A 57,671-nucleotide genomic window follows, 5' to 3' on the forward strand; every position below is an offset into this window, starting at 1 on the left:
CGGCACGATTTTTTATGGCTGCGAGATTTTTTGTGAGAGCGGCACGATTTTTTATGGCTGCGAGATTTTTTGTGAGAACGGGATTTTTTATGCTTGCGAGATTTTCTCTTCTTACTGCTTTTTGGTTCTTGGTACAAATAATCTTCCAATCCCTCGGTGCTTGCGGACTTTACTGCTTCTTCGATATCAGAATGGGAATAGTGGCCCATTTTGAAACCTCCTCATGATATATGTTTTAAGGATGCGATCCTTACTACCACATAGTACGCATGAATGAAAAAAGTGTATGTGTGATTCGCTGAGTTTTATATAAAAAGCACAGCCTAAATTAATACAGGGAGGTTTACTGATGAAAGACCAATCAACATTGCCTCTATACCAGCTGTTTATTCACCCGAAAGACTTAATGGAGCTGAAAAAAGACATTTGGGATGATGATCCGGTGCCCGCGGTGCTGAGAGTGAATCAAAAACGGCTTGACATTGATCTGGCGTACCGCGGCTCGCATATAAGAGATTTTAAGAAAAAATCGTATCACATCGCTTTTTATTCGCCGAAAACATTTCGCAGGGCGAAAGAGATACATTTAAACGCTGAATACAAAGATCCGTCGATGATGCGGAATAAGCTGTCTCTCGATTTCTTCGCGGAGCTTGGGACGCTGTCACCAAAGGCGAATTTCGTAACCCTGCAAATCAATGGCAGACATGAGGGGGTGTATCTTGAGCTGGAGTCAGTGGATGAATATTTTCTGGCGAAACGGAATTTGGCGGACGGCGCTGTTTTTTACGCGGTTGATGACGACGCCAATTTCTCCCTCGTCAGTGATCTGGAGCGGGATACGAAAACATCGCTCGAACTTGGTTATGAAAAGAAAACGGGAACGAAAGAAGACGATTTATACTTGCAGGATATGATCTATAAAATTAATACCGTGCCGAAGTCAGAGTTCAAGGGGGAGATCGTCAAACACTTGGACGCCGATAAGTATTTGAGGTGGCTTGCGGGCATCGTGTTTACCTCAAACTACGATGGATTTGTTCATAATTACGCTTTGTACCGGAATCATGAAACGGGACTTTTTGAAGTCATTCCGTGGGATTACGATGCGACGTGGGGAAGAGACATTCATGGTGATCGGATGGAGGCCGATTATGTCAGAATACAAGGGTTTAATACCTTGACTGCAAGGCTTCTGGATGAACCGTATTTCCGCAAAGCGTACAAACGGCTTTTGGAAGAGACGCTTCAGACCCGGTTTACCATTGAACATATGAAGCCGAAGGTCATGTCACTGTATGAGCAGATCAGGCCGCATGTCGCGAAGGATCCATATAAGAAAGAAGAGATGGATTGCTTTGACCGGGAGCCTGAAGTGATTTGCGAATACATTAAGGAGCGGTCAGCCTTCATCAGCAGTGAGTTAGAGCGGTGGAATATCTGATTTGGAAATGAAGAAAGATTTTTTACAAATAGGCTGGTGAATCAGTTCCCGAAAATAATCGTGATACGTATATATGCATTATGCTTTTTACATTATGAGAAAAATGACTAGGAGGACAATAGATGAAACGCAATACGAAGCGGCAGCGGTCTGATGACAACTTTTTGCATGCGATGGAAGGAAAAGTGATTACTGTCTACCGGGGAGGCCCGGAGTCCAAGACAGGGAGATTAGCAGACATTCAATCAGATTATATCGCTCTTCAGGTTGATAATAAAATCGTTTATTATCAATGGAAACACGTGAAAAGTGTGACGGAAAATACGAGTGAAACCGTATCGCAGTCCGAAGCGGCAGAATGTGAAAAAGCTGATGATTTTCAAGACCTGATCAGCCGGATGACCAATCGCACGGTGCAATTGAATCAGGGAGGTCCGGAATCGAAAAGAGGAAAGCTTCACGAAACAGGGGATGATTTTCTCGTGCTGGAAACAGAAGATGACGGAATTGTATATTTTAACGCCGACCATGTCAAAAGCATCAGCGCGGAACAAGAAGAGGACGGCCAAGAGGAGGAGCGCCCGGAATTTGAAATGGCTGATGATTTTCACGGCATATTTAAACGCCTGATCCACAAATGGGTATCCATCAACCGCGGAGGTCCTGAAGCCGTTGAAGGTATACTTGTGGATAATTCCGACGGCCACTACACTCTTGTGAAAGATAAAGAAGTGCTGCGGATCTATCCTTTTCATATCAAGAGCATCAGCGAAGGGGCAAAAGGAGCAGCTAAAAAAGAGGAGAATAAAGACGACGAGAATAAAGGTGAGAAAGAGAGCGCCGAAGAAGAAAAGCCGCATGAGGAAGAATCACGCGAAGAGCAGCGTACTTCCTCTAAAAAGTCGAAAAGATCATCAAGATCCGTTCGATCCTCAAAACGGGAGAAAGAGGTCTCTTATAGCTACGCCACTGTATTAAGGACAATAGATTATCGGTGGAAACGCGGCCGTAAATGATTGGAAAGATTGTCCGTAAACGCGGGAGAGGGGGGAATGAAATGGCTGGATTAAGCAGATTTCTGGATAAACAAGTCGATATTGAGATATCGGGGAATACGACATTTTCAGGAACTCTTTTGGATATCGGTCAGGATATCATTGTGATTCATGACGGCCGGACGTTTCTTTATATTCCGCTGCTGCATCTTCAGAGGATGACATTGACGCTCCCGGACGAAGAGAATAAAGAGCCGTACGCAAGAAAAAAAAGTCCGCATCCCGAAAAACAGGAACATTCATTTTCTTATCGGAATACCCTCCAGCATATAAAAGGCAGATTTACAGAAATTTTCGTCACGGGAGACCGTTCCATCCATGGGTATGTGACAAGTGTTTTAAATGATTATTTTGTTTTCTTCTCTCCGGTTTATAAGACTCTTTTCATCTCGATGCATCATTTGAAATGGCTGACACCCTATTCCGATGAGCAGACGCCGTATACATTAAACAGTTCAGAGCTGCCGGTTGTTCCCGCTAATGTGCCCCTTGTCCGGAATTTTGAGGAGCAATTAAAAAGATATATCGGGAAGCTGATTATTCTGGATTTAGGAGATATACCGAATAAAGTGGGGCTGTTGCAGGATGTCTCAGATAATATTCTTGAATTGACCAATGCAGACGGCGATACTGTTTTTTGGAAATTGAATCATTTAAAAACCATGCACCTGCCATAAATGATAAAACTGCCTCTCTTATACAGCAGGCAGTTTTTTTTCATCGGAGCTAAAGGTAAATCCAACTGATCCAAACATATAAAACGGTAATGGTAAACACGACGGTGAGAGGGACAACGACAATGGTCGTTTTGATATATTCTGACCAAGAAACTTTTTCGCCGTGCTGTCTGATGATATGCATCCAGATCAGCGTGGCTAATGTCCCGATTGGCAGAAGCAATGATCCGATATCACTGCCGATAATATTAGCCAGATAAATGATTTTTACGGTTAATGGGTCGATGGACATTTCAGTTAATGTCAAAGTGCTGATCATTAAGGCGGGATGGTTATTGAACAAATTAGAGAGGACGGATGTAGCAATGCCCATAATAGATGCAGCGTGGGCAATGCTTTGTGAGACATAAGGTTCAATAGACTGAACAAGCAGCGCCGTCAGTCCGATATTATGCAGTCCGTAAATGATAATGTACATCGTGAAGGCAAAAATAAAGATATGCCAAGGCGCTTTTCTTAATAAGTCTGCCGGACCGATTTTTAAATAAAACCATCTCCAGCAAAGCAGGATAACTGAACTGATGACAGCCACGAGCGAAACGGATATGCCGTTGTAAGAAGCTGCAAACAGACTGATCCGGACGAACAATACAAATACCAAAACACAAAACATGATGTTCGTACGGCTGTTTTGGCTCAAGTCCGGCGGAGGCTGAAGCGGATGATATCGTTTGTGTTCAAGCGAATCAAAATGAACCGGAATATCGGGGAGCTGTTTCGGCAAACGGCGGTAAAAAACGGCAAACAGCAGAAAGGCCATAAACACCAGTCCCAGCGTGCCGGGGATAAACATCATATTGGTGTACAAATAAAGGTCCATGCCTATCATTTTGAGAGAAATTAAATTGACGATATTACTGACGCCGATCGGGGTGCTTGCCGCCGTCGCAATTAATACGCCGCTTATTAAATACGGTGTTTTCTGATGTCTTTTAAGTCCGAGATATTGTAAGACCAATAGTAAAATAGGAGTGGTGATTAAGACGCTGCCGTCATTATTCAGAAAGAGCGTCATTGAAAAACAGAGCAGGTTGGTCAGCCAAAAAAGCCGGATGCCCGATCCCTTGGCGCGGTGAAGCAGTTTGGCCGCCGCCCAGTTAAAAAAACCGAAGCTTTCCAGCGCGATCGCCATAATCATTGTGGAGATAATGGTGATTGATGCTCCGGTGACTTTTGACCCTATATCCCCCAAATCATGAAAGGAAACGGTTCCGCATAACAAAACGAGAATGGCGCCCAGCGACGCCGGAAAGGCTTCATTTAATCCCCCGGGTCTCCAAAATATAAAAATAATGGTCACAAAGAAAGAAATCAGGGTCAAAATGACGGTAATATGTGTAATGTGTTCTGCCTCCTTTTAGATGGGTCATTGCCGCCCCGTTATTTTTATCCCTCCTGATCAGTTGTACTGTATGTATACGGGTACAGGTCGTAAGGTGTACTGAGCGTTTCTACCAATTTAGTAAAATTCCATAAAAGCACAAAAAAAGAGGCTGCTTTCGGCGGCCCTCTTTTTTATGCATTTTCCTTATCCGCCTGCAATAAAGCCTGGCGCTTATTCATAATATCCAGAAAATGTTTCAGAATCGGGTTTTGATTATCCTTGCGGTAGGCAATGACCCATTCGGCAGTGAGCTGCACCTGATTAATGCCGCGGTAGGCGACTTCGAGATTAAACAGCTTTTTAGCAGAAGAAGGCACGAAGGTTACGCCGATACCGGCACTAACCAATCCGATCACCATTTGATACTCCGTCGCTTCCTGAACGATTTTCGGTTTGAAGCCCGCCTGCTCGCAGTAGTTTACAAACTCCAGGTATAAAGTCGGCCATGTTTCTTTCGACAGTGTGATAATCGGTTCATTTTTTAAATCCTGAATGTCGATTGTCTGTTTAGCGGTAAGCGGGTGCTGCTTCGGCAAAGCCAGAATGCACGGACTGCTCTGCACCTTTTCCATATGTAACGCGGAATGCTGTAAAGGCGGATGAAGGATGCCGATATCAATGTTCCCCTTCAGAAGTTCTTCCTGCTGTCTGAAAGAAGAAATTTCACGCAGATCAAGCTTGACGGAGGGGAATTTTTCGCGGAATTCCCGAATGATCGGCGGCAGAAATTCATATGTGGCCGAGCCGACAAAACCGACGACAAGGCGGCCGAGCTCTCCCCGCGCCGTTCTCTGCGCCATTTCAATCGCTTTGTCTATTTCTTCGATCGCGTTTCTGCTGTGTTTTAAAAAACTTTCTCCGGCAGCTGAAAGCTCTACAACCCGTTTCGTGCGCTTTAATAAGGTCACGCCGACTTCCTTCTCAAGCTGTTTGATCTGCTGGCTGAGAGGCGGCTGTGTCATATTTAACCGAAGCGCAGCTTTGCCGAAATGAAGTTCTTCGGCAACGGCAATAAAGTATTGAAGATGGCGAAGCTCCATCCTTATCCATTCCTTTCTCTTTGTTAATTATTCGTGAAACATATTAATCATACGGCGAATTGATATTGGAGGTCAATTTCCAAAGAGTGTATAGTGAATAATATCACAAATTACTTAAAATTTTATATTTAATATGCATAATAAGGAGTGAGGGTGTTGGCAAAAGCAACAAATGAACTAAAAACCTCTGAAAAAAATCGGGGGGCGGAGCTTGTTGTTGATTGCTTAGTGGAGCAAGGTGTCACACATGTTTTTGGCATTCCGGGTGCAAAAATTGATGCAGTATTTGATGCGTTAAAAGATAAAGGACCTGAACTGGTTTTATGCCGTCACGAACAGAACGCTGCATTTATGGCTGCGGCTGTCGGAAGACTGACTGGAAAACCAGGCGTTTGTCTCGTTACTTCAGGCCCGGGGGCATCCAACTTGGCGACCGGCTTGTTAACGGCTAATACAGAAGGTGATCCGGTAGTGGCGCTGGCGGGTAACGTAATTCGCGCAGACCGGTTAAAACGGACACACCAATCATTGGACAATGCGGCGCTATTTCAGCCGATTACAAAATACAGTGTAGAAGTACAGGAAACAGGGAATATACCAGAAGCGGTAACAAACGCCTTCAGGGCAGCGTCAGCAGGTCAGGCAGGCGCGGCTTTCGTGAGCTTTCCGCAGGATGTTGTGAATGAAATCACAAATGTGAAAAACGTACGCAGCGTGCCGGCGCCGAAACAAGGCCCTGCACCGGAAGAAGCGGTCAGCGCGGCTATCGCGAAAATCCAGACGGCGAAACTTCCCGTTCTGTTAGTCGGCATGAAAGGCGGAAGACCGGAGGCGGTAAAACAAATCCGCAAACTGCTTGCCAAAACAAAACTGCCTTTCGTAGAAACGTACCAAGGGGCCGGCACATTGTCCAGAGAGCTGGAAGACCAATATTTCGGCCGGATCGGACTGTTCCGCAACCAGCCGGGCGATCTTCTGCTTGAACAGGCGGATGTCGTATTAACGATCGGTTATGATCCGATTGAATACGATCCGAAGTTCTGGAACGTAAACGGTGACCGTGCTATTATCCATCTTGACGAAATCCAGGCCGATATCGATCATGCCTATCAGCCGGAATTAGAATTATTAGGCGATATCGCCGCTACGGTTAAACAAATTGAACACGACGCTGTGACATTTGATATGGGCAGCCGTGAACAAGAAGTGCTGAGCGAATTAAAACAGATGCTCACAGACAGCGAGAAGGCGCCAAGCGACCATAAATCCGACAGAGTGCATCCTCTGCAAATCGTCCAAGAACTGCGCAATGCAATTGATGACGACGTAACCGTCACTTGCGATATCGGTTCTCACGCGATCTGGATGTCCCGCTACTTCCGCGCTTATGAGCCGCTGAAACTGTTGATCAGCAACGGCATGCAGACATTGGGCGTAGCGCTTCCTTGGGCGATTGCCGCCACATTGGTGAATCCGGGTGAAAAAGTCGTATCCGTTTCAGGAGACGGAGGATTCCTGTTCTCTGCAATGGAATTGGAAACGGCAGTCCGCTTAAAAGCGCCGATCGTTCACCTTGTATGGAATGACAGCACATATGATATGGTCGCATTCCAGCAAATGAAAAAATATAACCGTACATCATGCGTAGATTTCGGAAACATTGACATCGTAAAATATGCAGAAAGCTTCGGCGCCACCGGCTTGCGCGTTGAGTCACCGGAACAGCTGGCAGACGTGCTGCAAAAAGGCTTGAACACAGAAGGCCCTGTCATCATTGACATTCCTGTCGATTACAGTGACAATGTCCATTTATCAAGCGACATGCTTCCGAAGCAATTCAAAGAAAAAATGAAAGCAAAAGCTCTCTAGCACTCTGCGCACCATGACCTGTTTTCTAAAACAGCCCAATTTAAAAGGAGTGAAGGGAATATGAAAAACGCAAGCGACATCCATATGATGAGCCGCGGAGAAAAAGGCTCACCTGAGGATCAGATCTATCAAGTATCAACAATGACATCTCTGCTGGACGGAGTATATGACGGAGATTTTGATATGGCTGACATTCCGAAGTTCGGTGATTTCGGAATCGGCACGTTCAATAAACTGGACGGCGAATTAATCGGATTTGACGGAGAATTTTACCGTCTGCGCGGCGACGGAACGGCTACGCCTGTTAAAGGCGGAGACCTGTCACCATTCTGCTCATTCACATTTTTTACGCCTGATATGACGCATACGATCGACGGCGAAATGACCCGTGAAGAATTCGAGCAGGAAATCGCCAGCCTTCTGCCTAGTAAAAACTTATTTTATGCGATCCGTTTAGACGGCGTATTTAAAAAGGTGCAGACAAGAACGGTAGAACGCCAGGAGAAACCGTACGTTCCGATGATCGAAGCGGTAAAAACACAGCCTGTGTTCAATTTTGACGACATTCAGGGTACAATCGCCGGCTTCTGGACGCCGGGTTACGCAAACGGCATTGCTGTTTCCGGATATCACCTGCACTTCATTGATGAAGGACGCAATTCCGGCGGACACGTGTTTGACTATGTCATTAAAGATTGTAAAGTGACCATTTCTCAAAAAATGAATATGAACCTCAAGCTTCCGAATACGGCGGACTTTTTCAACGCAAATTTAGATAATCCGAATTTTGCGAAGGATATCGAAACAACCGAAGGAAGCCCGGAATAAAATAAAAAGAAAGCCCCATTTTTTCTCGGGGGCTTTCTTTTTATTTGGCTGAACCGGCAAAGATTAGGTAAAATACAGTCAAAAGGGAAAGGTGTGGTAGCTGTGAAAGTATTGGTATTAGCGGTTCATCCTGACATGGACAACTCAGCGGTCAATAAGGCGTGGACAGAAGAATTAAAAAATCATGATGAAATTACGGTCCGTGAGCTTTATAAAGAATATCCGGACGGGAAAATAGATGCGGAAAAGGAACGGCAGCTGTGTGAACAGTATGACCGGATCGTATTTCAATTCCCGCTGTACTGGTATAGTGCGCCTCCGCTTTTAAAAACATGGATGGATCATGTGCTGGCGTATGGCTGGGCTTACGGCTCCAAAGGAAAGGCGCTGCACGGCAAAGAATTGCTGCTGGCCGTTTCCGTAGGTGCCGGAGAGGATGCATATCAGGCAGGCGGGTCTAATCATTTTTCACTGAGCGAGCTCTTAAGGCCGTTTCAGGCAATGGCTAATTTTACGGGTATGACCTATTTGCCGGCTTTCGCGATGTACGGGGTAAGCAGCGCCGATGCTGCGGCTATTCGTGACAATGCAAAACGCCTGGCGGATTACATAAAGAAGCCATTTTAGAGTCGTATGCATTCATCTTCATCCGACAATATTTCCTGAGAAATATTTCGAACCTTAGACGTTTCTGACTGCTCAAGAAAGAAAAAACGGATTTCGCGCTGAATTTGCGAAATCCGTTTTGATATTATGTCAGTTTTTGCAGATCTTTTGTGCTGATATATCCCGTTGCGCCCCCGTAATCGACAAGCGCCCAGCCGAAGTCAATGCCGCCGCCGGCTGTCTTTTTCCATCCGAGGAAAGAAACGCTCGTGTTTTTAGCAAGGGAAGCTTTGACCGCTTGTTTGTCTGTATATACTTTTGTTTTTGCCGTTGTTTTTACGGTTGTTGCTTCTTTAACAATATAATGAGTAGATACAAATCCTGTTTTTCCGTTTTTATAATGTACTTTTGCCCAGTCAGCGTTCTGGAATGAAACGATCTTTAAGCTGTCGCCTAAATGAAGGGTATCAGCTCTCGGACTGGCTGCTGATGCTTTTGTTCTGACGTTCAATGCTTCCGCGGAAACGAGATAAGAGTCAAGCGGGTAGCTGTACAGATCTTCAATTTTGACCGCTTCCTGCGCGTGTGTCTCCGAAAGAGGCGTTATTCCGGCAGCTGAAGCCGCTGTTATTCCCGCTGCAAGGGTCAGAATGGATGCCGCTTTGGCTGTTTTCTTCATCTGTATCTCTCCTTTTACTTCATCCTTTCACGTTTTATCGAAAATCTAAACATCGGCCGGTTATTTTTGTGTTTGAAGTTTCAATGGAGCGGAAATGGTTTTTTTGACTTTTTCTCCTTTGAGCACCTGCTCCGCCGCTTCGGCCGCCAGTTTTCCGATCAGCTCCGGCTGCTGGGCGACCGTGGCTGTCAGCTTTCCGTTTTTAATGGAAGAAATCGCATCTTTATTTCCGTCGAAACCGACGACCAGAATGTGTTTGCCCGAGCTGTTAATCGCTTCGAGCGCGCCGAGTGCCATTTCATCATTATGGGCGAACACGGCTTTGATATCCGGATGTCCCTGCAGCAGGTTTTCCATGACGGTCAATCCTTTTGTACGGTCAAAATCCGCCGCTTGCTTTGTTACGACATCCAGCTTTTTGTCGGCAATATGATGAAAGCCCGTTCCGCGTTCCCGTGTCGCGGATGCGCCCGGCACCCCTTGCAATTCCGCCACTTTGGCGCCTTTTCCGAGCTGATCGGCGAGGTAGTCAGCCGCCATTTCTCCTCCTTTGACATTGTCAGAGGCGACAAGCGTTTCGACTTTGCCGTGTTCGGCTGAACGATCAAGCGCAATGACGGGAATGCCGAGGGAATTTGCCGATTCGACGGCTGTTGAAATCGCTGATGAATCGGTCGGGTTGATCAGCAGCGCATCGACTCCCTGCTGGATCAAATCTTCTACGTCATTTGACTGTTTAGATGAATCATTTTGAGCATCGACAATAATGACCTCCATGCCCCGTTTTTTGGCTTCCTTTACAACGCCTTCTTTTAATGAAACGAAGAACGGATTGTTCAATGTGGAGACGGAGAGCCCGATAGTGAATTCTTTTTTATGTTTTGTGTTTGACGGTTTTGCCCATTGTGGCGGTTCAAGTGAACAGGCGGACAGCAAAAACAGTGATAATGCCGCGATTGTGATGATGGCTTTCTTCATAATGGTCCTCCTACTATGCCGATTTTTTGCGGTCCAGCAGCACCGCGATTAAAATGACGATTCCTTTGACGACGAGCTGATAAAAAGATGATACGCCGAGAAGGTTCAAGCCGTTGTTCAGCGTACCGATAATCAAAACCCCGATCAGCGTACCGATGATGCGCCCTCGACCGCCGGACAGGCTCGTTCCGCCGAGAACGACCGCTGCGATGGCGTCCAGCTCGTATGATTCCCCGGCCGTCGGCTGTGCGGAATTTAAGCGTGATGTCAGAATCGCTCCCGCCAGCGCCGATAATAAACCTGTCAGAGAATAGATCATGATCTTGATGCGGGGCACTTTGATTCCCGATATCAGCGCCGCTTTCTCATTGCCGCCGATGGCGTATGTCCGGCGGCCGAACGGTGTTTTGTGCAGAAGAACCCACAGGGCCGCAAATGCAATCAGCATCGTAATGGCAGGTACGGGAATGCCGAGAAAATAACCGCGTCCGAATAATTGAAATGCGTAATTTGAACCGAGCCCCGTAATCGGATTTCCGTCCGTATAGACGAGGGTCAATCCGCGAAAGACGGTCATTGTCGCCAAAGTGGCGATGAACGGCGCCATTTTTCCTTTTGTGATTAATAATCCGTTTATCATGCCGAGTACGGCGCCGATTACGCAGCCGATGATGACGGCTAAGATCGGGTCGATGCCTGAGACCATCATACCTGCGACCAATGCGCTCGATAAGGCGAGGATGGCTCCGACAGAGAGATCAATGCCTCCCGTTAAAATGACAAACGTCATTCCGAATGCAATCAGAGCGTTAATCGCAACCTGCCGAAGAAGGTTGAGAATATTGAGGGGTTCAAGAAAACTCGGGTTTAAAACGGAAACGATCAGCACAAGAATCAGTAAGCCGAGAAACGGACCGAGTTTTTGTGTGAAGGTGTGAATGGAAAATCGCTTTTGTTCAGTTGATGTCATTGGTTCAGTTTTCATACTGCTGCCCTCCCGTGGCAAGTGTCATGATGTGTTCTTGTGTTGCGCCGGCCGCATTGATTTCTCCGCTGATGCGCCCTTCGTGGACGACGATGATTCTGTCACTCATGCCGAGAATTTCCGGCAGCTCGGAAGACACCATGATGATGGCGACTCCGCGATCGGTCAGTTCATTCATTAATGAATAGATTTCCCTTTTCGCGCCTACGTCGACGCCTCTTGTCGGTTCATCAAGGATGAGAACTTTCGGGCCGATTCCGATCCATTTGGCGATGACGACTTTTTGCTGATTTCCTCCTGATAAATGCCGGGCGGCGGTTTCCGGAGATGCGGTCTTAATGGTCAGACGCTTGATGAGCAGCTCAACGAACTCCGCCTCGCGTTTTCGGTCAATGATGCCTTTCGGAGAGAAGCTGGTCAGGTTCGGCAATGAGATATTTTCACGAATGGACGTATCCAGCAGCAGCCCTTCATCTTTGCGGTTCTCCGTAATCAGGCCGAGTCCCTTACGGATGGCATCGTACGGACCCCGAATGCCGGTTTTTCGGCCGGAAATCCAGATCTCTCCGGAATCGAGCCTGTCAATTCCGAACAGCGCCCTCATGATTTCTGTCCGTCCGGCACCCATTAAGCCGGAAACGCCGAGGATTTCTCCGGCGCTCACATGGAAACTGATCTGTGAAAAGCTTCCTTTTTTTGAGGCGTTTTTCACTTCGAGCACCTTATCGCCGAGTGACGGCGTGCGAGTCGGATACCGATCGGTCAGCTCCCGCCCGACCATTTTTTTGACCACTTCATCAAAATTAGTGTCTTTCATATGCGCCGTATCGACAGTGAGGCCGTCCCGCATAATGGTGATCCGGTCGCAAATCGAAAATATCTCTTCCATTCGGTGCGAAATATAGACGATGGATACGCCGTCCCGCTTTAACGCCGTCATCACGTCAAACAGTTTGCTGATTTCCCGTTCGGTCAGCGCCGCGGTCGGTTCGTCCATAATAATGACTTCGGCGTTTGTCATCAGCGCTTTGGCAATCTCAATCATCTGCTGCTGTCCGACGGAACATTGTCCGGCTTCCCGGTCAAGAGGAAGAGAGACTCCCAATTTTTCAAGCTGTGATTTTGCTAGCGTTTTCATTTTCTTCGTTTCCAAAACGCCGAACGCCGTCGTCAGCTCTTTGCCGATAAAAAGGTTTTCAAGCACCGTCATGTCCGGCCATATATTCAGTTCCTGATGGATAAAGGCGATTCCGTGCTTTTCGGCTTCCTTTGGATTGGAGAAGCTCATATTTGTTCCGTTTATCGTAATGTTTCCCTTGTCGAGCCGGTAGAGCCCGGTGAGCAGATTCATTAACGTCGATTTGCCCGCTCCGTTTTCTCCCATTAAAGCGTGGATTTCTCCCGGCAGAAGCTCAAATGAGACGCCGGAGAGCACTTGGTTTTTGCCGAATGCTTTATGAATGTCTGTCATGCCGATGTGCATGCTGGATCCCTTCTTTCTAGAAAATCACACCCGCCTGCAGAATGCAGTTGGCGTATGGTGTCATTTCACCCGTTCGGATGACGGCTTTTGCTTTCTGTGTGAGCCGTTTGAATTCCTCATGGGACATGTACTCGATCGTCTGCGCTGAGAAATGGCTTTCTATGAAACTTGCATTCTCAGGATTTGCGTCTTTGATCTCGGAAGCGGCGATCACCTTTTCGACTGCCATCTCCCTGGCTACCAGGCTGGTCACGTCCCGAAAGGCGGGAACGCCCGCCGTTAAGGACAAATCAATTTTAGGGACGCCGTCAGGGACGGGGAGACCCGCATCGGCGATTGCGATGAGGTCTGTATGCCCCAGATCAGCTAATACTTTGGCAATGTGGCTGTTTAACATTCCGTGTTTTTTCATGACAGCAGCTCCTCAACTTCTTTTCTGGCCGGCATCCCGCCTTGGGCGCCGAAGTGCTGCACGGACAGGGAGGCGGCGCGGTTGGCAAACAGGAGCGCTTGCTCAATGTCCCGTCCTTCCGCGAGTGCGACGGCAAGTGCCGCATTAAAGGTATCGCCGGCTCCCGTCGTGTCGACCGCTTCTGCAGGGAAGGCGGGAACAAGCTGTTCCGCGGTGCCGTCTGAGTAGCGCACGCCTTGTTTTCCTTCGGTAATGAACAGTTTGCCGGGATAGCCGGCGAGCGCTTCTTCTTTCGTCCGGTCAGGAAATAAAATGGACGCTTCATGTTCGTTCGGCGTAAGATATGCGGCATCCTCAATCGTCGATTGTTTCAGCGGCCGGGCCGGCGCGGGATTCAGGATAACCGGAATTTGCTGCGCGCGGCAGTAGCTGCACACTTCTTCTACGGTTTCTTCAGGAATCTCCTGCTGGATCAGCACGATATCAATGCCGGGAAGTTTTGCTAGCGCACTTTTGGCATAATCGGGGGAGATGTCATCGTTTGCGCCTTTTACGACGACGATGCTGTTGTCTCCTTCTGCGAGCACAATATGAGCCGTTCCGCTATTTTTGTGTGTAACCGTTTCCATATAGTCCGTATTGACACCGTTTGCCTTCAGGTTTTCAATAATCGCTTTTCCGTAGCTGTCATTGCCTGCTTTTCCTACCATATATACGTTTGCGCCCAGGCGGGAAGCGGCTACGGCCTGATTTGCGCCTTTTCCTCCGGGCACGGTTTGAAAGTCTGTGCCCAGTACGGTTTCTCCGGCTTTCGGCCGCCGTTCAGATGTGACGACCAGATCCATAGAACAGCTTCCGATAACACAAATTTCACTCATGGTGATCATCCTTTCTTGTCGTTTGTCTTCTTATGTAAGTCACGGGCATTTGAATGGCCGTCTCTTTCGGCGGCTCTTTCTTTATCAATTGCAGCAGCAGGGTTGCCGCTTGTTTTCCCATCTCATATGCAGGCTGGCGGATGGTTGAAAGCGGCGGAAACAAAAGCCTGCTCTGCGGAATATCGTCGTATCCGATGATCTGAATCTCCTCCGGAACTTTTTTGCCGAGCCGCAGCGCCTCATGGAGGACGGCAGCCGCCGCAATGTCGTTGCTGGCAATGACTCCGTCGGTTTCCGGGTATGCTGCAAACAATTCTTCTGCTAAAATGGCGGCATCCTTGATGGAAAATGAAGCGGCGGAGATGACATTGAACTGCGCGCCCGCTTTTTGCAGCACATCAAGTGCGCCGTTAAAACGTTCCTGAGCGGTCGGAAGGTGGGCTGGGCCTTTGACAAGCGTGATGCTTGTGCTTTTGCCGCGAAGCATTTCCTCAGCCGCCCGTTTTCCGCCTGCCCGTCCGTCACTGAATACGGATGGGGCGCCTTCTTTTGTCCGGTCCAGAAATACGACCGGGTAAAGGCTGCCGCTGTATTCGGGAAGGTCAGGGTAATGGGTGGCCGCCAAAATACCGGCAACTTGATTTTGTTTAAATGTTTGCAGGTAGTCGAGTTCTTTTTCCAATTCTTCATCGCTGTTGCCGATAATCAGCCGGTATCCTTCCCGTTGCAACTCGTCTTCAGCCCCGCGGGCAAGCTGAGGGAAAAAGGGATTCGTAATATCCGGAAGCAAAAGCCCGACCAGTCTGGATTCTCTTTTATAAAGAGAGCGGGCAACTTCATTCGGATAATAATTCAGCTTCTCCATGGCAAGCATGACCTTCGTTCGTGTATCTTCATGCACGTAGCCGTTGTCATTGAGGACACGCGAAACCGTGGCAACAGAGACGCCGGCAGCGCCTGCGACATCTTTAATCGTTGCCAACAAACACTCCTCCTTCATTTATGTAACCGTTTACATAAAAAGAGTAACACGAATAATTTCGGTTGGCAACAAAAAAAGAGACCGGGGTCTCTTTTAGTTCACGATGCCGATTTGCGAGATATTCACTTTGATATCAGGGACGATCTCGATGGAAGGATAGACCTCACGCCAATTGAGCCGCTTGCCCCGCTCATAATAATGGGTTTGATAGTTCCGGCCGATGCCGAGGATATCCGAGTTGTGCTCCTGAATATGGCTGATCACCGATCTGGCCTGCCCGTTCAGATTTGCTGATGCTTGTTTGTTCATTTGGTCGATTGCCGTATAAGAATTCAGCTTGTCCTTTGGATATTCCAAGACGCGTGCATTCAGTTTTAAACGGATTTTCACTTTTATATGCTGCGGATCTGTATCTATAAATACAATCTTTCGCGTGGCATCCGTGATGCCGAGAGAAAGATAATTTTCAATATCCATTTTGTATTTGTCCCACAGCTTCAGATTAATATTAGCCGATTTATTAAATTGCCCGCTTAAAAGGGTCAGGAGGGTCGAATCCTGACCGAGCACCTCAGTCACTTTCCGCTGGCCGCTGAACAGGGCAGAACCCTCTACCTTTATCGTCTGTCCGTTAATCGATAAATAAGGAAGGGCGAAATCCTTATCAGCCGTCAGCATGCTTGAACGGATGGATTGCAAATTTTCCATGCTGATATTTGATTCCGCATTAGCGCTTGTTAATAAATTCGTTAAGTACTTGCTGACGATCAATTTCTGCCGGACGATCAGCTTCAGCACTTCAATCGCCTCGCCGTCTTTTACAACCGCCGGATGAGCGAGAAGCGGGCTTTTCGGATCTCTGTAAAAGACATCGAGATAAGGAAAAAGCGGTTTTTTCGCCATTTTCTCACCGATTAATAAGACTCTTTGCTTGGACGTGTCAATGCGCTGATCAACAAGCTTATCCAATTGAAACCGCGCTTCACGGATGGTGTGCCCGGAAGCGCTGAGCACCGTCGTAATGAATGAGCCGCCCGTTTCCTGTTCCGCCTGGGACGACTGAACCTTCCGATAGGTGATGCCGATTTTATTTTTACCGTCATGATCAACATCAAGGCTTGCGGTCAGCACGAGAGAAATATCTTTCAGCAAATTTTGATCCCAGCAGCCCGCAAGTGTCAGGCTTGCGCACATGAGACTGATAAGAACCGCTTTTTTAATGCGCATGGCGGACACCCTTTTTGCGTACAAGGACAATCAATACCATAAACAACGGAAACAAATACACAAACACAATATCGGAAATGCGGAAAAACTGATCCAGCTGCTGTATCGTTTTATCCGTGCTTGTGGCCCAAATAGACAGAAGGAAGACGAGCAGGGCCAGCGGATAAACAAACCGGCTGTGGTCTTTTTGATTGAACAGCTTGGCGATGCCGGTGCTTGCCAAGTAAAACACGTTGGCCAGCGTTGAAAAGACGGTCACGAACCAAAACGTCAAAAAGAGCAGATCCGTCCGTTCGATAATTCTGAATGAAACGGTTTTTAACAGGTACAGCACAGGCTCCGGGATCATTTTTATTTCTTCGGGGCTGATTGTGACAAAGCAAGTAAGGGTGATATACAGGTAATAAAGGATAATCAAGATGTTTGAAATCGTCAGTATTTTGTAGCGCTGGCTGACGGTGCAGTTGATTAGGGGCCCGATCACGAGCGCCGCCTGAAAGCCGGTAATGCTGACAAGTGTTTGCTGCACCCCGGTAAGCATGTCTTTTGCGGTTCCGTGAAAAATCGGCATAATGTATGTGATATCGGCTTTTCCCAGCGTGTATAAAATCGGCAGAGAGATCAGCAGCAAAAACGGTGTTAAGATAAAGCTGAACCTGGCGATCGCATTCAGCGGGGCCTGGGCGATATAGACAGAGCCGAGGATCAGCATTAAGCTGACCACCCAATTCGGAGTCTGCGGGAGCACCCAGATATCCAATATCCGTGTAAATACAGAAAGAATGAGCGTGCAGAGAAACGCGAAATATAAAATATACAGCACCTGCATCCCTTTGCCGGCAAGTGTTCCGAACACCTCCTCCAGCATTTCGTACAGGTTCAGCTTCGGAAACCGGTGAAATAATATCATATACAGGCTGAATGTAAGCTGGACGAGCAATCCGGTAAGCAGAATGGAAATCCATCCGCTGCTTCCCGATTTCATCATCAGTAAATGGGGCAGCGCCAAAATGCCGATGCTGATCTGCGTCTGATTAATGAAAAACACGCCTTGAAGCGGGCTTATTTTTTTAGGCTTCATCTTTTCTCCACCCCCGAACATGTTTCATCTGCTTTGAGTCTTGCGGTCTCAAATAAAAAGGCCTTCTTTTAATAAACCAAGCCGGCAGCCGGATAAATGCATCCTTCAAGTCACTGAAATGAAACGGCGTCAGCGATGATAAATAAGGAACGCCGAGTGATTCAAGCTTGCACAGGTTCATCAGAATAAGCCCGAAGCCGAGTGCGATGCCGATAAAACCGAACGAGGATGCCAGAAACATAAGCGGAAATCTGAGCGTTCGGATGGACGTGCTCATTTCATATGAAGGAAGCACAAAAGAAGAAACGGCCGTAACGGCTACGACGATAATCATCATATTAGAAATGAGTCCCGCCTGAACGACTGCGTCACCGATCACGAGACCGCCGACAATGCCGATCGTCTGACTGATCGGTTTCGGCAGCCTGATACCGGCTTCGCGGATCAGTTCAATCGTAATTTCCATAATCATGGCTTCTATCAGCGGGGGAAAGGGAATATCAACAATCGAATTTTTCATGGTGATAATCAGATCGTTGGGAATGACTTCAAAATGAAACGCAATCAGCGCGATATAAAAAGCGGGCAGCGTAATCGCGATCATAAAGGCGAAAAATCTCAGCACTCTTAAAAAACTGGCGGAAATCCACCTCGTGCTGTAGTCATCCGGAGATTGAAAAAAGGAAAAGAATGTGATCGGCGCAATCAAAGCCGACGGACTCCCGTCCATCATGATCAGTACACAGCCTTCCATCACGCATGCTTTTGCTTTATCCGGCCGTTCCGTATGAATGATCTGTGGAAAAATGGAAAACGAATTATCTTCTATTGATTCCTCGATAATCCCGGGCGCAAGCACGCTGTCTATACGCAGGTATGACAGGCGCCGCTTCACTTCTTCCACAATCTCCGGATTGGCGATATTCTCAACAAAGATAACCGCAACCTTTGATTTGGCTCTTTCCCCGATATCCATATAATGAACGGAGAGATGGCGGTCCTGTATGTGAAACCGCAGCTGATGAATGTTCGTTTCCAAACTTTCCACAAACCCGTCATGGGCGCCGCGGACGATACTTTCAGATTCGGGTTCCATAATGGAACGCAGCGGATTCTGCCCGACGGAAAACAGCTTCGCTTTCCTCGATGCATCGCTGAGAAAAACAACCTGTCCGGCCAAAATCCCGTCAATGAGTTTTCTGATTTCATCCGTTTCCGCACTGCTGACGGCATTCATCGTTTCCTCAAGCGGGCCGTTCTGCAGGGTGTCGCTTAACAGAAACTCATTCAGCTTCTGTTCTTCTATCATTTGTTCAATATAAAAGAAAGCGGTATGACGGTCCTGCAGTTTGATCCTTCGTATTTTAAAATCACCGCAAACACACATCAGCTCCTGCATTTCCCGTACAGCCGATTCAAAATCGCCGGGAATCCGTTTGTTTTGTTTATCCGCAGACATCAGACCGCCTCCTTTCCTGGTTATCTGTAGTTTTCAGCGGGTATTCCTTTTTTATGCATTTTATAAAATAGAGGAGTTCCTCGATGGTTTTACCAAGAACTTCACAATTATGGATGAATATTTCTTGAACGAATATAAAGATTTATTAAAAATATTTCAAAAGAGTGATAAACGTCCTGTAAATGGTTTAAAAGGAGAAAGGCTTTCCGCATATAAAATGTGTATTTCTTGTAAACACTCCGGACCCGTCTTTTTCTGTCATGTACCAGTCATTCCGCTAGTTATTTTGGAATGGGACTGAAAGCAGGATACGGGGGAAAAATGAATGACTTTAAGACCTTATCCTTAACAAAACAGGCAGTCTGCACACAGCGGACAGAGAGTCCCGAAACGTATGCGCAGTGCGAAAAACGCTGATACAAACGGGCTGGAAAAGATGGATTATCATTACATCTTTTTCTTCCGGAACGCGAATAGTTCCATTGGTCCAAATGAATTTCTGTGCGGAAATGTAAACGCATTCATTTTTCTTTTGGAAAATTGAAGTAAGGTTGAAGTCCTGCCTATTCCCAAAAAAAGCAATTCGATAATAGGAAGAATAGCGTCACTAATAGAGAAGTTTGGCTCAGTGAAAGCGGGAAGATTATGTTACATAATGCCGATTGAGAATTCATAGTGAAGCTATATACTGATGAATGAATTTATCAATACAGAAGGAGATGTCAAAAATCAATGTGGTTACTCATTATAGCCTGTGCTGCCGTACTAATCATCGGAATCATTGAAAAAAGGCGGCATCAGAAGAATATCGATGCTCTGCCAGTACGCGTCAATATTAATGGTATCCGCGGAAAGTCAACCGTAACGAGGCTGACGACCGGAATACTGATGGAGGCGGGCTACAAAACAGTCGGAAAAACGACGGGAACAGATGCAAGGATGATCTATTGGGATACACCTGAGGAGAAACCGATCAAACGGAAACCGCAGGGCCCGAATATCGGCGAGCAAAAAGAAGTAATGAAGGAAACCGTAGAACGGGGCGCCAATGCCATTGTCAGTGAATGTATGGCGGTAAACCCGGATTATCAGATTATCTTTCAGGAAGAACTCCTTCAAGCCAACATCGGCGTCATCGTGAATGTGCTTGAAGACCATATGGACGTCATGGGGCCGACGCTTGATGAAATCGCTGAAGCTTTTACCGCGACGATACCGTATAACGGTCACCTTGTCATTACAGACAGTGAATACACAGACTTCTTTAAAGAAAAAGCCGCAGAGCGGAATACCGAGGTCATTATTGCGGATAACTCTAAAATTACAGATGAATACCTTCGAAAATTTGAATATATGGTCTTTCCTGATAACGCTTCCCTTGCGCTCGGCGTTGCCCAGGCTCTTGGGATAGATGAAGAAACGGCGTTTAAAGGAATGCTGAATGCGCCGCCTGATCCTGGCGCCATGAGAATCCTGCCGCTGCTCAGCACGAAGGAGCCCGGTCATTTCGTAAACGGCTTTGCCGCAAATGATGCATCTTCTACTTTGAATATATGGAAACGTGTAAAGGAAATCGGCTACCCGACAGATGAACCGATCGTCATCATGAACTGCCGCGCCGACCGTGTGGACAGAACGATTCAGTTCGCAAACGACGTGCTTCCGTACATTAAAACGAAGGAACTCATACTCATCGGCGAGACGACAGAACCGATCGTCAGAGCTTATGAAGAAGGCAAGATTCCTGCCGATACACTGCACGATCTGGAATATAAATCAACAGACGAAATCATGGACGTGCTGAAAACAAGAATGCAAAACCGTGTCATATATGGCGTCGGCAATATCCACGGTTCAGCGGAACCATTAATTGAAAAAATTCAAGAGTATAAGGTGAAACAGCTCGTTAGCTAGGAGGAAAAGGATAAATGTTCGGATCAGATTTATACATCTCACTTATTTTAGGCGTGTTAATCAGTTTAATTTTCGCGGAAAAAACAGGTATCGTACCTGCCGGTTTAGTCGTGCCGGGTTATTTAGGGCTCGTTTTTAACCAGCCGGTCTTTATTTTACTCGTATTGTTAGTGAGTCTTCTTACATACGTGATCGTCAAATACGGTTTATCCAGATTTATGATTTTGTACGGACGCAGAAAGTTCGCAGCTATGCTGATAACGGGAATCTGCTTAAAAATCGCCCTTGATTTCCTTTACCCGATCGTACCGTTTGAGATATCAGAATTCCGCGGAATCGGTATCATCGTACCGGGTCTGATCGCCAATACCATTCAGAAACAGGGATTAACGATTACATTTGCCAGCACGCTGTTCTTAAGCGGCGCAACTTTTGCCATTATGTTTGCTTACTACTTAATCTAATGTAAGGTGTGTCAAACGATGAAAAAACAATTAAGCTTTCAAGAAAAACTGCTGAAGCTTACCAAACAGCAGAAAAAGAAGACCAATCTTCACGTTTTTATCGCGCTGCCGATCGTCTTTTGCCTGATGTTCGTCTGCATCCTGACAGGGAAGGCGGAAACGCCGAGTGTGAAAAGGAATGCAGATGACCTTGTATCAGCCTCATTCGTCGGAGATATTATGATGGGCCGGAATGTCGAGAAAGTGACAAAGCATAAAGGCACGGAGAGTGTCTTCCGTTACGCAAAGCCATTTTTCGAAGCATCCGACTATGTGTCGGGGAACTTTGAAAACCCGGTTACATATAAAAAGAACTACAAAGAAGCAGAAAAAAATATCCACCTTCAGTCAAACAAAGATGCCGTAAAAGTATTGAAGGACATGAATTTCACCGTTCTCACGGCAGCCAACAACCATGCGATGGATTACGGCCCTCAAGGAATGCGGGATACGGTTGAAGAGTTTTCAAAGCAAAATCTTGAACTTGTCGGCGCGGGCCTCACGCTGAAGGAAGCCGAGCAGAACATTTCGTATCAAGATGTAAACGGAATCAAAATCGCAACACTGGGTTTCACTGATGTTTCCGGAAAAGGCTTTGCAGCTAAACGAAATGCGCCGGGTGTGCTTCCGGCCGATCCAGAGCTGTTTATTCCGATGATTTCTAAAGCCAAAAAGAAAGCCGATCTTGTCATTGTTCAAACACACTGGGGACAGGAATACGATAATGATCCGAATGACAGACAGCGCCAATTGGCAAGAGCAATGTCAGATGCCGGAGCGGATATTATCGTCGGACACCATCCGCACGTGCTGGAACCGATCGAAATGTACCACGGCACCGTTATTTTCTACAGCCTGGGCAACTTCGTATTCGACCAGGGGTGGACAAGAACGAGAGACACGGCGCTTGTTCAATATCATATGCAGAAAAACGGCACGGGACGCTTTGAAGTCACGCCGATGAATATTCATGAAGCAACGCCTGCACCGGTTAAAAAAGGCAGCATCAATCATAAAACGATCGTACGTGAACTGACGAAAGAATCGAATTTCGATTGGAGCGTCAAGGATGGAAAATTAACGTTTGATGTGGATCACAGCGATATCTTAAAAAAGAAAGCGGAGTGAAAAACAAATGAAAATCATTAAAGCGGGATGGCCGTTTGCCGCGATCATTATGGTCTTTATGTTTATGTCAGCGTTTAAATACAATGATCAGCTCACAGATCAGGAAAAACAAAAAATTGACACGGAAATGCAAAAAATTCAGCAAGAGGACACAGCGGGCGCAAAATAAGCGCATGATTCCGCTTGCCGGCATATTGTTTGTTCCGAATCCAGTAAAGAATGCCCATATCGGGCATTCTTTTTTTGTGTGCTCTCCTAAACATTTGTTAAAAGTTACCGATGTAAAAACTACTAAAAATGAGGAGAGTGAATAGAAAACATGCTCACAAGCTGGAGGAAGTACATCCTTGCCGGCCTTATGATTTGTCTTGTGGCACCCGCAGTAACGAGAACGGAAATTGCTGAAGCGGATTCTCAAGTTTCTGTCCTGATGGTTTCAGACGCGCAAAAACTTGTCGGAAATAAATATGTTTACGGAGGCGAAGAGCCTGAGGACGGTTTTGATCCGTCCGGATTGATGCATTATCTTTTCAGCAGGCAGAACATCCATCTGCCGAGAACGGTAAGTGATCAATGGAAGATTGGAACCGCCGTCAAAGAAAATGACCTTTTACCGGGAGATCTTGTGTTTTTCAAAAAGTCGGATTCAACACAAAACGCACCCGTCCATGACGGTCTTTATATCGGAAACGGAGAGATGATACACAGTTCTCCGTCAGAAGGCGTAACCGTCACACGGTTTCAAAAAAGCAGTTATTGGATGAATTTATATCTTGGCGCAAAGCGGATTACAAAAGATCCGGAACTGGCTGATGACCCGATCGTTCAGGAGGCAGCCCGTTACCTCGACATTCCGTATGTATTCGGCGGAAGCACGCCCGAGGAGGGATTCGACTGTTCGGGGCTGGTCCAATATGTTTTTGAAAACAAGCTTCACATTTACCTGCCGAGATCAGCGGAACAGCAGTGGCTGGTCGGTGAGAAAATCAAACTGAGCGGCATAAAGCCCGGGGACGTGATTTATTTCAGCGACACGTATAAAAAAGGAATTTCCCATGCGGGCATTTATGCGGGAGAGGGAAGGTTCATCCAAGCAAGCCGCTCCGAAAAAGTCACCATTTCTTACTTGTCGGAAGATTACTGGAAAAAACATTTTACGGGGGTGCGCCGATTCAGCAATTTAGCCATTTCTAAAGAAAATCCCGTTGTGTCCACAGCGGCCGATCATATCGGAATTTCTTATCTGAAAGGCGGCGTTTCACCGGAAACCGGCTTTGATACGGCGGGATTTGTTCAATACATCTATCAAAAAGCGAAAGGAATCAGCCTGCCGCGTTATGCGGACAAGCAGATGCAGGCGGGCGTTCCGGTCGATAAACAAGATCTGAAGCCCGGCGATCTGGTCTTCTTTAAAGCGGAAAGCCTGAATCCGGCCATTTATATCGGGAACGGACAAGTGATTCATGTCACCGTGTCCGCAGGCGTTACCATAACAAATATGAATACAAGCGCTTATTGGAAGGACAAATATGCGGGCGGCATCCGGCTTCCGTAAAAAAAGACGTCAGAGAGTGTCTCTGACGTCTTTTTCTTTTACCGTTTCGGCGCTCTGTATCCGGCCGCTACCGCATCCTCTACGGAACAGAACATTTCCGCGGGATCTGTCGTCCGGTCGTAGTATGTACTTCCCGGCGTGTGATAAATGCCGTTCCGGCTGCCTTTAATGTCGCATCCCTGTGAGGTGCCGCCTGCTTTCGTTTCGGCATGTCCGCCGGAGGAAGGGGCGTTGTTTTGCGCCGTTTCCGCGTTTTCGGATGTTTTTGTTTCTGCTTTCTGCCGCTTTAAAGTTTTATTTTCTGACTGAAGCGTTTCAGCGGTCTTTTCGAGCTTCTTTTGTGAATTTTTTAATGTCTCATTGTCTTGTTTGAGTGATTTGTTTGTTTTTTTCAGCTCGCTTATCTCTTGGCTGAGTTTGCTGAGTTTTTCTTCATTGCCGGCTTCGGATTTCTCCTTTTCGGCCGCGGCACTGATGCTTTCATATTTTTTCTCAAGCGCCTGGTGTTCCTTCGTCAATTTTTGATAAGCGGTATCAAGGGTGCTGTATTTCTCCTCTGCCTTCACGGCCGAGGCGTCCGGCTCTGCGAGGGAGGCGCCGGTCAGAAGCAGGATAAATCCGCCGATGAGAAGGGGCCAAAACAGCTTTTTTGAAAAACGTTTTTCTTTTTTGGCAGCTTTGCATATGAGGTGGAATATTCCGTATCCGACTGCGCAGAGAAAAGCTAAACATCCTATAATAGCGATTGCATTCGACATCATGAAACTCCTTTTTTCTTTATCTTACAATTTATTTTCATTTTTGGGAATTTCTTTTTTGGGAAACGTGAAAAAAGCCAGGCCGTGAAAGACCTGGCTTTTTCCTTTTATTGATCGTTGTCGAGAAGCCGGTTGATGAAATATGCGACGCCGTTTTCATCGTTGCTTTTTGTAATATACGTGCTTTTTTCCTTCAGTTCATCAATCGCATTGCCCATGGCGATGCGGTTTCCCGCCGCTTCAAACATGGAGAAATCATTCGGGCTGTCGCCGATGGCGTAAATATCCTGTTTTTCAATACCGTACAGTGAAGCAAGCTCCGTCAGAGCACGTCCCTTTCCGGAACCGGCAGGGAGGATTTCGATAATGTGTTTTCCGGAAGATGTCTGGGATAATTTCGAATGATGTGTAATTTCTTCTTTGGCGTTTCTCAGTTTTTCCATATCAAAAGAGAAACAAAGAAGCTTGTAAACATGTTCGTCTCCGTTAAAAATCGCCTGTATATCCTGTACGGGTTTAATGCCGAATTGTTTGAACTGCGTCTTTGCGCCCTCCCATAATGTCTGAATATCTTCCTTGGGATTGGCGCTTTTCAGAATATCCAGTTCTGCCTGCAGTTTGGACTCGCCGTCAAATGGGGACAGCAGATGATCATCTGTATAGACCTCAAAGTAAATGTCGTTGTCCGTTAAATAAGCGGCGATATCCTTCCCGGCCTGCTGATCCATTAAGAGCCGGCTGACGAGGCGGTATCCTTTGTCATGGACTGTCCCGCCGTTTGCCGCAATAATCGGAATATCCAAATCTTTTAAGAGCGCTTTTACATCAAACGTGGCTCTGCCCGTGCAGATGGCCACGAGAATGCCCGCCTCATCCGCTCTTTGTAAAGCCGCTCTGTTTTCCGGAGAAATCACACTGTCCGAGTTCAGTAATGTGCCGTCTAAGTCAATGGCTATCAATTTCATATGTATGGATGCCCTCCTTAAAAATAAAGCTGCTTCATGTAGTATGTTCAGCTTTGTGCGAAATCAGCAGAAAGCCGTCAGTTAAAGGCTATACCTTCATGTCCTTTTTTTCAACAGAAAAACGGCGGGATTTACTAATCCCGCCGTGACGTCTTACGCGTTTAAATCATTTTTTAATTTTGTTTTTACTTCTTGAAGGTTTTCCTCATTCAGCTTGAAGTAATAAATATTTTTGCCGTACTGAGGAGTGTAAATATAGCTGTCTGAACCTGTCAGCTGCAAAGAATCCACCGATTTCAGCGATGTGATAAACGGGAACAGACCGATGGCGTCATTAAGAGATAAGTTCATTTTTAAGTTTTTCCCTAAGCTGTCGACGATATCGTCATAAGAAGGGATCGAGCTTAACGATTTAGATTTTTTAATAATGGCGCTCAGCACTTCCATCTGTCTTTGTCCGCGCATCAGATCGGTGTCCGCTTTGCGTGTTCTTACATAAGCCAGTGCCTGCTCACCGTCAAGCGTCTGGACGCCCGGCTTCAGCACGACTTTTCCTTTTGTATCGACTTTAATACGATCGGCAATTTTCTGGCTTTTCACATTTACCGTAACGCCGTTCAACTCATTGACGACATCGCGGAACGCGTCGAAGTTGCTCTCAACCACATAATCTACCGGAATATCAAGCATGTTTTCTACTGTTTTATAAGTTAAATTATAACCGCCGTAAGCATGTGCGTGCGCGAATTTGTCATAGCCGTGTCCCGGGATGTTGACATAGGAATCCCGCGGAATGCTGAGCATCGTCGCTGTTTTCTTTTTCCGGTTGAAGGTGACGAGCACGTTGGCGTCACTTCTTGCGTCATCTACTGATTCGCCCTTATTGTCACGGGCGTCTATTCCTAAAAGCAATACGGTGAAAGAATCCTTCTTCGGGTCAAATTCTTTGATCCGTTTTACGGACTGGTCGCCGCGGTCAAGGCTGACGTGCGCTTCTTTGGTCGCATTATTCAATTTCACAAATGCGTAGGTGCCGACGGAACCGGCGATCACCAATAAGAAAGCGGCGAATACCAGTACAAATTTCACCCATTTTCTGAGGCGTCTTTTCTTTTTTCTGCGTTGAGATCGTTCTTCCATATCATTACCTCTCGTTTCTATTCTTTGTGAAGCGTACCATAATTGTTGACTTGGAGCAACTCTGCAAATGAGAAAATTCCAAATCTTTCTCTCTATTTCGACAATATCTACTGTTATTTTTGCATCAGGTTCACATTATATTGGACGGCAGGAAGCGTGAAATGTTTCGTCGCTTTGTAAAAAATAATTAGTAAAATAATGGATATTAACGGTGCGGAAGGTTTGAAACGGACGGAAACAGGCAAAAGAAGCAGTAGAACACTTCCGCGCGGATACAGCGTTGGATGAAGGGAGTCTACATAACATGAAAAGCATACACTCGAATAAATGGCTCTATTTTTTCGGCGCACTCGGCGGCGCGTTATACGGATATGATACCGGAGTCATTTCCGGAGCTATTTTATTTATGAAAAAAGAACTGGGACTGAACGCCTTTACAGAAGGCCTCGTCGTCAGTTCGTTATTGGCGGGGGCGATTCTCGGATCGGGATTCGCCGGCAAACTGACCGACCGGTTCGGCAGGCGGAAGGCCATCATGGGAGCGGCGCTGCTGTTTTGTATAGGCGGTTTAGGAGTCGCTTTTGCCCCGAATACAGAGGTGATGGTTCTTTTCCGGATCATTCTCGGACTGGCTGTCGGAACATCTACAACGATCGTTCCGCTCTATTTATCGGAGCTGGCTCCGAAGCATAAACGGGGGGCGCTCTCTTCGCTGAATCAGCTGATGATTACGGTCGGAATCCTCGTTTCTTATATCGTGAACTATATATTTGCCGATGCAGGCGCTTGGCGCTGGATGCTTGGACTTGCGGTTGTGCCGTCAGTCATTCTGCTGATCGGAATCCTATTTATGCCGGAAAGCCCGCGCTGGCTGTTTACGATCGGAAAAGAAGAGAAAGCAAGAGAAATCCTTTCATCATTGCGGGGAACGAAGAATATTGATGATGAGATTGATCAGATGAAAGAAGCGGAAAAGGAAAACGAAGGCGGCTTGAAAGAATTGTTTGAGCCGTGGGTGAGACCCGCGCTGATTGCCGGCCTCGGACTTGCCTTTTTGCAGCAATTCATCGGGACAAATACAATTATTTATTACGCCCCGAAAACATTTACCAGTGTCGGGTTCGGCAATTCCGCGTCTATATTGGGAACGGTCGGAATCGGCGCCGTCAATGTCATCATGACGCTTGCGGCTATTAAAGTCATTGATAAGATCGGCCGGAAGCCGCTGCTGCTGGCCGGTAATGCGGGCATGGTCATCAGTCTGCTCGTATTGGCCGCGGTCAATCTTTTCTTTGAACATTCAGCAGCCGCATCATGGACAACGGTGATTTGTTTAGGCCTGTTTATCATTGTATTTGCGGTCAGCTGGGGGCCTGCCGTGTGGGTCATGCTTCCTGAATTATTCCCGCTGCATGTCCGGGGTATCGGGACGGGTGTCTCCACTTTGATGCTGCATGCCGGAACATTGATTGTCTCATTAACCTATCCGATGTTAATGGAAGCAGTCGGCATCAGCTATTTATTTCTCATTTATGCCGCGATCGGGATACTGGCATTCCTGTTCGTCCGGTTTAAAGTGACCGAGACGAAGGGGAAAAGCCTTGAAGAAATTGAGCAGGATCTGAAAAGCCGTAACGGAGGCTCGGGATCAGAATCAAATCGGCGGACAGTTCATCCGTAATATTCAGTTTTAGGGGGCGGTTATTCACCGGCCCCTCAAAACGGATGCCGTGCGGGCGCCCGGTCACATAAATGACGGGGATATGTCATACGTTGTATAAAGTCACGATAAAGGCGGGGATGCCGGTGAAAACGAGTATTATTATCCTTACATATAATGAACTTGAGCTGACGAAAAAATGTCTGGCCAGCATTGAACGATACACCGACAAAGATAAGATTGAACTGATTATAGTTGACAACGGTTCCTCAGACGGAACGAGAGAATACATATCAAATCTGCCTGACGTCAAAGTCATCCTAAATGAAAAAAACCTCGGGTTCGCCAAGGGGTGCAACCAGGGTATCAAAGCGGCAGGGGGAGAAAATCTGCTGTTTCTGAACAACGATACGATGGTCACGAAAAATTGGCTCACCTCCATGCTGAGGGTGCTGTATCAATCTGAAAAAACCGGTATGGTCGGGCCCGTCAGCAACTATGTCAGCGGCGCGCAAATGATCCACGACGCGTATCAATCGCTTGATGAGCTGGAGTCATTCGCGGAGGCGTATTGCGCCCGGGAAAAGCATCATACAAAGCGGGTGCTGCGCCTTGTCGGCTTCTGTCTTCTGGTGAAAAGAAGCGTCATTGAAGACATCGGCCCGTTCGATGAACAATTCGGATACGGTTCTTTTGAAGATGATGACCTATGTCTGCGCGCCCTGCAAAAAGGCTACAGCCTGCACATCGCCCTCGATGCCTTTGTGCATCACCACGGGCACGCGACGTTTACGGCTAATCAGGATATCAATATCAATCAGTTATATTCGGAGAACCGCCAGCGTTTTACGGAAAAATGGGGTACTGATTTTACGTACTTTACTCATCCGAGACCGGAAATTGCGGAGCTCGTTCCCCGGGAGGCGAAACGGATACTTGATGTCGGCTGCGGCGCGGGGGCTACGGGGCTGGAACTTCAAAACAGACAGCCTTGCGAACTGTACGGAATAGAACTGCACCCGCTGGCGGCGCAAGCGGCAAAAGGACACTATGAAGCGGTGCTGCAGGAAGATGTCGAAGAAGTGAAGCTGCCTTATCCGGAAGGCTTTTTTGATTGCATCATTTTCGCGGACATCCTTGAGCACTTAAAAGACCCGTGGCGCGTCATTGAAACGTACTCATCCTATTTGTCGCCTGCCGGATCAATCGTTTGCAGCATTCCGAATATTTCCCACGCCGAAGCGCTGTTCCCGCTTCTGCTCGGTGACTGGACATACAGAGACGCCGGCATTCTCGACCGCACCCACTTGCGGTTTTTTACGCCGCAGACGGTGCGCACGCTCTTTCCGGAAGAGACATTTGACGTGAAAAAGCAGTCCTATACGTATGTTCACGTGGATGAGCGGGTGCAGCTGTTTTTACAGGAAATCACACGAATGGCGCAATCGATGCAATTTCCGGTGACACAGCTGCCCGAACAAAGCCGGATTTATCAAATTCTCCTCCGTGTCGAAAAAACACGCTGAAGGCTACCGTCCCATCGTTCCGAAGTTGGTAATCTGAATGGAAACATCATAGTCAAAAGCCGCTTCGGAGAAGGTCTCATCCCAATGATGCTTTACTTTCTTCCAATAGTCGGGATATTGAATGCGGACTCTGTCAGAAAAGAATACAGGGTCCGTTTCATATTGATTCTGCAGCTTATCGATGACTTCTTTCACATCGCTTTTCAGTTTTTTTTCGAAAATCTTTTCTAGCCCGTTTAAATAGTGCTGATCGAATGAATCTTCTCCGGCATATTGATCCTCTGACAAAAGTCCTTTTGTTTTTACCGCTACATGAAATGACAGCTTCCCGTTTTTCAGCCTGGGAGTGATGGCGGATGTTGATTTTTTGATCTCGAAGGTAATCGGGTGCCCCCCTTTATCCAAAGCGGGCAGCACGCCGCCCCGTATCGTCCCCATCAGCCAATTCAGGCTCTGTATTTCGTATGATGACAGAAAGCCCGCCAATCTGTTTTGTTTTGCGTTTTTGATAATGGCCGCTCCGTCATACACCGTTTTTCCTTTTTGATTGCTGACGGCCTGAATGAGAAAACTGAGTTTATTATGGCAGTAAATCGAAGCTCTCCCGATTCGGAGCGGTTTTAAAATCTTCCCGTTGTAGCCGCCGTTGTTCGTAAGGTCGATCAGCTTTTCCGCGGCCATGGGCTGCTGCTGATTCGGCGTCGGCTCCGTCAGAATATCGGACGCTTTTCCTCTTGCCGCGAAGAGGTAGCTGCTCCGCCTTAATTCATCATCGCGGATAAAATGATTCATCATCTGCAGTATATTTTGGTCGGCCAGCAATTTGTCGCTGAATATCAGCACTTTTAAATGATCGCTGTAAACAGGCGGATCTTTTAAAGAGACTTCACTGACGGCTTCAAGAATGGTATCCCCCCGCGTCGTTACATTGACAAACACGGGCCGGCCGGAAGCCTGGCTGTTTTCGCTTTGGGGCAGCAGGTTTTGATAGGTTAATTTATATCGGCGGTCACTCGTCTCGTCTATCGCCAGCCCCCGGGCGAAAGACAGCTTTTCGACTTCCTTCGCGTCCCAGCATCCTGAAAGCGTCATCAGTATGAAAAGCGCCGCCGCCCATTTTATGAAAAGTGTCATGACGTCTGTTTCCTCCCGGCTATTTTTTTCATCCAGCTGACAAACCAGATGAGAAAAGGAATCATAATGACGGCAAAAAACGCATATCCGAGAATATTCGCGAATGCAAACACACTGTTGATATCATCGGGGTACATTGATAGGCCGAATGTCACTGCCAATAAGCCTCCCAGCAGCCAGGCATTGTTTTTATTTTTCAGTTTGAAAATGGTGTTTAATCCGAGATGCGCCCCTTTAAAAGAACCGAGCATACAGGTGAACTGCTGGCATGTCCACGTAATTAAAAGAAAGATATCAAACCGCTCTATGAAAATGCCCCGGATTTCCAAGGCATGAATCAGGGAAATGGTCGGATACGTCACCGTTTTGGCTTCAGCGACCGACATACAGCCGATGACGACAAGCAGCGTAAAGCTGTAAAAAATGCTCGCGCCTGCGATGCCGAAGACAGCCGCCTTTTTCGCCTGCTTCGGGTTTTTCATAAACGGCACCAGATAAAGAATCACCTCAAGTCCCGAAAAATACAGAAGGGTCCGCGGAAACAGCTCAAAAAAGCTTTTGTAGCCTCCTTCCATGACCGGGCGGACGAAATCCAGCTTAAACAGTCTCAAACTGAATATGAGCAGCGTAATCAGAATGACGATCGCAATCGGAAACAGATAGGCATAAAGCTTTGAAATGGGATAGACCCCGCCGGTCACATGGTAAATGCCGACCGCCAGAAAGATGAATATGACGACACCCATCGGCGTATTTTTCAGTAAAAAGTAATTGATGACTTCACCGAGAAAACGGGCTTGAAAACAGACGGTGACGACAAAATAACAGCTTATGAATAAATTCAGAAGAGAACCGATGGCGCGGCCCATGATGCTTTGATTCAGCTCATAAATGGTTTCCCCGCTGTTTTTCTGCAAAAACGGCATAAAGAGCAGGACGATGCCGATAAACACGACACTCTGCACAAGAATAATGATCCATCCGCTCGGACTGTCCGCTGTTGCGGCGGAGCGCGGCAGTGTTAACACGCCCGCTCCGATCATTGTTCCGCTTACCATGAGAAGTGTCTGCATAAACGACAGCTTGTCTTCCGGTTTTTTCATGGGGATCACCTTTGCTTGATTTTATCTTTCGTCTCTTTTCTGGTCGGCCGTTTTTTCAAAAGAGGCGTCGGCAGTCTGACGATCGTATCTTTTAAGTCTTGGCCAGGCTGCGCCATGATCGGAATAAGATAGTCCTGACCGAAGCTTTTCAGGCGCATCAGATGGCCGATGACAAGCAGATAGCACATGATCAGTCCGTATAAACCTAATATCGCCGACAAAATCATCGAAAAAATACGGATGAGCCTCAGCGGAAAATTGAACGCATAGGAGGGCGCCGTAAAAGAAGCCAACGCCGTAACGGATACGACAATGACCATCATCGCGCTGACAATATTCGCCTGAACGGCGGCCTGTCCGATCACCACGCCCCCGATCAGGCCGATCGTCTGTCCGATCGGCTTCGGCAGCCTGAGTCCGGCTTCTCTGATCATCTCGATCGTAAAAATCATGATGAACGCTTCAACAAAAGGAGGGAACGGGACATTCAATCTGCTTCCGGCAATCGTAACCGCCATTCTCGTCGGTAAGAGCCCCGTGTGAAACGTAACGAGCGATATGTAAAGGCCGGGTAAATAAATCGTGATTAAAATGCATGTATACCGAAGCAGCCTGAGAAAGGTAACCGGAACCCACCGCTGATTATAATCGTCAGGGGAATGGATAAATTCATCAACGGTGGCCGGCACCAAAAGGGTAAAAGGCGTTCCGTCTACAAGAATGGAAACCCTTCCCTCCAAAAGAGCGCCCATAACCCGGTCGGGCCGTTCAGTCGTCAAGACGGTCGGGAAAATGGAATACGTGTTATCTTCAATAAGCTGCTCGATCGCTCCTGATTCCGGAATGTCGTCAATGGTGATGGACTCCAGTCTTTTCATCACTTCTTTTACGACATCATCAGGGGCAATATCACGAATGTAGGCAACGGCGATCCGCTTTTTTGTCCGTTCGCCGAGTGTGACCTCTTTGATCTGGAGGTTGGGATCACCGGACTGCTCGCGCAAAAGCGCCGTGTTCGTCCGAAGCTTTTCGACAAAACCTATCCTCGGCCCCCGTTCAAGCACTTCAGAAGACGGTTCTTCAATATCACGCATTTTAAATGTTTCCGTCTCAAACGAAAGAGCTTCCTCCCATCCCTCCGCCAGCAAAACCGATTTGCCGGAGAAAATGTCTGCCTCCGCGTCCTTAAGTGAAGAAAGCCGGGTATGACGATAGCCGAAAGAGATGGATGACGGCGGTATTTCAGCCGGTTCCTCTTGATGCCGGGCGGCCGCCTGCACGGGCGAAATAATATATTCCGCAAGCAATTGATTGTCGGTCAGTCCGTCTATATAGATAAGACAGGCGTCACATTTGCCGTTTCCGTACGTAAACGAATAAAACATCATGTCATCGCTTTGGCCGAACCGTTTTTTCAGCACTTCAAGGTTTTTGCCGAGCTCCGCATGTATCGTCACAATGTTCCCCCCTTTTTCCATCAGTTATTTTAATTTGCGACAAACAAGGCATTTTATTCTGGAATAGGAAATGACTGAGCATTCCGCCCCATCCGAATGGTATAATGAGCAGGTCAGCCATTTTATACATATTGTTTTTAACCGCGGCTCCCTCCGTGTTTTAAAAAAGACACAGGGGGAATGGGATATGAGCCGCTTTTTAAGGGGAGGGGAACGAACATGACGCAAGAGCCGATTTTTTTACAGCCTGTATGTAAAGAAAAACTATGGGGCGGCACGTTATTACGCGAACGATTCGGATATGACATACCTTCAGAAACAACCGGCGAATGCTGGGCGATATCAGCCCATCCGCACGGAATGAGCACGGTCAAAAGCGGTCCGTATCAAGGGAAAACCTTGATGGAACTGTGGGATCAGCATAGAGAATTATTCGGCGGAACGGAAGGGGACCGGTTTCCGCTGCTGACGAAAATACTGGACGTCAAACAACATCTGTCCGTTAAAGTCCATCCTGACGATTATGACGCTGAGGAGCATGGACAGGGTGAAACGGGGAAATCTGAGTGCTGGTACATTATTGACTGTAAAGAAAATGCGGAAATCATATACGGTCACACGGCCCGTTCGAAAGCGGAACTTGTCACCATGATTAACAGCGGTGACTGGGAAGGCCTGCTGCGCCGTGTGAAGATCAAACCCGGCGATTTTTATTATGTGCCGAGCGGTACCATCCATGCCATTTGCGCGGGGGCGCTCGTGCTTGAAACACAGCAGAATTCAGAGGCCGCCTACCGGATATATGATTACGGGCGTACAGATCAAAACGGCCAGGCGCGTGAGCTGCATATCCGCGATGCCGTCAACGCAGCCACCGTTCCTCATGTGGACGGATTTTTAGATGAATCAACTGAAACGAGAAAAGGCGTCACCATCAAAACCTTTGTGCAGGGAGAATATTTTTCTGTATACAAATGGGATATCAGCGGGACGGCGGAAATGACCCAGGACGCTCCGTTTATGCTGTGCAGCGTCACAGAAGGAAGCGGCTCCATCATCTGTGAAGGCAAGTCCGCCAAGCTTGAAAAAGGCGCGCATTTCATACTGCCGGATCAGATGCCTGACTTTACGATAAACGGAGATTGCACGATCATCGTTTCTCATATATAAAACCAAACTTAATCCCAGCTCTGGGATTAAGTTTTTTTATTTGGAAAATTGGGTGATTTCTCTCTGTAAAAATGAAGAAGGCCGGCCGATAAATAAACTAGTTTGATAGAAACCAATTGAATCAGAAAGAGGAGAAGGAATGAAAAAGAGATTCGTTGCACCTATGTTATTGTCCGCCGTTTTCCTTGTCTTTTGCACCCTTACACAGCCCGCTGAGGCCGCATACAGCGACTACTCCGTTTACGAGCTGGAAACGAAGCAGCAATTTGCTTCTGAGAACGAGGCGCTTCAAGCGGCAGCGAAATTGAAAAAGGATACGGGGTGGCAGACTGACGCAAAGAAAGCCGGAAATACGCCGCTCACTTATCAAATCTCAGCTTCAGGCTTACACGATGAAACGGATGCGAAAACCGTGCTGAAAGATTTTACGAAGCAGACGGGCGTGTCCGGCACTTACAGCGCAAGCGGAAGCAAACAGCCGTACGTGACCGTCACATCAGGCGTCCTATCAGACGAGCGGCAGACGAAAAATCTTCTTGCCGAACTGACGAAAAAAACGGGCGTGACCGGCGCCGTCAAGCCGGCGGGGACAAAACAGCCGTACATGCAGGTCGTGACTGCTGAGATGGCGGCCGAAGCGGACGCAAAAGCGCTCTCGCAAGCGTTGACGAAGCAGACGGGCGTGAAAGCGTCATACCGTCAGATCAAACGGGAAACAGCCCGGTTTCAGATCCAATCAGGAACAATCTCCGGCGATCAAAAAGCCGCTCAAATCCAAACTGATTTTCATAAGGAAACAGGATTGCAGGCGTCGCTGAAAGTCACGGCAAAGGCCAGTCCGAATATCACCGTGACAGTCTCTGACATTTCAAATGCAAATGATGCGGCAGGTTTAGCGAAACAGCTGCAGCAGAAAACGGGCGTCAAAGGGAATGTTCAAAAGTATGCCCAAAGCAAAACAGCAACCGTGTACAACGTGCAGTCAGGATATTTTAACGGAGTAAGCGCCGTACAAAATGCTATCACCCAAATCAAGAAGAATACGGGTGTCAGCGGAAGCTATCAAAAAGCCGGCAAGAAAAATAATTACACGGTCGGGATGAGCGGACTGACGGCTAAGCAGCTGCAAAGTGTTCAAGCTTTCTTTAAAAAGAAAAAATGGCATTGCGACGCATCGCCTGTCAAAAAGACAGCATCAGTGTCCGTTTATCGGATCACGGCAGGGCAGCTTACCGCTGCAAAGGCAGATCAAGCGGAGGCGTTTTTCCGCCAGCAGCGTGTAAAGACGGCAAGAACCGCGGCGGGAAAAACAGCAGAAAACGAATATCAGCTGCTTTCTCAGCAGACGGCAGACCAGTCGAAGATAAAAAAAGGATTGAATCTGCTGGCGGGATATAAACTGACCGCCATTACAAAAACGATATCCAAGCAGACGGACACAACGTACCAAGTCACAACCGAATCACTGCTTGATACGGCAAAGATCAATCGTTCGCTGGACTTTTTCAAAGGGAAAAAAGTATCCGCCTCCGCGCAGAAAACAGGTGAAGCAGCGTATACACAATTCAGAATTGAAACGGCACCGCTGCTTAAAAAGGAAGACATTGACCGCGTGACTGCTTTTTTCAAGCAAAACAAAGCGGCCGGCACTGTGAAGGAGACGGGGAAAACCGGCTCTGCACAGTACGTCATCAAAACCGAAACATTCAGCAGTAAAACCGTTTTAAATAAAAGCATGAGCTTTTTCAGCGCCAAACAATTACAGGCCGGCTATACGAGTGAAAGCCATCCGGTTTATGAACTCCGCATTCGCGATCAATTCACGGGAGCGCAGTCAGCGGACGCCGCCTCCCAAAAGCTGAAAAAGCTGTACGGATGGACGATGGCTATTTTGAAAATAAAAAACGGACCGCAAATCATGAATACCAATTACAACATCTCGCTGGCAGATATGGTCAAAAAACAAATGACAGTCAGCCCGCAGACTGATGCCGCGGCTTATGCATCGCTTACGTACATCAATACGGCCTCCGGAACGGTCACAGCCGACGTCCTGAACGTCCGGTCAACCCCGGAAGTCAGCTCCGGCAATATTATCGGGCAGTTGAAAAAAGGCGATAAAGTCAGCATCACAGGCCAGACAAACGGCTGGGCCAAACTCAGCATGGGCTGGAGAAACGCCAGCAGTGACGAAGTCGGGCAGTATGTCAATCCGGCTCACTTCGCACAAGACAGCAAGTATTACTTTCAATTTCTGAAGCTCTCTCAGACAGCCGGACTAAACGCATCGGAACTGAATCAAAAAGTGCTGGTCAATAAAGGAATACTGACAGGGAAAGGCCAGGCCTTTATTACAGCCGCCGGCAAATACAGCATCAATGAAGTGTATTTGATTTCGCATGCTTTGCTTGAAACGGGCAATGGCACGTCAGAGCTTGCGAACGGCATTATGTATAATGGTAAAAAGGTTTACAACATGTACGGCATCGGGGCTTATGACAGCAACCCGAATTACTACGGCGCACAATACGCGTATAATCAAGGCTGGTTTACTCCGGAAGCCGCGATTATCGGCGGAGCCCAATTTATCGGTGCGTCTTATATTCACAATCCTTCATACGAGCAGGATACGCTGTATAAAATGAGATGGTCTCCAGCCGCGGCCCATCAGTATGCGACAGACATCGGCTGGGCGTATAAGCAGGTAAACCGCATGTACAGCTTATACTCACTGCTGGATGACTATACGCTTTACTATGATGTTCCCGTGTATAAGAAAGTATAAAAAAGGGCTGAAGTGTATGCTTCAGCCCTTTCTTCATGCAAAAAACACCCGCCGTCGGATTCAGGCAGGTGCTTCAGCACAATTCTTCATTTTTGTTTCCGCAAATTTCAATAACGCTTCACTCGAATTCCCATCTGAATACATATTCCATTTGTCTGAGAACCGCTTCATTTCTTCTGCACGAAATGGCTTTTTCGTCATTTCCTCCAGAAGGGCTTCGCTGTCATGACAAGCCTTTCCGGGAATGACGGACGTATAATTGTTGATTAAACCGCGTTTTCGATCATATTCTTCCAGATCATACGTGAAAAAGAAAATCGGTTTATTTAAGAGCGCGAATTCAAAAGGCACGGAAGAGTAATCCGTAATTAAAATATCAGCCGCTTTCAAGAGATCATGAAGACGCATGTCAGACACGTTCTTGATCAGTTCGCTTTCAAACGAAGCGGAAATCTGATGCAAAACGGCAGGGTGAAGCTTTACAAGCAGCATATACTCTCCGTTTAACGCGTTTGTGAGCTGTTCTTCGGTGAATGGCAGCCGGAAGGATTGCATATCATAATCCCTGAATGTCGGTGCGTACAGGATGATTTTTTTCGGCCATTTGTGCTTCAGTTCCGGCTTGTGTTCTTCATAATAGACGTCAGTCAGGGGGACACCCGTTTTTAACAGCTGGCCGTCCCGTATGCCGAACGACTTTTTAAAAACGTCAGCCATCGCGTCTGAGCCGACGGTGACAAAGTCAAACGAGCGGTACACTTTTTTAAACCGGCTGATATCTGATGCCGGACGGTTTTGATTCGTCACATCCTCAAGGCCGAACTTTTTCAAAGAGCCGTTCGCATGCCACACCTGAATGCATGTCGTTTGCGGCCGGCGGTTTAAGACGCTTGTCATGAGGAAATAGTTATCCGTTATCACCACTTTGCTCTTAAAAAGGATCAAAACAGCCTTCAAAAGATGCAGCGGATGTTTTTCGTTCAGATAAAAAGAGCCGATACCTTCCAGCTCTTTTTTCAGACTGACGGCATGTCTCGTATACAAAACCGTCATTTCATAAGAAAGCGATTCAGCGTGCGCTTTGTAAGAACGGATGAGAGCCTGCGCATTCTCTTCAAAAGATACCAGCAGGGTCAGATGGTTCTTGGGCTTTACAGGCTTGAACAAAACGCCGAGAACAGACAGATATATAGAATAAAAAGCGGCGAATAAAGATCGCAAGTTCATAGATTACCAATCTCTTTTGCTGTTTTATTTGTTTAAAGCTGTTTCGTTTGATCTTCTGCCTGCTTGGAATACAGGCTTTTATTTGATTTATTATTTCTCAAAACGGTAAAAGCATACTTCGGAATGTTCAGCATCCTTTTCCATCTCCACGGATTCGTCAACAGTCTGTACAGCCATTCCAGATTCGTTTTGATCATCCATTCAGGGGCGCGTTTCACCGTTCCGCTGAACACATCAAAGCTTCCGCCCAAACCGATCGATACAGCCTGAGGGAAAAGATGTTTGTATTCATAAATAAATTGTTCCTGATGGGGATATCCTAAGGCGACAAACACGAGATCGGGTTTCGCCCGGGAAATCTGTTTGGCGACGAAGCGTTTATCCGCTTCATAACCGTTGCTGGCTCCGACAACCTCAATATTCGGATACTCTTTGCTGATCCGGTTCAAAACGGCGTCAAGCACGTCTTGCTTAGCTCCGTATAAAAATATTTTTTTAGACTGCCGGTTTGCGAGGCCGAGCAGCGCAAGAAACACATCGAATCCCGCAATTCTTGATTTCAGCGGGTGCTGCGTCAAACGTGACATTAACACGACGCCGATACCATCCGGCAGGACGAAATCCGCGGAAGAAATGACTTGATGATAACCTTTGTCTTTCGCCGCAGCGTATCCGATCTCAGGATTGACCGTCGCAATGACGGCTCCTTGCTTTTGTGCGATATAATAAGTGTCTAAATATGAAATAAACTCCTGTAAATTTCCATTAACATAAGAAAGGTTGTGCACCATTTCAGTCTGCATCTGCCGTCCTCCTTTTTGTACGGGATTTTCTTTCACTTTTTCGTGACTTAGGCTAAGCTTTATTTTAACATAATACCTTCAGAGAAACTTAACAATAGTTTTACAAAAATATAAATAAGATAACAATTTCTTTAATCATACGCGCAAAAACCCTGCTAAACTCCTATTGTAATAACATTTGTTAATAAGTGGATTTTAACTTCGTTTTACATTGGCTTAACCTTTTCAGGGCTATGTGATATAATGAGGTTCCATGAGTACGAAATTGGCACTTTAGTGATTAAGGATACAGCTGCGCAGCATTTCAGGGCAGTTGCTTGTTATACGTATGATGATAGAAAGGAGCTTTTGTTTCATGAAGAAGGTCATTACTTACGGTACGTTTGATTTACTGCATTGGGGTCATATTAAACTGCTTGAGCGCGCAAAGCAGCTTGGAGATTACCTTGTTGTTGCCATCTCAACAGACGAGTTCAACCTGCAAAAACAAAAAAAGGCCTACCACAGCTATGAACACAGAAAGCTGATTCTGGAAACGATCCGTTATGTCGACGAAGTCATTCCGGAAAACAGCTGGGATCAAAAAGTACGTGACGTAGCGGATCACAACATCGACGTGTTCGTAATGGGAGACGATTGGGAAGGCAAATTCGATTTCCTTAAAGATCAATGCGAAGTCATCTACCTCCCTAGAACCGAAGGCATTTCCACCACACAGATTAAAAAAGAAATTGCCGGGGTGTAATTGAAACATTCGGATATACAGATGATAAAGAAGTACTCCCTCCGGATAGGGAGTACTTCTTGTAATATAAGGTTATTTTCGCTATATTTGTTATGCGCTTTTGAAAAAAAGCTAGACAATAAGAGGAGAATTTAAAGATGAATCTTAGTAACTTTTTTAAGTTGAATAAAAAAGAGTCCAAGCCGTCCGTAGAAGAACGCGAATATACCATTTTAAATAAAGAAGCATTGGCGGAAGAGAAGACGGTAGCGGTAGTCGTTCCTGTTTATAATGCAGAAGAATATGTAAGGAAAACAGTTGATTCAGTGATCCTTCAAAACATCGGCTTTCAGCATATTTCTTTAATTCTTGTCGATGATTGCTCTACTGATGATTCCAGAAACATCCTGACTGAGTACGCCGAATTGTATGAAAATATTACAGTCGTCTTTTTGAAAGACAACACGGGAACCCCGGCTTATCCGAGAAACTTGGGAATTGAGCTGGCTAATGCGAAGTACATTACATTTTTGGATGCAGATGATTGGTTTGCGCCGAACGGAGTTAAAATCTTATTCGACATGCTTGAAAGAGATCAGGTAAATTATGCGGTCGGAAAAACGATCGAAATGCAGGTGAACGGTCAAAAAACGATCGGGAAACATGAGTCTTCGCTGAACAGAGCGAAGGTATCGCCTTTTTCAATCCGGCATATTTTCTATCATCTCGGCCCGCGGGCAAGAATGATGAACTTACAATTTCTAAAAGATAATGATATCAGATATCCGGAAATGAAATTTGCTGAAGATAAGCAATTTTTTATGGATGTTCTTTTGGCGTGCGGAGATATTTCAACGTCAACCGAACCGGTCTATTATCTGAACAGAATGGACAATAATGAGTCGCTGACAAAGCAGACTAATATAATGGAAAAAACCGACACGAACATAGCCGTAATGAAGTATATTCTGAACAAAAAATTAGATACTGAAAAAGAGAAGATGGCGATGAACCGCCTGATCGAATTCGATTCCATTACGCGTCTCTTCGATCGGATGCACTTCCTGAAAAGCGAAAACAAAGAAGCCTATTACAATAAATTCAATGAAATTCTGAATGTGTTAAAGAAGACGAAATACGATATTTCCGAGACATTTTTTCATCCGATTCATAAAACAGCCTACCGTCTGCTGACTCAAAAACGGTATGATGAGGTCGAAAAGCTGTTCCGCTGGTCCAAAAAAGAGCCCGATAAAAACATCGTGACGCAAGGCGGACTGGCTTATTTAGAAAGCCCGCTGACGGATGAAGAAAATAAACTGGTCGAACTTCGCATGCATGGAGAAACGGAAAGCGCGGTGTTCGCCGATCATAAATTCACCGTTACGTTCCGCTTGTTCGGACAGGACAGAAATAATGCCCAATATATTCAGTTTCAGCACAGAGATAACATGAAAGTAGTCCACCAGTTTCCGGTTCAGTCACTGGGAGACGGGCGGTACGTCCTTGAAATCCCGTTACGTGACATTGAAAAAGTCGGACTTGGCGGTTATATTATGTATGTCATTTATAACGATTATGAACGTGTCATGTTAAACAGAGACGACGGTGAAAAGGTGACGGCAGAAGCGAACGGACTGCAATATCAATTCTACCGGACGGTGAAGGAGAACCTTTCACTGAAAGTAACAAAATGATGATTGTGATTGGATATGTTTAATTGAAACAGAGGAGTAGACTTATTTTATGGGTATAGAAAATCCTGTCAGATACAAGTTAAAACATCTTAACATAAAGGAAGAGACATTCAGCATTACGATATCCTGTGAAAATGTCACTGCAGGGGAAGAGCCTTCTCTTCAGATTATAAATCGTAAGACAAAAGCGGAACTTTCCGTCCCTCTGAAACGGTTGGCCGGAGAAGGCGGGGAGTACCATGCTGTTATGAGCACGGATCTGCTTTCTGACCATACGGACGGCAAAGGATGTCTGGATTTCTATGTCTCCTTTATCAATGATGACAGTGATATCAGTAAAAAACGGTTAAAATCCAGCCTTGAACCTATTGAACTGTCTTCTTATAAAGATGAGGCTCATCATATGTTCTTTTTCCCTTACACGACGAAGAAAGGGAATTTCTCCTTAAAGCTGCTGCAGAAAAAGTTCGTCACGCGGATTGATGAAATGGAGCTCGAATCTGACGGCAGCTTACATCTGAAAGGTTTTGCATTCCGGCTGAATGCGGCAGAAACCTTAAAGATAAAAGAAAAAAACCTGATTCTGAAAATGAAAAAAGGAAAAGAAGAGGAGCCTCTCATTCTGAAGTATCCGCTTCACGACGTGCCGAGACACGACCTTGATGAATATGTTCAGGACACAACGATGCTTGACACGATAGGCTTTGATACAAAAATTGATTTGAATGCCGTTTATAAAGAATTGAATCAGCAGCTAACTTTTCAATTCCATATTCAATTCATTTTTGAAGATGCCGGGACGGGTGAAGAGATTATCACCAACAGCAAACCGTTAAAGGTTCTGAAATCTGAACAAGTAAACCCTAACCAATTCACGATCCTGAAAACGGAGAAAGGGCCTGCCAGATTTCACGTTTTCACGAAAAAGAAAACGAAAAATCTCCACCTGAGGATGAACGATTACAGCTTCAGCACCCGCGTGGAGTATTTTGTGAAAGGAAAGCTGAAACGGGGCGCTTCCTTTGTACGCAAGAGAAAGAATAAGCTGAAAAAGTTCATTGAGAAAAGAATACAAAACACTTATAAAGCGGGATTCAGGGTTGCGGGGAAACTGCCTGTCAAACAGAAATTTGTCATGTTTGAAAGCTTTGCCGGAAAACAGTACAGCTGCAATCCGCGGGCGATTTATGAATACATGAGCAAAGAGATGCCGGAATACCGTCTCTGCTGGAGTGTAAACCCCGCTTACTCACAGACATTTAAAGATAAAGGAATTCCTTATATCGAACGCTTTACGTTCAAATGGCTGTTTGCCATGGCAAGAGCCGAGTACTGGGTTGTCAACAGCCGTATGCCGCTGTGGATTCCGAAACCTGAGCATACGACATATGTCCAGACATGGCATGGCACGCCTTTAAAGCGCCTTGCAGTAGATATGGATGAAGTGCATATGCCGGGAACAAACACTGAAAAATACAAGCGCAACTTTACGACAGAGGCTTCAAAGTGGGATTACCTGATTTCACCGAACGCATATTCAACCGAAATATTCGCCCGGGCGTTTCAGTTTAATAAAACCATGATTGAATCGGGATATCCGCGGAATGACTTCCTTCAAACGGATAACAGCCCTTCTGTCATCAAAGCGCTGAAAGAAAAAATGAATCTTCCGCAAGATAAAAAAGTGATTATCTACGCACCGACATGGCGGGATGACCAATTTTATAAGAAGGGAAAATACAAGTTTGACCTTGATTTAGACCTTCATCAATTGAGAGAAGCGATCGGCGATCGTTATGTCATTATTTTACGAATGCATTATCTCGTGGCGGAAAACTTTGATCTCGGACCGTATGAAGGATTTGCGTATGATTTCTCCAGCTACGAAGATATCCGTGAGCTGTATATGGTCTCTGATTTACTCATAACGGACTATTCCTCTGTCTTTTTTGACTATGCAAATCTGAAAAGACCGATGCTGTTTTATGTGCCTGATATCGAAACGTACCGGGATAAACTCAGAGGGTTTTACTTTGACTTTGAAAAAGAAGCGCCCGGCCCGCTTGTCAAAGAAACAGGTGACGTTATCAAATGGGTCAATGAAACGGAATCAGATGATTATAAGCTTCCGGATTCATTCGGGCCTTTTTACGAGAAGTTCTGTTATTTAGAAACCGGAGAATCGTCTGAAAAAGCCGTAAAAGTGATTTTCGGGGACAAGTAAATAGGTGCAAAAAAGCATAATTTAACCACGTTAATTATGCTTTTTTGCTTAAGTGACGGCATGTTGCGCTCATGGGATTCAGGCTTGTTATGAAGTGAAAAATACATCGTAATCTGTTACAATTATGAGCGGTGCTTTTGTAAGTCAAAGCTATTACCTAAAACTTACGACTAAGGAAGATTAGAATGAATGCATTGGTAAAAATTCTGAAAGAGCAATTCAACTCATTTCCGCTGATTATGCGGCTTGCAGTGTACGAAACGAAATCAAAGTATCAAGTGAACTATTTGGGTATATTGTGGCAGTTTCTCAACCCTATGATTCAAATGCTGGCTTACTGGTTCGTATTTGGTCTCGGGATTCGCGGCGGACATGATATGGTGCTTGGAAATGGAGACAGCGTACCGTTCATCGTCTGGATGCTGGCCGGCTTAATTCCTTGGTTCTTTATCAGTCCGACGATACTGGATGCATCTAACAGCGTTTTTAAACGGATAAATTTAGTGTCGAAAATGAACTTTCCGATCAGTTCACTGCCTTCTGTAGTGATAGCATCGAATTTATTCAGTTACTTTGTGATGATGGCGATTTATATTATTGTGCTGCTGAGCAACGGACTGTTTCCGACGCTTCACTGGCTGCAATATATTTATTACTTGTTTTGCATGATCAGTTTTATGTTTGCTTTCGGCCTGTTTAATTCAACCATCAGCGTTTTAATCAGGGACTATCAGTTTTTGCTTCAAGCCGTCACAAGGCTGCTCTTTTTTCTTCTGCCGATTTTTTGGGACATTGCGGAGAAATTCGGAAACAGACCTGAAGTTTTGACCATCTTGAAGTTAAACCCTCTTTTCTATATTATCGAGGGCTTTAGAGACAGCTTTATGGAAGGGCAGTGGTTTTTCCACGATGTGAAATACACGCTGTATTTCTGGTTCGTCACACTGCTGTTATTAACAGTCGGTTCACTTCTTCATATGAAATTCAGAGATAAGTTTGTTGACTTTCTTTAATATAGTAAGGAGATTATACGATGAAACTAAAAGTTTCGTTCAGAAATGTTTCAAAACAGTATTTTCTATATAAAAAACAGTCTGACAAAATTAAAGGACTGTTTTTCCCAAACAGAAATCAAAAAGGTTTTTTCGCTGTCCGAAATGTTTCTTTTGACGTCTATGAAGGGGAAACGATCGGATTCGTAGGGATCAACGGCTCGGGAAAATCAACGATGTCCAATTTGCTTGCAAAGATCATTCCGCCGACAAGCGGGGAGATTGATATGAACGGGCAGCCGTCTTTAATCGCGATTTCTGCCGGATTAAACAATCAATTAAGCGGTAAGGACAACATTCGTTTAAAATGCTTGATGATGGGTCTCAACAATCGGCAAATAGACGAGCTTTATGAAAAAATCGTTGAATTCGCGGATATCGGCGACTTTATAGATCAGCCTGTTAAAAGCTATTCAAGCGGTATGAAATCCCGTCTCGGTTTTGCCATATCGGCGCATATGGACCCTGACATCCTTATTATTGATGAGGCGCTCTCAGTAGGGGACCAGACTTTCTATCAGAAATGTGTGGACCGCATTACGGAGTTTAAAGAACGCGGCAAAACGATCTTTTTCGTCAGTCATTCCATCGGACAGATTGAGAAAATGTGTGATCGGGTGGCTTGGATGCATTACGGCGAAATGCGCATGTTCGACGAAACGAAAGCCGTTGTGAAAGAATATAAAGCTTTTGTGGATTGGTTCAACAAGCTTTCAAAGAAAGAAAAGAAGAAATATCAAAACGAGCAGATTGAAGGCAGAACGCGGGCAGCCGAGGAACAGAAAATCAGTCAGGCGCAGCAAAAGAAAGCGAAGCCCAAATTCATTGCCAATACGATACAGATTACGCTGCTTGCATTGCTGGCTGTCGGCGCAGGCGCTTCGATGTTTTCAGACAAGCCACTGCGTGCGATTACATCTTTCGGTGACGTCAAACAGAGCGATGCCGGCCTTTATGAGTCTGTGAATAAACCTGCTTTGGTAAAAGCTGAAAAGGCGGACCTTTATACTGAAAAAGATATAAAAGGAAAAGCCTCCGCAAGTGTAAATTTCGGCACGAAGGTGCAGGTAGAAGCCGAAAATAACCAGGCGGCCAAAGTGAAATTAAACGATAAAGAGTACTTTATGAAAAAGACTGATCTGTATAAAGTGAACGCTTTAAAAAAGACGGATGTTCAGCTTAATGATTTCAGCGGCAGTTTATCAAGCCAAACAGCAGAAGAGTTTCTCTCATATCTCAATAAAAGCCGGGACGATGTACAGAGTAAATTGAAAAATCCAGCTGCCGGACAAACGGCTGACGGACGGAACGTATTAAAAACATCCGATGCAAAAACGGATGTAGTGATTGACAAGGATACAGTCTCCGAAGTGGTTTTTCATTTATCGCGTCCCGCAGACATCTCAGCTTTAAGTGAAAAAGGCGGCAGCAAAATCAATCAGAATTTGCTCCTGCTTAAAAACCAGGAATATACTTTTTCGGTGAACAATGCTGATAAAACACTGACGGTAACGTCTAAAAAGTAAAGATCACATAAAAAAAGCTGCCGGATTCGGCAGCTTTTTCTATTCGTCAGCTTCTTCTTTTTCAAGAAGATCCTTCATGAACGGAATTAATTTATGGCGGATATCCTGATCCTGTAAGGCAAATTCAAGCGTCGTCTCGATAAATCCGAGTTTTTCACCGACATCGTAACGTTTTCCTTCGAAATCATAAGCGAAGACACGCTGAATGTCATTGAGCTTTTGGATGGCGTCCGTTAATTGAATTTCTCCTCCTGCACCGACTTCCTGCTGTTCCAGGTACATGAAAATTTCAGGAGTGAAAACGTATCTTCCTAAAATAGCCAAGTTGGAAGGAGCTGTGCCCGGTTCAGGCTTCTCTACAAAATTTTTGACCTGGTAACGGCGGCCTTCATTTGTTAACGGATCGATAATTCCGTAGCGGTGTGTGTCGCTTTCAGGAACTTGCTGAACACCGATGATTGAAGACAATGTTTTTTCGTATTCATCCATCAGCTGACGAAGTCCCGGTTTTTCAGCCTGGACAATATCATCGCCGAGAAGAACGGCGAAAGGTTCATCGCCGATGAAGTTGCGTGCGCACCAAACGGCATGACCGAGTCCTTTTGGCTCTTTTTGGCGAATATAGTGGATATCCGCAATATTTGACGATTTTTTCACTTTTTGAAGCAGTTCGATTTTCCCTTTTTCTTCTAAATTGCGTTCCAGTTCAGGGGCATTGTCGAAATGGTCTTCTATTGCTCTTTTTCCTTTTCCGGTTACGATAATAATATCTTCGATGCCGGATTCGACAGCTTCTTCGATAATATACTGAATTGTCGGCTTATCAACGATTGGAAGCATTTCTTTAGGCATTGCTTTTGTGGCCGGCAAAAAACGAGTGCCTAAACCTGCTGCCGGAATAATGGCTTTGCGTACTTTCTTCACTGAATAACACCATCCTTGTTTCTGCAAAATCTTTTTTTCAGAACTATAACCTAGTCTTTTTCCACTTTACCACAATTGATTAAAATTCACACCTTTTAATCCGCTTTCAAAGAGTCTTGGAACGGTTTTTGCTTTGTTTGCCATTAAGCTTTACAATATCTAAGAAACGGCATAAATATGTTAACATGAAGGGATATCCGACATATAAAACGAGGTGCAGACAAACCGTTGAAAAAACTAAAAGTAATGACCGTATTCGGTACAAGACCTGAAGCAATTAAAATGGCTCCGCTCGTATTAGAGCTTGAAAAATATCAGGAAATTGATTCGCTGGTGACTGTAACCGCGCAGCACAGACAGATGCTGGATCAAGTGCTTGAAGCATTCAGCATTACGCCTGATTTTGATTTGAATATTATGAAAGAGCGTCAAACGCTTTCAGAAATTACATCTCATGCTTTGCTGAAACTGGACAAGCTGTTCCAAGAAGTAAAACCAGATATCGTTTTGGTCCACGGAGATACGACGACAACGTTCGCCGGAAGCCTTGCCGCCTTTTACCATCAAATCGCCGTCGGCCATGTGGAAGCCGGTCTGCGTACGCATAATAAATACTCTCCTTTCCCTGAGGAAATCAATCGGCAGATGACGGGCGTGATCGCTGATGTGAATTTTGCGCCGACAAGCCAGGCTGAACAGAATCTGCTTGCTGAAAATAAAAAGCCGGATTCTATATTTGTCACGGGAAATACGGCGATAGACGCGCTTCAAACGACAGTGCGGGAAGATTATTTTCATCCGATTTTTGACAAGCTGGAAGGAAGCAGGATGATTCTTTTAACAGCGCACAGACGTGAAAATTTAGGCAGGCCGATGGAACAGATGTTTAAGGCCGTCAGAAGAGTCGTTGAAGAGTTTGAGGACGTACAAGTCGTTTATCCCGTTCATTTGAATCCCGCAGTTCGTGAGGCCGCAGAAGCCCATTTCGCTGATTCGGACAGGGTGCACTTAATAGAACCTCTGGAGGTCGTGGATTTCCATAACTTCGCTGCGAAAGCAAGTTTCATTTTGACCGACTCAGGCGGGGTTCAGGAGGAAGCGCCTTCTCTCGGAAAGCCGGTCTTGGTGCTTCGGGACACAACCGAGCGCCCCGAAGGAGTGAAAGCCGGGACATTAAAGCTGGCGGGTACAGATGAAGAAACGGTGTATCAGCTGACAAAACAGCTCTTAACCGATCAGGCTGAATATGAACGGATGTCAAAGGCGTCAAACCCTTATGGTGACGGATCGGCTTCAAAACGGATTGTGGAAGAACTGCTTTATCGGTACGGCTATAGAAAAACCCGTCCGCAGCCTTTTACAGAATAAAAAAACTCTGCATCATATGCAGAGTTTTTTATTATTTCAGGCTTTCTTTTAATTCTTTTTTGACTGAAGCGAGGCTTGCTTCATCTAATTTGTAATAATAGATATTGTTGATTCTCGTTCCCGTTCCCTTCAGTTCATGCTGAGTGACTTTGCTGCGGGCATTTTTATAGTCAGTCATAACCGTCCACATATCATCGAATGACATGTTTGTTTTCATATTGTTTTCAATGACCTTAAACATATCTCCGAATTTCGTGACAGACGAGATGTTTGCCCCTTTAGAAATAATCCCTTCAATCACTTGGCGCTGGCGCTGCTGCCTGCCGAAATCCCCCCGGGGATCTTCTTTTCTCATACGCGTGTAGGCAAGTGCTTCTTCGCCGTTCAGGCTGATGTTCCCCGTTCCGAAAGAGTGCCCGTCGTAGTTGAAGGCAAACGTGCTGTTCACCGTAATCCCGCCGAGTGTATCCACGGTATCTTTGAAGCTCTCCATGTTTACTTTCACAAAATAATCTACCGGCACGTCAAGCAGGTCCTCGACGGTATCCGCGGCCATCTGCGTTCCGCCGAAAGCATAGGAGTGGTTGATTTTATCCATCGTACCTTTGCCGGAGATTTTCGTATACGTATCACGCGGAATGCTGACCATTTCTGTTGTATTCGTTTTAGGATTGACGGTCATATAAATCATCGTATCCGCGCGCCCTTTGTCATTTTTCCGCTCATCGACGCCCATGATTAAAACAGAAATCGGATCCTTCTTTCCGAGATCTATATCCGTGTCACGTTTGTCCGATTTTTTCAAGTCTTCCTGAATGCTTGCCACCGTTGAAGCCGCTTTGTGCCACAAGTAGTAGACGTAGCCTCCTGATGATAAAACTAACAGCCCGATGATTGTTACGATTGTCAGAAGAACTTTTTTCTTCTTTCTTTTTCGTTCAGCTCTCATTTGTCATCACCTTTTCTATTAACTTTCCTGATACAATTTACTAATCTTTATAAACCCAGTCATATTTTTACTTATAACCATGTAATAGACGAAATTCTTAAAAAAAGGTTACAAAAAGACCTTAAAATTACCTTAAAAAAAAGTTAGTATAAGACGATACATAAAGATGAGGTGAAAAAAATGAAAAAAACTATTGCAGCTTCGTTCTTAATACTGCTTTTTTCTGTTGTATTGGCAGCGTGCGGAACGGCGGATCAATCAAAGAAGGGAAGCGGTTCTTCGGAGAACCAGGCTCAAAAAGAAACGGCATATTATGTCGGTATGGCGGATACGCACACAATTGAAGTAAAAGTGGATGATCAGCCCGTCAGCTTTGAATTTTCTGATGATTTCTCTGATGTTCTGAATAAATTCAGCGAAAATGACAAAGTCAGCATTACGTATTTCACAAATGATAAAGGCCAAAAAGAGATCAAGGAAATCGAGAAAGCAAAATAATACACCATGATCAGCAAAAGGCGGGATAAAAATTGAAGAAAACAATATGGGCTGTCTGTTTTTCTGTGATATTCAGCCTGGCTTTATTACCGGAAAGCACTTTTGCGTCCAGTTCTGATATCTCAGTAAAACTGACGAATTATATTGGTAATAAATCGACTCTGAATATCGAACCTTCAGGAACTTATAAACTGACGGGAAGCGATGTCTCCTCCGTTGCCAGATTGGGAGGCGCGTCCAAATATGATACGGCTAACGCCGCGACATCCAAGTATTGGAAAAACCCGTCCAACATAGTTGTCGTTAATACGGATGCTTATTTTGCGGACACGCTTTCCGTCATTCCTTTAGCGAATAAACTGAAAGCGCCTGTTCTGCTGACTGAAGCAAAAAAACTGAGCAGCAGCACAGAAGCGCAAATCAAGAAATTCAGTCCGGATAATATTTTAATCATCGGCGGGACGAACAGTATTTCGTCAGCCGCGGAAAAGACATTGAAGAAATACGGCCGCACGAAACGGATCAGCGGAAAAAACAGATATGATCTGTCCAAAAATATTGCGGCCGAAATGGGCAGCTATGACCAGGCGGTCGTAGTAACGGGGGATGTATATACGGATGCGCTGGCAATCGCGCCTTATGCTGCGCAAAACGGCTATCCGATTCTCCTGACGAAAAAAGACTCCCTTCCGAGCTACAATCTGCCTAAAAAAGTGATCATCATGGGAGGCACTTCAAGCGTCAGCAAAGATGTGGAGAATCAAATTAAAAAGAAGGCCTCGGTCACCAAAAGAATTACCGGATCAAACAGATATCAAATATCAGCAAACGCAGTCACTTCGCTCGGCATGGATGCAAGCAAAACGGTGGCTGCCAACGGGACTAAATTAGCGGACATCGTTGTCGGATCAAATATTGCCGCCGCAAATCACATGCCGCTTGTATACATCAAAAAAAGCGAAACACCCGCCGACGAGGCCAGCCTTTTTAAAACGAAAGGCACCTATTCTTATACATTAATAGGCAGCGCGAATTCAATTGCCGATTCAGTTAAGGCTGCTTACGCAAAAGAGTTTTATCTCGTAAACGGAAAGACGTACCGTATTGAAACGTCCGGCGGCAAATTAGGCGTTGCAGGCATTAACAGCGGAAAAACGTCTTTCAAGGCGGTTCCTGAAAAATATTCAACAGCAAACACAATCAGCATTGACGGGAAGCCATATCTGGGGAATATGAGTTTTACTGCGGAATCCGGCAAATATGTAAGACCTGTTAATGAAAACATTCCTTTTGAGGATTATCTGAAAGGTGTCCTGCCGAATGAAATGCCGGGAAGCTGGCCGACAGAAGCGCTGAAAGCCCAGGCTGTTGCCGCCCGCACCTACTCTATCGGCAAGATGGGACAAACAGTCGCGGATACAACGGCCTTTCAGGTTTACGGGGGATACAGCTGGTATCCAAACGCCACCGCAGCCGTTAACGGAACAAAAGGGAAAGTGCTAACTTATTCCGGCAGATTGATAGATGCCACTTACTCATCAAGCAATGGCGGTTACATGGAAGCCGGCGATGAAGTGTGGGGATCGAAAGTGCCGTATTTAGTAGCCAAAAAGGATACAAAAGATCCGGAAATCAGCTGGTCTTTAACATTGCAGAAGCAGCAGCTGCCAGCGGGTCTGGATATGAAAAATCCCGCATCCTGGTGGTCTAAAACAAACGAAGCAAATGCCGCGCAGCTCAACGGAATAAAAAATTGGCTGATGAAAAATAAAGAAACCAATGCAAGTTCCATAAAAATTGCAAGCATCTCTGATCTCTCGCTCACCGGAAAAACAAAAGGCCAGCGCGCGGAAGACGCCGCGGTGAAGGTCACGTACCATGTGAATGACAAGTCGAAGGGCTATGTCATGAACAAGACTGCATCTGTTGAGGTGAAAGCGTCTGAACTCAGGACGATGATCGGAGCTTCATCTTTTAAAAGCACATACGCCAATGCGTCCGGTAATTCTTCGCAAATCACGATATCAGGAAAGGGATACGGTCACGGCGTAGGAATGAGTCAATACGGAGCAAAAGAAAGAGCGGAGGCCGGAGAGCCGTATACTTCTATTCTTGCGTTCTATTACCCTAATACAGCACTTACAAACTACTAAACTTCTGTGGAGGAGATCGGATTGAAATTCATCATAAAATGTCTCCCCGTCTTTATTCTCGGGGTCATTCTATTTGTCCCTTCCGCTTTGGCTGACAACACGGTTAAAAGGATCGGCGGAAGCACCCGGTATGATACGGCTGTACTGGCGGCAAAACAATCATGGGGTGAAGCGAAAACGGTAATTATCACCGGCGGAACTTCATATGCCGATGCAATTGCCGCTGCGCCGCTTTCATATCAAAAAAATGCGCCGCTGCTGTTTACAAATAAAGATCAGCTGTCTGCCGGTACAAAAAAGGGATTAATTGATTTAAAAACGAAAAATGTGATTATCGTAGGCGGCACACCTGCCGTTTCGAAAAATACTGAAAATCAAATTGCTAAATTAGGCATCAGTGTCAAACGATTATCAGGGAGCACGAGATATGCCACAGCCGCAAAAGTGGCGGGTGAAATGACAAGATCTTCTACAGCCCTTGTGGTCAACGGGTTTGTTGATGCAGATGGAATGGCTGCGATTTCTTATGCGTCCGCTAAAAAATATCCGATTTTATTCACTAATGATTCAACGTTAAATGGTTCTACGTCCAATGCGATCAAAAGCTTAGGGATTAAAAACACGATTGTCATTGGCGGGACAAGCAGCATCAGCAGCTCACTTTACAATAAACTGCCGAACCCTTCAAGAATCAGCGGCAAAAACCGCTATAACCTGTCTGTGAATCTTGCAAAAAAGACAGGCTTAAGCACAGGCTATACGTTTGTTACCAATGGTTTTAAAGAGGCGGATACCATCGTCGGAGGCGTGCTGAGCGCCAAGCAGGGAAGAGTTCACCTGCTGACGAATGGAGACAGTCTGTCAAAAGACGTCCGGACGTATATCGGAAGTAAAAACATCACCAGCTTCACCGTCATAGGAAGTGCGTCATCTTTAAGCAACAATGCCGCGTCGCAGCTTAAAAATCCCGTTGTCGGCAAAACGGTCTTTATTGATCCGGGGCACGGCTATCAGGATTCAGGAGCAACCGGCAACGGCTTGCTTGAGAAAAATGTAAATCTTGATATCGCTACGCGTCTTAACAATCAATTATACGGCGCGGGCGCGCTTACTGTAATGTCGAGGAAGGGCGACACCTTTGACTCGCTTGAGGAGAGAGTGAACAAAGGGGCGAAGGCGAACGCCGATATTTTCATCAGCGTCCATGCGAACGCAAATGATAACAGCAGTGCAAACGGTACGGAGACGTATTATGATAAAACGTACCAATCCGCAAACAGTCTGAGGCTTGCCCAAAATATTCAGCCGAGAATGGTTTCTGCTCTCGGCACGCGTGACCGCAGTGTGAAAACTGCCGGGTTTTACGTCATTAAGTATTCTAAAATGCCGAGTGTCTTGTTAGAAACCGGTTTTGTCACAAGCCCGATTGATGCCAATATTTTAAAACAATCAACGAAAAAGGACAGACTCGCGGCGGGGATCACCCAAGGCGTTTCCTCCTATTTCCGATAATTTTTTCATGGAAACAGACCGGTTCATACCGGTCTGTTTTTTTTATTTTTCATTATGCTTTGTCTCAAATATGGATATGAATAGATTTACAATAAAAAAACAATAATCGAAACATTCTAATAAACATTAACGCTTCCTTTACTTCCAATTAACATCCATCTGCTAAACTCACGGCATAGGTCATCAAACATCCCAACAAATCGTGAGGTGTGTGTCAGTGGGAGCAGAGAAAAGCATGAATGTAAATAATAACTATGCAGTGCGGCAGGGGACTTCCGCTGCCGTTACGGAAAGAACGGCCCGTTATTTGGCTTTTAAGCGATTCATGGACATTGTGTTTGCGCTTGCGGGGCTTTTGGCGGCGCTCCCGGTGATGGGCCTGTTCTCCATACTGATTCGTTTGGAGTCGCCCGGCCCGGCTTTTTATAAGCAGGAGCGGGTAGGCAAAGACGGGAAGCCATTTTATTTGTATAAGCTCCGCTCTATGAAAATAGATGCTGAAAAATCGGGGGCGGTCTGGGCGCTGAAAAAGGATCCCCGCGTGACAAAGGTCGGCGCTTTTATCAGAAGGACCCGTATTGATGAGCTGCCGCAGCTGGTAAATGTGCTTCGGGGAGAAATGAGCCTGATCGGCCCGCGTCCCGAGCGTCCCGTGTTTACGGAACAGTTTCAGGCTGAGATTCCGGGGTTTACGGAGCGGCTGGCCGTTAAGCCGGGATTAAGCGGCTGGGCGCAGGTCAACGGGGGATATGACATGACACCGAGGGAAAAACTGATGTTTGACTTATATTATATCCGCAACCTGACCTTTTCATTGGAACTGAAGATTATGCTCAAAACGTGCAAAGTGATCTGGACCGGTGACGGGGCGCGATAAAAATTCTGGTCAGCAGACAAAAAAGTAGGGAAAACGATGCCTAGTATTACAAATCAAATCTTGAGCGGCGCCAAATGGACAAGTATTTCGACAGCGTGTATTACGGTCATTCAAATCGTCCAATTCGCCCTGCTCGGGCGGGTCATGTCACTGGCTGAATTCGGCCTTGTCGGCATGATCACAACGGTAGTGGTGTTTGCCCAAATTGCGCTGGATATGGGTTTTGGCGCCGCGCTCATTCAAAAAGATCATGTGACTGATAAACAGATGTCTTCCTTGTACTGGCTGAATATCATAACGGGGCTTGCGCTGTTTGCGCTGCTGTTTTTCAGCAGTCCGCTCATCGCCGATTTTTATCGGCGGGAGGAGCTTTTCTATTTAATCCGCGTGCTGGCCGTCATGTTTTTAATCGCGCCGATCGGTCAGCAATACCAGTATATGCTGCAAAAAGCGCTGGCATTTAACACGTTAAGCAAGATTGAAATCTTTTCAAATGTGCTGTCCTTCGTGTATTTGGCGGCCGCGGTTTTTTATACGGACCCGATTCTCGCCTATGTGATTTCTCAGGTGCTGCTGCAATCGTCAAAAGGCATTCTGTACTGGATGGCCTGCAGAAAAACATGGAGACCGGCGTTGGTTTTTGATCTGAAAGGAATGAAAGGCTTCTTTTCTTTCGGGGCCTTTCAGCTGTCTTCCCGGCTTGTGAACCGGCTCGGAGCGAATATTGATATGATTCTGATCGGCAGTTTTATCGGCGCTGAGGCGCTCGGCATTTACAATCTGGCCTACCAGATTGTCACGCTTCCGGTATTAAAAATTAATCCGATCATTACGAGAGTCGCGTTTCCCGTCTTTGCGAAAAACAAGCATGAAAACAGCGTTATCAGAGAAGGATTTCTCAATATGACCAAAATACTCGCGCTGATATCCTTTCCGCTTTTGCTCGGTTTGGTTTCAGTGTCGGATGCATTCGTGGCTTCGGTATTCGGAGAAAAATGGCTGGCGGCTGTCCCGGTTTTAAACGTTCTCGCCATCGTCGGGATATTAAGGGTTCTGATGAATCCGAACGGATCTGTGCTGCTCGCAAAAGGGCGGGCCGATCTGGCGTTTTATTGGGACGCCGGGGTGATGCTGCTGTATGGTGCATCTTTGTACGCCGCCGTGCTGTCCGGAAATCTCTTGACGGTAGCCTGGACGTACGCTTTCATCAGCATCCTGAATTTCCTGATCGGGCGCTGGCTGTTGGCATATGTCATTAAGCTGCGGCTGTCGGCTTACTTCAAAGCCGTGGCCAAACCGTTTCTGCTTACGGCGGCAATGGGTGTCATCGCTTTTACAGCCAGCTTCGGCACGGAGCGGATCAGCCTTGATGTCAAGCTGCGTCTGGCGATCTCCGTAGCCTGCGGCGCGTTGTGTTATTTATTCCTGTTAGGAAAAGCTTATCCGCATATGAAAAGTAAATTAAGAAAAGGACGTTTGCTATGAAGGTATTGTGGATGACAAGTGTCTATCCGAGCAGTGAGAAGCCGGGGGAAGGCGTTTTTCATGAGACGCAGGCGCAAGAACTGAGAAAGCTTGGCGCGGAGATGACCGTCATTTGTCCGCGGCCGAAACTCGCCGCGCCATTCCGGGTGCTGAAAAAGACATATCGGCAAACGGATATCAGGCCGGCGCATGAATGGCGGAAAGGCGTGTCCGTCCACCGGCCGTTTTATCAGGCGGTTCCCGGGCAGCTGAAATGGGTGCAGCCGCATAAAAGAATGGCGTCATCGGTTCTTTCCGCGATTAAAAATCATGGCCTGAAGCCCGACCTGATTCACGCGCATTTCGCCATGCCGTCAGGCGGAGCGGCCGCCATTGTGTCAAAGGCTTTAGGCATTCCGTATGTGCTGACCTTGCATGGCAGTGATGTCAATGTCTATCCGCATTACAGCAAAAGCGCTCATCGCGCATTTACATTTGCGGTGCGGGAAGCAGCCGATATTTACGCTGTGAGCGGCAGTCTGCGGGAACAAATGAAAAAGCTCACCGAAGCGGAGTGCAGCGTGCTTCCGATCGGCATCACGCTTGACGCCTTCCGAAAAAAGAACGAGACGAAAGAAGCCGTCAGAAAACGGCTCGGCCTTCCTCCGGATAAAAAACTGATCGTGTTCATCGGCAGGCTTGTCAAAGAGAAAGGCGTTTTCGACTTATCAAAAGCCGTTCAATCATT

At 46.1% G+C, this 57,671-nt stretch carries 50 protein-coding genes (1 of these 50 only partly in view); 27 read left to right on the plus strand and 23 right to left on the minus strand.

Translation table 11 applies throughout. The features are described 5' to 3' along the window. Positions 1–209: CotG/ExsB N-terminal domain-containing protein (locus tag G9F50_RS20520; protein WP_395940763.1), on the minus strand; the 209-nt coding region annotated here is incomplete at its 3' end. 140 nt (positions 210–349) lie between these two features. Between G9F50_RS20520 and G9F50_RS02075 the strand changes: the two genes are divergently transcribed. The 3 genes from G9F50_RS02075 (at position 350) to G9F50_RS02085 (ending at position 3,176) form a co-directional block, all read left to right on the plus strand. After that, a complete protein-coding gene (locus G9F50_RS02075) occupies positions 350–1,444 on the plus strand; it encodes a CotH kinase family protein (RefSeq protein WP_025285385.1) in 1,095 nt (364 codons plus the stop codon). 122 nt (positions 1,445–1,566) lie between these two features. Beyond that, positions 1,567–2,460 (plus strand): hypothetical protein, encoded by an 894-nt coding sequence (locus G9F50_RS02080; RefSeq protein WP_060562468.1) that lies wholly within the window; start codon positions 1,567–1,569, stop codon positions 2,458–2,460. Between the two features lie 41 nt (positions 2,461–2,501). Beyond that, positions 2,502–3,176: a hypothetical protein gene (locus G9F50_RS02085; protein WP_007407530.1), complete on the plus strand. Its 675-nt coding sequence runs from the start codon at positions 2,502–2,504 to the stop codon at positions 3,174–3,176. 49 nt (positions 3,177–3,225) lie between these two features. Here the strand turns inward: G9F50_RS02085 and G9F50_RS02090 are convergent, their stop codons facing one another. Continuing rightward, complete coding sequence (locus tag G9F50_RS02090; protein WP_060562469.1) at positions 3,226–4,557, minus strand: arsenic transporter; 1,332 nt, start codon at positions 4,555–4,557, stop codon at positions 3,226–3,228. A 194-nt stretch (positions 4,558–4,751) separates the two neighbouring features. Beyond that, positions 4,752–5,660 (minus strand): acetoin biosynthesis transcriptional regulator AlsR, encoded by a 909-nt coding sequence (alsR, locus tag G9F50_RS02095; RefSeq protein ID WP_007407528.1) that lies wholly within the window; start codon positions 5,658–5,660, stop codon positions 4,752–4,754. 156 nt (positions 5,661–5,816) lie between these two features. Here alsR and alsS point away from each other — a divergent pair, with 156 nt between their 5' ends. From alsS to G9F50_RS02110, 3 genes are all read left to right on the plus strand, one after another. Next, on the plus strand, positions 5,817–7,529 hold the full coding sequence (gene alsS, locus G9F50_RS02100) for an acetolactate synthase AlsS (protein ID WP_032860108.1): 1,713 nt from the start codon (positions 5,817–5,819) through the stop codon (positions 7,527–7,529). 60 nt (positions 7,530–7,589) lie between these two features. Then, the gene (gene budA / locus G9F50_RS02105; RefSeq protein WP_003151318.1) at positions 7,590–8,357 is read left to right on the plus strand and encodes an acetolactate decarboxylase; all 768 of its coding nucleotides are present in this window, start codon (positions 7,590–7,592) and stop codon (positions 8,355–8,357) included. Positions 8,358–8,459: 102 nt separating this feature from the next. Then, positions 8,460–8,984, plus strand: a complete 525-nt coding sequence (locus tag G9F50_RS02110) for an NAD(P)H-dependent oxidoreductase (RefSeq protein WP_007407526.1) — start codon at positions 8,460–8,462, stop codon at positions 8,982–8,984. A gap of 124 nt (positions 8,985–9,108) precedes the next feature. Here the strand turns inward: G9F50_RS02110 and G9F50_RS02115 are convergent, their stop codons facing one another. The 10 genes from G9F50_RS02115 to G9F50_RS02160 all read right to left on the minus strand — a co-directional run bounded on the left by G9F50_RS02115 (position 9,109) and on the right by G9F50_RS02160 (position 19,127). Continuing rightward, positions 9,109–9,642 carry an SH3 domain-containing protein gene (locus tag G9F50_RS02115; protein WP_060562470.1) on the minus strand — a complete coding sequence of 178 codons (534 nt, stop codon included), beginning with the start codon at positions 9,640–9,642 and terminating at the stop codon, positions 9,109–9,111. Positions 9,643–9,702: 60 nt separating this feature from the next. Continuing rightward, complete coding sequence (gene rbsB / locus G9F50_RS02120) at positions 9,703–10,620, minus strand: ribose ABC transporter substrate-binding protein RbsB (protein WP_060562471.1); 918 nt, start codon at positions 10,618–10,620, stop codon at positions 9,703–9,705. Positions 10,621–10,633: 13 nt separating this feature from the next. Next, positions 10,634–11,605: a ribose ABC transporter permease RbsC gene (gene rbsC / locus G9F50_RS02125; RefSeq protein ID WP_012118605.1), complete on the minus strand. Its 972-nt coding sequence runs from the start codon at positions 11,603–11,605 to the stop codon at positions 10,634–10,636. Next, complete coding sequence (locus tag G9F50_RS02130) at positions 11,595–13,088, minus strand: sugar ABC transporter ATP-binding protein (protein WP_060562472.1); 1,494 nt, start codon at positions 13,086–13,088, stop codon at positions 11,595–11,597. The genes rbsC and G9F50_RS02130 overlap by 11 nt, the downstream gene beginning before the upstream one ends. A 16-nt stretch (positions 13,089–13,104) precedes the next feature. Then, complete coding sequence (gene rbsD, locus G9F50_RS02135; RefSeq protein ID WP_060562473.1) at positions 13,105–13,500, minus strand: D-ribose pyranase; 396 nt, start codon at positions 13,498–13,500, stop codon at positions 13,105–13,107. Further along, on the minus strand, positions 13,497–14,378 hold the full coding sequence (rbsK, locus tag G9F50_RS02140; protein WP_060562474.1) for a ribokinase: 882 nt from the start codon (positions 14,376–14,378) through the stop codon (positions 13,497–13,499). The genes rbsD and rbsK overlap by 4 nt, the downstream gene beginning before the upstream one ends. Next, a complete protein-coding gene (locus G9F50_RS02145; protein WP_060562475.1) occupies positions 14,371–15,360 on the minus strand; it encodes a LacI family DNA-binding transcriptional regulator in 990 nt (329 codons plus the stop codon). The genes rbsK and G9F50_RS02145 overlap by 8 nt, the downstream gene beginning before the upstream one ends. Positions 15,361–15,453: 93 nt before the next feature. Continuing rightward, the gene (locus G9F50_RS02150; RefSeq protein WP_060562476.1) at positions 15,454–16,587 is read right to left on the minus strand and encodes a Ger(x)C family spore germination protein; all 1,134 of its coding nucleotides are present in this window, start codon (positions 16,585–16,587) and stop codon (positions 15,454–15,456) included. Then, complete coding sequence (locus G9F50_RS02155; RefSeq protein ID WP_060562477.1) at positions 16,577–17,668, minus strand: GerAB/ArcD/ProY family transporter; 1,092 nt, start codon at positions 17,666–17,668, stop codon at positions 16,577–16,579. Before G9F50_RS02155 ends, G9F50_RS02150 begins: the two co-directional genes overlap by 11 nt. Then, a complete protein-coding gene (locus tag G9F50_RS02160) occupies positions 17,658–19,127 on the minus strand; it encodes a spore germination protein (RefSeq protein ID WP_045209051.1) in 1,470 nt (489 codons plus the stop codon). The genes G9F50_RS02155 and G9F50_RS02160 overlap by 11 nt, the downstream gene beginning before the upstream one ends. 732 nt (positions 19,128–19,859) lie before the next feature. Between G9F50_RS02160 and pgsB the strand changes: the two genes are divergently transcribed. From pgsB to G9F50_RS02185, 5 genes are all read left to right on the plus strand, one after another. Further along, on the plus strand, positions 19,860–21,041 hold the full coding sequence (gene pgsB / locus G9F50_RS02165) for a poly-gamma-glutamate synthase PgsB (protein ID WP_003151337.1): 1,182 nt from the start codon (positions 19,860–19,862) through the stop codon (positions 21,039–21,041). Between the two features lie 14 nt (positions 21,042–21,055). Beyond that, positions 21,056–21,505: a poly-gamma-glutamate biosynthesis protein PgsC gene (gene pgsC, locus G9F50_RS02170; protein ID WP_003151340.1), complete on the plus strand. Its 450-nt coding sequence runs from the start codon at positions 21,056–21,058 to the stop codon at positions 21,503–21,505. 18 nt (positions 21,506–21,523) lie between these two features. Further along, positions 21,524–22,672 carry a CapA family protein gene (locus tag G9F50_RS02175; RefSeq protein ID WP_165417686.1) on the plus strand — a complete coding sequence of 383 codons (1,149 nt, stop codon included), beginning with the start codon at positions 21,524–21,526 and terminating at the stop codon, positions 22,670–22,672. A gap of 7 nt (positions 22,673–22,679) precedes the next feature. Beyond that, positions 22,680–22,841: an extrachromosomal elements maintenance protein EdmS gene (gene edmS, locus G9F50_RS02180; protein ID WP_003151344.1), complete on the plus strand. Its 162-nt coding sequence runs from the start codon at positions 22,680–22,682 to the stop codon at positions 22,839–22,841. 150 nt (positions 22,842–22,991) lie between these two features. Next, positions 22,992–24,227, plus strand: coding sequence for a C40 family peptidase (locus G9F50_RS02185; protein ID WP_060562478.1), 1,236 nt, complete (start codon positions 22,992–22,994; stop codon positions 24,225–24,227). A 38-nt stretch (positions 24,228–24,265) separates the two neighbouring features. On the opposite strand, the gene G9F50_RS02190 is transcribed toward G9F50_RS02185, so the two are convergent. From G9F50_RS02190 to G9F50_RS02200, 3 genes are all read right to left on the minus strand, one after another. After that, a complete protein-coding gene (locus G9F50_RS02190) occupies positions 24,266–24,985 on the minus strand; it encodes a sunset domain-containing protein (RefSeq protein WP_060562479.1) in 720 nt (239 codons plus the stop codon). Between the two features lie 107 nt (positions 24,986–25,092). Continuing rightward, the gene (locus tag G9F50_RS02195; RefSeq protein WP_060562480.1) at positions 25,093–25,950 is read right to left on the minus strand and encodes a Cof-type HAD-IIB family hydrolase; all 858 of its coding nucleotides are present in this window, start codon (positions 25,948–25,950) and stop codon (positions 25,093–25,095) included. 153 nt (positions 25,951–26,103) lie between these two features. Next, the gene (locus G9F50_RS02200; RefSeq protein ID WP_007407510.1) at positions 26,104–27,090 is read right to left on the minus strand and encodes an LCP family protein; all 987 of its coding nucleotides are present in this window, start codon (positions 27,088–27,090) and stop codon (positions 26,104–26,106) included. A 304-nt stretch (positions 27,091–27,394) separates the two neighbouring features. Here G9F50_RS02200 and G9F50_RS02205 point away from each other — a divergent pair, with 304 nt between their 5' ends. Together G9F50_RS02205 and G9F50_RS02210 are read left to right on the plus strand one after the other, a co-directional pair. Continuing rightward, positions 27,395–28,771 (plus strand): sugar porter family MFS transporter, encoded by a 1,377-nt coding sequence (locus G9F50_RS02205; RefSeq protein ID WP_007407509.1) that lies wholly within the window; start codon positions 27,395–27,397, stop codon positions 28,769–28,771. Between the two features lie 92 nt (positions 28,772–28,863). Continuing rightward, positions 28,864–30,276: a bifunctional glycosyltransferase family 2 protein/class I SAM-dependent methyltransferase gene (locus tag G9F50_RS02210; RefSeq protein WP_079891092.1), complete on the plus strand. Its 1,413-nt coding sequence runs from the start codon at positions 28,864–28,866 to the stop codon at positions 30,274–30,276. Between the two features lie 3 nt (positions 30,277–30,279). Here the strand turns inward: G9F50_RS02210 and G9F50_RS02215 are convergent, their stop codons facing one another. The 3 genes from G9F50_RS02215 to gerBA are packed head-to-tail and all read right to left on the minus strand — an operon-like array spanning position 30,280 to position 33,970. Continuing rightward, a complete protein-coding gene (locus G9F50_RS02215) occupies positions 30,280–31,410 on the minus strand; it encodes a Ger(x)C family spore germination protein (protein ID WP_020956435.1) in 1,131 nt (376 codons plus the stop codon). Then, on the minus strand, positions 31,407–32,513 hold the full coding sequence (locus tag G9F50_RS02220) for a GerAB/ArcD/ProY family transporter (protein WP_007614158.1): 1,107 nt from the start codon (positions 32,511–32,513) through the stop codon (positions 31,407–31,409). Before G9F50_RS02220 ends, G9F50_RS02215 begins: the two co-directional genes overlap by 4 nt. Positions 32,514–32,518: 5 nt before the next feature. Further along, positions 32,519–33,970, minus strand: coding sequence for a spore germination protein GerBA (gene gerBA, locus G9F50_RS02225; RefSeq protein ID WP_060562481.1), 1,452 nt, complete (start codon positions 33,968–33,970; stop codon positions 32,519–32,521). Positions 33,971–34,189: 219 nt separating this feature from the next. On the opposite strand from gerBA, the gene manA reads away from it, so the two are divergent. Further along, positions 34,190–35,140 (plus strand): mannose-6-phosphate isomerase, class I, encoded by a 951-nt coding sequence (gene manA / locus G9F50_RS02230; RefSeq protein ID WP_025285367.1) that lies wholly within the window; start codon positions 34,190–34,192, stop codon positions 35,138–35,140. A 139-nt stretch (positions 35,141–35,279) separates the two neighbouring features. After that, positions 35,280–37,925 carry an N-acetylglucosaminidase gene (locus tag G9F50_RS02235; protein ID WP_060562482.1) on the plus strand — a complete coding sequence of 882 codons (2,646 nt, stop codon included), beginning with the start codon at positions 35,280–35,282 and terminating at the stop codon, positions 37,923–37,925. A 60-nt stretch (positions 37,926–37,985) separates the two neighbouring features. On the opposite strand, the gene G9F50_RS02240 is transcribed toward G9F50_RS02235, so the two are convergent. Both G9F50_RS02240 and G9F50_RS02245 read right to left on the minus strand, forming a co-directional pair. Further along, complete coding sequence (locus tag G9F50_RS02240; protein ID WP_060562483.1) at positions 37,986–39,152, minus strand: CDP-glycerol glycerophosphotransferase family protein; 1,167 nt, start codon at positions 39,150–39,152, stop codon at positions 37,986–37,988. 32 nt (positions 39,153–39,184) lie between these two features. Continuing rightward, the gene (locus G9F50_RS02245; protein ID WP_012118587.1) at positions 39,185–39,955 is read right to left on the minus strand and encodes a WecB/TagA/CpsF family glycosyltransferase; all 771 of its coding nucleotides are present in this window, start codon (positions 39,953–39,955) and stop codon (positions 39,185–39,187) included. Between the two features lie 355 nt (positions 39,956–40,310). Here G9F50_RS02245 and tagD point away from each other — a divergent pair, with 355 nt between their 5' ends. From tagD to tagH, 5 genes are all read left to right on the plus strand, one after another. Next, entirely contained in the window at positions 40,311–40,700 is a 390-nt protein-coding gene (gene tagD, locus G9F50_RS02250; RefSeq protein ID WP_003151361.1) for a glycerol-3-phosphate cytidylyltransferase, read from the plus strand. A gap of 137 nt (positions 40,701–40,837) precedes the next feature. Continuing rightward, the gene (locus tag G9F50_RS02255; RefSeq protein ID WP_060562484.1) at positions 40,838–42,376 is read left to right on the plus strand and encodes a glycosyltransferase family 2 protein; all 1,539 of its coding nucleotides are present in this window, start codon (positions 40,838–40,840) and stop codon (positions 42,374–42,376) included. Positions 42,377–42,425: 49 nt separating this feature from the next. Next, positions 42,426–44,600 carry a CDP-glycerol glycerophosphotransferase family protein gene (locus G9F50_RS02260; RefSeq protein WP_032867490.1) on the plus strand — a complete coding sequence of 725 codons (2,175 nt, stop codon included), beginning with the start codon at positions 42,426–42,428 and terminating at the stop codon, positions 44,598–44,600. Between the two features lie 185 nt (positions 44,601–44,785). Further along, on the plus strand, positions 44,786–45,613 hold the full coding sequence (locus tag G9F50_RS02265) for an ABC transporter permease (protein ID WP_003151365.1): 828 nt from the start codon (positions 44,786–44,788) through the stop codon (positions 45,611–45,613). 20 nt (positions 45,614–45,633) lie between these two features. Then, positions 45,634–47,178 (plus strand): teichoic acids export ABC transporter ATP-binding subunit TagH, encoded by a 1,545-nt coding sequence (gene tagH / locus G9F50_RS02270; RefSeq protein WP_060562485.1) that lies wholly within the window; start codon positions 45,634–45,636, stop codon positions 47,176–47,178. A gap of 39 nt (positions 47,179–47,217) precedes the next feature. On the opposite strand, the gene galU is transcribed toward tagH, so the two are convergent. Further along, entirely contained in the window at positions 47,218–48,102 is an 885-nt protein-coding gene (gene galU, locus G9F50_RS02275) for a UTP--glucose-1-phosphate uridylyltransferase GalU (protein ID WP_003151367.1), read from the minus strand. A 228-nt stretch (positions 48,103–48,330) separates the two neighbouring features. Here galU and wecB point away from each other — a divergent pair, with 228 nt between their 5' ends. After that, positions 48,331–49,470: a non-hydrolyzing UDP-N-acetylglucosamine 2-epimerase gene (gene wecB / locus G9F50_RS02280; protein WP_060562486.1), complete on the plus strand. Its 1,140-nt coding sequence runs from the start codon at positions 48,331–48,333 to the stop codon at positions 49,468–49,470. Positions 49,471–49,501: 31 nt separating this feature from the next. Here the strand turns inward: wecB and tagU are convergent, their stop codons facing one another. Beyond that, complete coding sequence (tagU, locus tag G9F50_RS02285) at positions 49,502–50,419, minus strand: polyisoprenyl-teichoic acid--peptidoglycan teichoic acid transferase TagU (RefSeq protein ID WP_003151369.1); 918 nt, start codon at positions 50,417–50,419, stop codon at positions 49,502–49,504. Between the two features lie 180 nt (positions 50,420–50,599). On the opposite strand from tagU, the gene G9F50_RS02290 reads away from it, so the two are divergent. The 6 genes from G9F50_RS02290 to tuaC all read left to right on the plus strand — a co-directional run. Further along, entirely contained in the window at positions 50,600–50,917 is a 318-nt protein-coding gene (locus tag G9F50_RS02290) for a hypothetical protein (protein ID WP_007407496.1), read from the plus strand. Positions 50,918–50,949: 32 nt separating this feature from the next. Then, the gene (locus G9F50_RS02295; RefSeq protein WP_060562487.1) at positions 50,950–53,070 is read left to right on the plus strand and encodes a SpoIID/LytB domain-containing protein; all 2,121 of its coding nucleotides are present in this window, start codon (positions 50,950–50,952) and stop codon (positions 53,068–53,070) included. 21 nt (positions 53,071–53,091) lie between these two features. Further along, on the plus strand, positions 53,092–54,582 hold the full coding sequence (locus G9F50_RS02300; protein WP_012118582.1) for an N-acetylmuramoyl-L-alanine amidase: 1,491 nt from the start codon (positions 53,092–53,094) through the stop codon (positions 54,580–54,582). 217 nt (positions 54,583–54,799) lie between these two features. Next, positions 54,800–55,459, plus strand: a complete 660-nt coding sequence (locus tag G9F50_RS02305) for an exopolysaccharide biosynthesis polyprenyl glycosylphosphotransferase (RefSeq protein WP_003151373.1) — start codon at positions 54,800–54,802, stop codon at positions 55,457–55,459. A 36-nt stretch (positions 55,460–55,495) separates the two neighbouring features. Then, a complete protein-coding gene (gene tuaB / locus G9F50_RS02310; protein WP_060562488.1) occupies positions 55,496–56,944 on the plus strand; it encodes a teichuronic acid biosynthesis protein TuaB in 1,449 nt (482 codons plus the stop codon). After that, positions 56,941–57,671: the 5' portion of a teichuronic acid biosynthesis protein TuaC gene (tuaC, locus tag G9F50_RS02315; protein ID WP_165406489.1), read on the plus strand. The gene runs 466 nt beyond the window's last position; 731 of the gene's 1,197 nt are visible here — the first part of the coding sequence; the start codon lies at positions 56,941–56,943; the stop codon falls past the right edge of the window. Before tuaB ends, tuaC begins: the two co-directional genes overlap by 4 nt.

Source organism: Bacillus sp. EKM206B (genome assembly GCF_011066015.1).
In the GTDB taxonomy this organism is placed as follows: Bacteria; Bacillota; Bacilli; order Bacillales; family Bacillaceae; genus Bacillus; species Bacillus velezensis.

What these genes read in the sequence shown, in the direction of transcription:
- tagD (WP_003151361.1), top strand. Translation starts at nt 40,311, where the DNA reads ATGAAGAAGGTCATTACTTACGGTACGTTTGATTTACTGCATTGGGGT.
- G9F50_RS02220 (WP_007614158.1), bottom strand. Translation starts at nt 32,513, where the DNA reads ATGAAAAAACCGGAAGACAAGCTGTCGTTTATGCAGACACTTCTCATG.
- G9F50_RS02155 (WP_060562477.1), bottom strand. Translation starts at nt 17,668, where the DNA reads ATGAAGCCTAAAAAAATAAGCCCGCTTCAAGGCGTGTTTTTCATTAAT.
- G9F50_RS02200 (WP_007407510.1), bottom strand. Translation starts at nt 27,090, where the DNA reads ATGGAAGAACGATCTCAACGCAGAAAAAAGAAAAGACGCCTCAGAAAA.
- G9F50_RS02215 (WP_020956435.1), bottom strand. Translation starts at nt 31,410, where the DNA reads ATGACACTTTTCATAAAATGGGCGGCGGCGCTTTTCATACTGATGACG.
- G9F50_RS02260 (WP_032867490.1), top strand. Translation starts at nt 42,426, where the DNA reads ATGGGTATAGAAAATCCTGTCAGATACAAGTTAAAACATCTTAACATA.
- edmS (WP_003151344.1), top strand. Translation starts at nt 22,680, where the DNA reads ATGAAAATCATTAAAGCGGGATGGCCGTTTGCCGCGATCATTATGGTC.
- G9F50_RS02265 (WP_003151365.1), top strand. Translation starts at nt 44,786, where the DNA reads ATGAATGCATTGGTAAAAATTCTGAAAGAGCAATTCAACTCATTTCCG.
- pgsB (WP_003151337.1), top strand. Translation starts at nt 19,860, where the DNA reads ATGTGGTTACTCATTATAGCCTGTGCTGCCGTACTAATCATCGGAATC.
- G9F50_RS02175 (WP_165417686.1), top strand. Translation starts at nt 21,524, where the DNA reads ATGAAAAAACAATTAAGCTTTCAAGAAAAACTGCTGAAGCTTACCAAA.
- manA (WP_025285367.1), top strand. Translation starts at nt 34,190, where the DNA reads ATGACGCAAGAGCCGATTTTTTTACAGCCTGTATGTAAAGAAAAACTA.
- G9F50_RS02115 (WP_060562470.1), bottom strand. Translation starts at nt 9,642, where the DNA reads ATGAAGAAAACAGCCAAAGCGGCATCCATTCTGACCCTTGCAGCGGGA.
- G9F50_RS02185 (WP_060562478.1), top strand. Translation starts at nt 22,992, where the DNA reads ATGCTCACAAGCTGGAGGAAGTACATCCTTGCCGGCCTTATGATTTGT.
- G9F50_RS02150 (WP_060562476.1), bottom strand. Translation starts at nt 16,587, where the DNA reads ATGCGCATTAAAAAAGCGGTTCTTATCAGTCTCATGTGCGCAAGCCTG.
- tuaB (WP_060562488.1), top strand. Translation starts at nt 55,496, where the DNA reads ATGCCTAGTATTACAAATCAAATCTTGAGCGGCGCCAAATGGACAAGT.
- rbsD (WP_060562473.1), bottom strand. Translation starts at nt 13,500, where the DNA reads ATGAAAAAACACGGAATGTTAAACAGCCACATTGCCAAAGTATTAGCT.
- G9F50_RS02130 (WP_060562472.1), bottom strand. Translation starts at nt 13,088, where the DNA reads ATGCACATCGGCATGACAGACATTCATAAAGCATTCGGCAAAAACCAA.
- G9F50_RS02195 (WP_060562480.1), bottom strand. Translation starts at nt 25,950, where the DNA reads ATGAAATTGATAGCCATTGACTTAGACGGCACATTACTGAACTCGGAC.
- G9F50_RS02080 (WP_060562468.1), top strand. Translation starts at nt 1,567, where the DNA reads ATGAAACGCAATACGAAGCGGCAGCGGTCTGATGACAACTTTTTGCAT.
- tagH (WP_060562485.1), top strand. Translation starts at nt 45,634, where the DNA reads ATGAAACTAAAAGTTTCGTTCAGAAATGTTTCAAAACAGTATTTTCTA.
- tagU (WP_003151369.1), bottom strand. Translation starts at nt 50,419, where the DNA reads ATGAGAGCTGAACGAAAAAGAAAGAAGAAAAAAGTTCTTCTGACAATC.
- G9F50_RS02205 (WP_007407509.1), top strand. Translation starts at nt 27,395, where the DNA reads ATGAAAAGCATACACTCGAATAAATGGCTCTATTTTTTCGGCGCACTC.
- rbsC (WP_012118605.1), bottom strand. Translation starts at nt 11,605, where the DNA reads ATGAAAACTGAACCAATGACATCAACTGAACAAAAGCGATTTTCCATT.
- G9F50_RS02245 (WP_012118587.1), bottom strand. Translation starts at nt 39,955, where the DNA reads ATGCAGACTGAAATGGTGCACAACCTTTCTTATGTTAATGGAAATTTA.
- G9F50_RS02240 (WP_060562483.1), bottom strand. Translation starts at nt 39,152, where the DNA reads ATGAACTTGCGATCTTTATTCGCCGCTTTTTATTCTATATATCTGTCT.
- rbsB (WP_060562471.1), bottom strand. Translation starts at nt 10,620, where the DNA reads ATGAAGAAAGCCATCATCACAATCGCGGCATTATCACTGTTTTTGCTG.
- G9F50_RS02085 (WP_007407530.1), top strand. Translation starts at nt 2,502, where the DNA reads ATGGCTGGATTAAGCAGATTTCTGGATAAACAAGTCGATATTGAGATA.
- alsR (WP_007407528.1), bottom strand. Translation starts at nt 5,660, where the DNA reads ATGGAGCTTCGCCATCTTCAATACTTTATTGCCGTTGCCGAAGAACTT.
- G9F50_RS02075 (WP_025285385.1), top strand. Translation starts at nt 350, where the DNA reads ATGAAAGACCAATCAACATTGCCTCTATACCAGCTGTTTATTCACCCG.
- G9F50_RS02190 (WP_060562479.1), bottom strand. Translation starts at nt 24,985, where the DNA reads ATGTCGAATGCAATCGCTATTATAGGATGTTTAGCTTTTCTCTGCGCA.
- G9F50_RS02235 (WP_060562482.1), top strand. Translation starts at nt 35,280, where the DNA reads ATGAAAAAGAGATTCGTTGCACCTATGTTATTGTCCGCCGTTTTCCTT.
- G9F50_RS02255 (WP_060562484.1), top strand. Translation starts at nt 40,838, where the DNA reads ATGAATCTTAGTAACTTTTTTAAGTTGAATAAAAAAGAGTCCAAGCCG.
- rbsK (WP_060562474.1), bottom strand. Translation starts at nt 14,378, where the DNA reads ATGAGTGAAATTTGTGTTATCGGAAGCTGTTCTATGGATCTGGTCGTC.
- G9F50_RS02160 (WP_045209051.1), bottom strand. Translation starts at nt 19,127, where the DNA reads ATGTCTGCGGATAAACAAAACAAACGGATTCCCGGCGATTTTGAATCG.
- pgsC (WP_003151340.1), top strand. Translation starts at nt 21,056, where the DNA reads ATGTTCGGATCAGATTTATACATCTCACTTATTTTAGGCGTGTTAATC.
- G9F50_RS02290 (WP_007407496.1), top strand. Translation starts at nt 50,600, where the DNA reads ATGAAAAAAACTATTGCAGCTTCGTTCTTAATACTGCTTTTTTCTGTT.
- budA (WP_003151318.1), top strand. Translation starts at nt 7,590, where the DNA reads ATGAAAAACGCAAGCGACATCCATATGATGAGCCGCGGAGAAAAAGGC.